The organism is Butyricimonas sp. BSD2780061689_150309_C8 (genome assembly GCF_015560935.1).
Lineage (GTDB): Bacteria > Bacteroidota > Bacteroidia > Bacteroidales > Marinifilaceae > Butyricimonas > Butyricimonas paravirosa.
Window position 1 is genome coordinate 576,716 of sequence record NZ_JADMSV010000001.1, and the last position, 57,671, is coordinate 634,386.

Annotated in this window: 45 protein-coding genes and 1 tRNA gene (2 of these 46 running past the window's edge); 13 read left to right on the forward strand and 33 right to left on the reverse strand. The window is 44.5% G+C overall.

Features of this window, described 5'->3' with window-relative positions; all coding sequences use genetic code 11:
• From I2I33_RS02185 to I2I33_RS02225, 9 genes are all read right to left on the reverse strand, one after another.
• Positions 1 to 880, reverse strand: the 5' portion of a protein-coding gene (locus tag I2I33_RS02185) for a thioredoxin family protein (RefSeq protein ID WP_229128155.1). The gene continues 302 nt to the left of window position 1, outside the view; 880 of the gene's 1,182 nt are visible here — the first part of the coding sequence; it begins with the start codon at positions 878 to 880; the stop codon falls past the left edge of the window.
• An 8-nt stretch (positions 881 to 888) separates the two neighbouring features.
• Positions 889 to 2,217: a TlpA family protein disulfide reductase gene (locus tag I2I33_RS02190; protein ID WP_087419303.1), complete on the reverse strand. Its 1,329-nt coding sequence runs from the start codon at positions 2,215 to 2,217 to the stop codon at positions 889 to 891.
• A gap of 11 nt (positions 2,218 to 2,228) precedes the next feature.
• Positions 2,229 to 4,634 carry a zinc-dependent metalloprotease gene (locus I2I33_RS02195; RefSeq protein WP_162613674.1) on the reverse strand — a complete coding sequence of 802 codons (2,406 nt, stop codon included), beginning with the start codon at positions 4,632 to 4,634 and terminating at the stop codon, positions 2,229 to 2,231.
• A 29-nt stretch (positions 4,635 to 4,663) separates the two neighbouring features.
• Positions 4,664 to 7,165: a zinc-dependent metalloprotease gene (locus I2I33_RS02200; protein WP_162613675.1), complete on the reverse strand. Its 2,502-nt coding sequence runs from the start codon at positions 7,163 to 7,165 to the stop codon at positions 4,664 to 4,666.
• A 117-nt stretch (positions 7,166 to 7,282) separates the two neighbouring features.
• On the reverse strand, positions 7,283 to 8,221 hold the full coding sequence (locus I2I33_RS02205; RefSeq protein ID WP_087419306.1) for a hypothetical protein: 939 nt from the start codon (positions 8,219 to 8,221) through the stop codon (positions 7,283 to 7,285).
• A 16-nt stretch (positions 8,222 to 8,237) separates the two neighbouring features.
• Positions 8,238 to 9,824 carry a RagB/SusD family nutrient uptake outer membrane protein gene (locus tag I2I33_RS02210; RefSeq protein ID WP_162613676.1) on the reverse strand — a complete coding sequence of 529 codons (1,587 nt, stop codon included), beginning with the start codon at positions 9,822 to 9,824 and terminating at the stop codon, positions 8,238 to 8,240.
• Positions 9,825 to 9,834: 10 nt separating this feature from the next.
• The gene (locus tag I2I33_RS02215; RefSeq protein WP_195666719.1) at positions 9,835 to 13,491 is read right to left on the reverse strand and encodes a SusC/RagA family TonB-linked outer membrane protein; all 3,657 of its coding nucleotides are present in this window, start codon (positions 13,489 to 13,491) and stop codon (positions 9,835 to 9,837) included.
• A 101-nt stretch (positions 13,492 to 13,592) separates the two neighbouring features.
• On the reverse strand, positions 13,593 to 14,747 hold the full coding sequence (locus I2I33_RS02220) for a FecR family protein (protein ID WP_087419308.1): 1,155 nt from the start codon (positions 14,745 to 14,747) through the stop codon (positions 13,593 to 13,595).
• Positions 14,748 to 14,907: 160 nt separating this feature from the next.
• Positions 14,908 to 15,489, reverse strand: coding sequence for an RNA polymerase sigma factor (locus I2I33_RS02225; RefSeq protein ID WP_087419309.1), 582 nt, complete (start codon positions 15,487 to 15,489; stop codon positions 14,908 to 14,910).
• A gap of 342 nt (positions 15,490 to 15,831) precedes the next feature.
• Here I2I33_RS02225 and I2I33_RS02230 point away from each other — a divergent pair, with 342 nt between their 5' ends.
• On the forward strand, positions 15,832 to 16,377 hold the full coding sequence (locus I2I33_RS02230) for a hypothetical protein (protein WP_317193306.1): 546 nt from the start codon (positions 15,832 to 15,834) through the stop codon (positions 16,375 to 16,377).
• Between the two features lie 15 nt (positions 16,378 to 16,392).
• Here the strand turns inward: I2I33_RS02230 and I2I33_RS02235 are convergent.
• From I2I33_RS02235 to I2I33_RS02325, 19 genes are all read right to left on the reverse strand, one after another.
• Positions 16,393 to 16,465: transfer RNA gene (locus I2I33_RS02235), tRNA-Lys, on the reverse strand.
• 73 nt (positions 16,466 to 16,538) lie between these two features.
• A complete protein-coding gene (locus I2I33_RS02240) occupies positions 16,539 to 17,255 on the reverse strand; it encodes a YebC/PmpR family DNA-binding transcriptional regulator (RefSeq protein WP_087419310.1) in 717 nt (238 codons plus the stop codon).
• A gap of 99 nt (positions 17,256 to 17,354) precedes the next feature.
• Entirely contained in the window at positions 17,355 to 18,617 is a 1,263-nt protein-coding gene (locus I2I33_RS02245) for a FimB/Mfa2 family fimbrial subunit (protein ID WP_140402528.1), read from the reverse strand.
• Positions 18,618 to 18,680: 63 nt separating this feature from the next.
• Complete coding sequence (locus I2I33_RS02250) at positions 18,681 to 19,595, reverse strand: glutaminase (RefSeq protein ID WP_087419312.1); 915 nt, start codon at positions 19,593 to 19,595, stop codon at positions 18,681 to 18,683.
• A 57-nt stretch (positions 19,596 to 19,652) separates the two neighbouring features.
• Positions 19,653 to 20,678: an AMP-binding protein gene (locus I2I33_RS02255; RefSeq protein WP_087419313.1), complete on the reverse strand. Its 1,026-nt coding sequence runs from the start codon at positions 20,676 to 20,678 to the stop codon at positions 19,653 to 19,655.
• 5 nt (positions 20,679 to 20,683) lie between these two features.
• A complete protein-coding gene (locus tag I2I33_RS02260; protein ID WP_087419314.1) occupies positions 20,684 to 21,742 on the reverse strand; it encodes an o-succinylbenzoate synthase in 1,059 nt (352 codons plus the stop codon).
• An 83-nt stretch (positions 21,743 to 21,825) separates the two neighbouring features.
• Positions 21,826 to 23,187: a TlpA family protein disulfide reductase gene (locus I2I33_RS02265; RefSeq protein WP_195666720.1), complete on the reverse strand. Its 1,362-nt coding sequence runs from the start codon at positions 23,185 to 23,187 to the stop codon at positions 21,826 to 21,828.
• A 17-nt stretch (positions 23,188 to 23,204) separates the two neighbouring features.
• On the reverse strand, positions 23,205 to 24,344 hold the full coding sequence (locus tag I2I33_RS02270) for a TlpA disulfide reductase family protein (RefSeq protein WP_087419316.1): 1,140 nt from the start codon (positions 24,342 to 24,344) through the stop codon (positions 23,205 to 23,207).
• Positions 24,345 to 24,346: 2 nt separating this feature from the next.
• Entirely contained in the window at positions 24,347 to 25,990 is a 1,644-nt protein-coding gene (locus I2I33_RS02275; protein ID WP_087419317.1) for a PKD-like family lipoprotein, read from the reverse strand.
• A gap of 20 nt (positions 25,991 to 26,010) precedes the next feature.
• Positions 26,011 to 26,760, reverse strand: coding sequence for a DUF4843 domain-containing protein (locus tag I2I33_RS02280; RefSeq protein ID WP_162613677.1), 750 nt, complete (start codon positions 26,758 to 26,760; stop codon positions 26,011 to 26,013).
• A 7-nt stretch (positions 26,761 to 26,767) separates the two neighbouring features.
• Positions 26,768 to 28,228, reverse strand: coding sequence for a RagB/SusD family nutrient uptake outer membrane protein (locus I2I33_RS02285; RefSeq protein WP_087419319.1), 1,461 nt, complete (start codon positions 28,226 to 28,228; stop codon positions 26,768 to 26,770).
• Between the two features lie 11 nt (positions 28,229 to 28,239).
• Positions 28,240 to 31,596, reverse strand: coding sequence for a SusC/RagA family TonB-linked outer membrane protein (locus I2I33_RS02290; protein ID WP_087419320.1), 3,357 nt, complete (start codon positions 31,594 to 31,596; stop codon positions 28,240 to 28,242).
• Positions 31,597 to 31,911: 315 nt separating this feature from the next.
• Complete coding sequence (locus I2I33_RS02295) at positions 31,912 to 32,985, reverse strand: FecR family protein (RefSeq protein ID WP_087419321.1); 1,074 nt, start codon at positions 32,983 to 32,985, stop codon at positions 31,912 to 31,914.
• Between the two features lie 63 nt (positions 32,986 to 33,048).
• Positions 33,049 to 33,600, reverse strand: coding sequence for an RNA polymerase sigma-70 factor (locus I2I33_RS02300; RefSeq protein ID WP_087419322.1), 552 nt, complete (start codon positions 33,598 to 33,600; stop codon positions 33,049 to 33,051).
• A gap of 59 nt (positions 33,601 to 33,659) precedes the next feature.
• Positions 33,660 to 34,481: a 1,4-dihydroxy-2-naphthoyl-CoA synthase gene (gene menB, locus I2I33_RS02305; protein WP_087419323.1), complete on the reverse strand. Its 822-nt coding sequence runs from the start codon at positions 34,479 to 34,481 to the stop codon at positions 33,660 to 33,662.
• Positions 34,482 to 34,723: 242 nt separating this feature from the next.
• The gene (locus I2I33_RS20520; protein WP_087419324.1) at positions 34,724 to 35,134 is read right to left on the reverse strand and encodes a DUF2752 domain-containing protein; all 411 of its coding nucleotides are present in this window, start codon (positions 35,132 to 35,134) and stop codon (positions 34,724 to 34,726) included.
• Between the two features lie 11 nt (positions 35,135 to 35,145).
• Positions 35,146 to 35,637 carry a CD225/dispanin family protein gene (locus tag I2I33_RS02315; protein WP_087419325.1) on the reverse strand — a complete coding sequence of 164 codons (492 nt, stop codon included), beginning with the start codon at positions 35,635 to 35,637 and terminating at the stop codon, positions 35,146 to 35,148.
• Positions 35,638 to 35,648: 11 nt separating this feature from the next.
• On the reverse strand, positions 35,649 to 36,248 hold the full coding sequence (locus I2I33_RS02320) for a WG repeat-containing protein (protein ID WP_195666721.1): 600 nt from the start codon (positions 36,246 to 36,248) through the stop codon (positions 35,649 to 35,651).
• Positions 36,241 to 36,741, reverse strand: a complete 501-nt coding sequence (locus I2I33_RS02325) for a DUF4339 domain-containing protein (protein ID WP_195666722.1) — start codon at positions 36,739 to 36,741, stop codon at positions 36,241 to 36,243. Before I2I33_RS02325 ends, I2I33_RS02320 begins: the two co-directional genes overlap by 8 nt.
• Before the next feature lie 71 nt (positions 36,742 to 36,812).
• Between I2I33_RS02325 and I2I33_RS02330 the strand changes: the two genes are divergently transcribed.
• Complete coding sequence (locus I2I33_RS02330) at positions 36,813 to 37,073, forward strand: hypothetical protein (protein WP_087419327.1); 261 nt, start codon at positions 36,813 to 36,815, stop codon at positions 37,071 to 37,073.
• Between the two features lie 71 nt (positions 37,074 to 37,144).
• On the opposite strand, the gene menD is transcribed toward I2I33_RS02330, so the two are convergent.
• On the reverse strand, positions 37,145 to 38,845 hold the full coding sequence (gene menD / locus I2I33_RS02335) for a 2-succinyl-5-enolpyruvyl-6-hydroxy-3-cyclohexene-1-carboxylic-acid synthase (RefSeq protein ID WP_087419328.1): 1,701 nt from the start codon (positions 38,843 to 38,845) through the stop codon (positions 37,145 to 37,147).
• Complete coding sequence (locus I2I33_RS02340) at positions 38,826 to 39,968, reverse strand: chorismate-binding protein (protein ID WP_087419329.1); 1,143 nt, start codon at positions 39,966 to 39,968, stop codon at positions 38,826 to 38,828. Before I2I33_RS02340 ends, menD begins: the two co-directional genes overlap by 20 nt.
• Before the next feature lie 142 nt (positions 39,969 to 40,110).
• Between I2I33_RS02340 and I2I33_RS02345 the strand changes: the two genes are divergently transcribed.
• The 9 genes from I2I33_RS02345 (at position 40,111) to I2I33_RS02385 (ending at position 52,765) form a co-directional block, all read left to right on the forward strand.
• Complete coding sequence (locus I2I33_RS02345; protein WP_087419330.1) at positions 40,111 to 41,475, forward strand: MFS transporter; 1,365 nt, start codon at positions 40,111 to 40,113, stop codon at positions 41,473 to 41,475.
• Between the two features lie 99 nt (positions 41,476 to 41,574).
• The gene (locus I2I33_RS02350) at positions 41,575 to 42,123 is read left to right on the forward strand and encodes an RNA polymerase sigma-70 factor (protein ID WP_087419331.1); all 549 of its coding nucleotides are present in this window, start codon (positions 41,575 to 41,577) and stop codon (positions 42,121 to 42,123) included.
• A gap of 65 nt (positions 42,124 to 42,188) precedes the next feature.
• Positions 42,189 to 43,349, forward strand: coding sequence for a FecR family protein (locus I2I33_RS02355; protein ID WP_087419332.1), 1,161 nt, complete (start codon positions 42,189 to 42,191; stop codon positions 43,347 to 43,349).
• Positions 43,350 to 43,517: 168 nt separating this feature from the next.
• On the forward strand, positions 43,518 to 46,796 hold the full coding sequence (locus I2I33_RS02360) for a SusC/RagA family TonB-linked outer membrane protein (RefSeq protein WP_162613678.1): 3,279 nt from the start codon (positions 43,518 to 43,520) through the stop codon (positions 46,794 to 46,796).
• A gap of 29 nt (positions 46,797 to 46,825) precedes the next feature.
• Positions 46,826 to 48,355: a RagB/SusD family nutrient uptake outer membrane protein gene (locus I2I33_RS02365; RefSeq protein WP_162613679.1), complete on the forward strand. Its 1,530-nt coding sequence runs from the start codon at positions 46,826 to 46,828 to the stop codon at positions 48,353 to 48,355.
• A gap of 22 nt (positions 48,356 to 48,377) precedes the next feature.
• Positions 48,378 to 49,133, forward strand: coding sequence for a DUF4843 domain-containing protein (locus I2I33_RS02370; RefSeq protein WP_087419335.1), 756 nt, complete (start codon positions 48,378 to 48,380; stop codon positions 49,131 to 49,133).
• Positions 49,134 to 49,147: 14 nt separating this feature from the next.
• Entirely contained in the window at positions 49,148 to 50,647 is a 1,500-nt protein-coding gene (locus tag I2I33_RS02375; protein ID WP_087419336.1) for a hypothetical protein, read from the forward strand.
• A 16-nt stretch (positions 50,648 to 50,663) separates the two neighbouring features.
• On the forward strand, positions 50,664 to 51,221 hold the full coding sequence (locus I2I33_RS02380) for a TlpA family protein disulfide reductase (RefSeq protein ID WP_229128156.1): 558 nt from the start codon (positions 50,664 to 50,666) through the stop codon (positions 51,219 to 51,221).
• Positions 51,222 to 51,256: 35 nt separating this feature from the next.
• Positions 51,257 to 52,765, forward strand: a complete 1,509-nt coding sequence (locus I2I33_RS02385; RefSeq protein ID WP_140402529.1) for a hypothetical protein — start codon at positions 51,257 to 51,259, stop codon at positions 52,763 to 52,765.
• Between the two features lie 133 nt (positions 52,766 to 52,898).
• Here the strand turns inward: I2I33_RS02385 and I2I33_RS02390 are convergent, their stop codons facing one another.
• The 3 genes from I2I33_RS02390 to I2I33_RS02400 all read right to left on the reverse strand — a co-directional run bounded on the left by I2I33_RS02390 (position 52,899) and on the right by I2I33_RS02400 (position 56,089).
• A complete protein-coding gene (locus tag I2I33_RS02390) occupies positions 52,899 to 53,516 on the reverse strand; it encodes a trimeric intracellular cation channel family protein (RefSeq protein WP_087419338.1) in 618 nt (205 codons plus the stop codon).
• A 103-nt stretch (positions 53,517 to 53,619) separates the two neighbouring features.
• The gene (locus I2I33_RS02395; RefSeq protein WP_087419339.1) at positions 53,620 to 54,456 is read right to left on the reverse strand and encodes an ATP-binding protein; all 837 of its coding nucleotides are present in this window, start codon (positions 54,454 to 54,456) and stop codon (positions 53,620 to 53,622) included.
• Between the two features lie 469 nt (positions 54,457 to 54,925).
• The gene (locus tag I2I33_RS02400; RefSeq protein WP_087419340.1) at positions 54,926 to 56,089 is read right to left on the reverse strand and encodes a MalY/PatB family protein; all 1,164 of its coding nucleotides are present in this window, start codon (positions 56,087 to 56,089) and stop codon (positions 54,926 to 54,928) included.
• Between the two features lie 154 nt (positions 56,090 to 56,243).
• Here I2I33_RS02400 and I2I33_RS02405 point away from each other — a divergent pair, with 154 nt between their 5' ends.
• A complete protein-coding gene (locus I2I33_RS02405) occupies positions 56,244 to 57,047 on the forward strand; it encodes a UDP-2,3-diacylglucosamine diphosphatase (RefSeq protein WP_087419341.1) in 804 nt (267 codons plus the stop codon).
• On the forward strand, positions 57,044 to 57,671 hold the 5' portion of the coding sequence (locus I2I33_RS02410) for a glycosyltransferase family protein (protein WP_087419342.1). 455 nt of this gene lie beyond the right edge of the window; only the first 628 of its 1,083 coding nucleotides appear in the window; it begins with the start codon at positions 57,044 to 57,046; its stop codon lies off the right edge, out of view. Before I2I33_RS02405 ends, I2I33_RS02410 begins: the two co-directional genes overlap by 4 nt.

The window sequence follows — 57,671 nt, forward strand, 5'->3', positions numbered from 1 at the left end:
GTTGGATGAAATTGATTTCCTGTTTTAACTCCTTGTAATATGGCACTTTGCGTGTTTCCATGGTCTTGAAGTATGCTTCTTTCTTGGCGAGATTCTCTTGTTCTCTGTAATCTTTTGACTTGTCATTCAGCGATATGACCTTTGCGATGCTGGCATAAAGATTCCGTACTTTCTGATCCGTGGCAAATTTTCCGACGGTCTTGCACATTTTTTTGTAGTTTTTGATGAATGCCAACGAGAGCGGGGCATCGATGTCGGCGGCACAACAGTCGAAAGCCTGCCAGTAATCCGGGTCTTTTAATAGCTTGATACCCTCTTCCTCGTAGAGTTGGTTCAAGATGGCTTCCACCTTGTCGGCTTGGTGCATACGTAGGCTTTCTTGCACGTAACCTTTCACGAAAGCTTCATCCCGTTCGCCTTTGGCGAAACGTTCCTCGTCTCCTTTACCGATCATGGAGATGGCTTTACGGCCGAGTGCGATGAATTTATCGGCCTCCATGAAACCCGCATCTTGCCACGTCAGGTAGCCTTCACCCGTGATGAAAAGGTAGGTCGGGTAGCCGACCACGTCATACCGTTTTTGCAGGGCGATACCATTTCCTTCTTCCTTTTCCATGTTCCGTTTCAGGCAGATAAAGTTCTTGTTGTAGAAGTCTCCCACCTCTTTTATCGGGAAAATCTTCCTGACCATTTGGGCGCAGGGGCCGCACCAGGTGGAATAGCAGTCCATGAAGATGAGTTTGTTCTCTTCCTTGGCTTTTTGCAATGCCTCTTCCCAGGTCCCCTCGAAGAAGCGGATGCCTTCTCCGTTTTCTTGTGCCATAGCCGGGAATACCAGGCTACAGCACAAAATCAAGTTTAATATGATGTGTTTTATCATGTCGATGTTTATAAGTTCAACAATTGTTTAAATCTTTCGGCTGTCGCTTTGTCTGAAGGACGACTCATGCTAGCGTTAATGATCTTACCTTCTCGGTCAAGTAGCACGAATCGGGGTACGCTCATGGAGGAGGGCATGAAGATTTTTAGCCAATCCCAATTTTCACCGAGATGGAGTTGAATACCCCCCAATCCCATCTCCTTGATGGTTTTCTTCCATAGGTCGATGTCCTTGTTGCGATCAATGGAGAGACTCACGAAGAGAATATCCTTTCCGGCGAATTCCTCTTCCAATTTCAACAGGCTGGGCATCTCCCCTTTGCAGGGGCCGCACCAGGTAGCCCACATATCGATATAGACGAATTTCCCTTTCAGGTCGGCCAAGGATACTGTTTTCCCGTGGTTATCCTGAAAACTGAAATCGGGACAGGGTTGTCCGGGAGCGATGCGATCCATCTTCTTGCAGGCCTCGTTGTAAAGAGCAAGTCGTGCCGGATCTTTCACGTATTGCCGGTATATCTTCTCGTACTTCTCGTTACCGATCATGTGGAACAAAGTTTGGTCAACGGTGAAAGCCACGGCAGAGGGTTCAGTGATGTTTTCGAAAATGCATTTCAAACGAGTCTCTGTCTGGGCATCTTCTTTCACTTTCTTGAAACTGACTAATCGGCGCACGTACTGTTCCAATGCCTCCCGGTAAGCGGGAATGGAAAGGTAGGTAGAATCGGGAGCCAAATGGTCGCGTAGCACCTTCAAGTAGGCATTACGTTCCGTGACATTGGAGTCCCGCATCAGTGAATACACTGGGAACCGTAGCAGGGCTGCAAAAGTTTCCACCTTCTGCCGTTTGGCTTCCCACTCTTTGAAGGTTTTCGAGAAGGGGATCGTTTCCACCTTCCGTAGGTTCAGCGCCAATACGGAGTCCGCTTTTTGGGCGGCCTTTTTGACATCCGTGTCTTTGTAACTGATTGGAGTCGTGGCATAGTTTCCTTGATTGATGAATTCGGTTTCTTTTGCCAATACCCCTCCGTACGTTACTTGTTTTTCCCCTTTCTTCTGGCTGTAAGCGAGAGTCAGATCTTTCCCCGGTTCAAGGAAACAGAGTCGTCGGTCATGCTTGCGCACCTCTATCAGGGCGTAAGTGGGCGCCTGCAAATCCATGGTCTTTACTCCTTCCCCGGTTGTGGGGTCAATAGACACTTTGTCATTGTTCCACCCGACGATGACCCGGGGTGGGGTATCGTCGGGATCCTGCACATTGAAGCGAATCGTGGTCTGTGTCTCCCGGGTGCAGGCGGTGGCTAAAAGCAATAATAATGCGAATAATGAATATCTCATGACTTTACGTATTATTTTTTTGCATCTTCAAACATTCCGGACAATTTGCCGCTCTTCATGGCACGAGTCAGGTAAACGCTCAATCCTCTATAATAGGTGCGGCTGTAGGTGTGCTGATGGTGCTTCCCCAAATAGTCCAGTTTCTCCTTCATGCGCTGCCCTTGATTCACCAAGAAATAGGACAAGTCGTCACTTCCTTCTTTGGCCTTTAATTTGGAGAAAGTAGATACGAATTCCCGTACGAAATTGTATTGCATCTGTACTTGGTAGCGGCTAAGGGGGCGGGATGCACTGTAATTTAGAAAGACGTAACTTTCCAAGGCTTTGAAAAGGTCGTTTATCGTGTAGGCTTGGCCGCTTGCTTTGTCTTGGGCAACCACCAATTGGTGCAATCGGGAGGGATTCATCAAGCTCCGGAATGTACTCATAAAGATGCCTGTCCCTTTTGTTTCACCGCTATTCCCGATAATATCCACCTCCACGGGGGTAGTTCTCCAGGCCGGTGCGCCTTGAAACACTTGGCGATTCAAAAATGCCATGACTTCTTCTCCTTTTTGTTTGGGCAGGTAGCTAATGGCCTGCTCGTTGTATCCGGCAAGAACCGGTTCCACGGAAATTCCTCCGATGTAATTCAGAGGCATATCAAAATAGGAGATGTATAGGCCGTTGAAGCTGGAAAGAATCCGAATGTAATCCGTCCAAGGAGTATCGTCTTTGGCGATACGTTGCAAGAAAATATCGGATAATTGGGATGACAATCGTTCCATGTTTTTCAGCCCCAATGTTGCAGTTTCCACTACGTTTTGTCCCAAATCCGTCTCGTTGACGCGATAGTCTGCCTGTTCTTTCGTGGCGAAATAGAGGGCGGTGTTGTCTTTAGCTTGGGCGGCCAAGTTGTTCAAGGCTTTTTTCTCGGCGGAGGCGTCCATGCCGGGGTATTGGCGGTATCCCCATTCGATGGCCCAGCGGTCATAGATGGAGGCTTTCGAGAACAGATCCCGCAAGGCGATGCCGTCTCCCGGTTGGGCGGCAAAGTTTACGACGCAACCGTCTGTCACGGAGGCGGAGATACCGTTTTCCCGAGCCCAAGCGGCGTCACGCAATTGCTTGGTCGTGAAAGCGGCGCTACCGGCCCAGTTCGGCTGTAAGCCTAAGAGTTGTCCTGTTAGTTTGGAGGCTTGATAACGGATATACTCTTCCCGTACGATGGGCATGGAATCTGTCAGCACGGCCGGTTCGTATCCCCCGATACTGAGTTGTATGCCGGGAAGATTGTCTTCCGACTCTTTATGAGAAAGGACGATGTTCCCGCTGAAGATCTCTCCGGTCCGGGAGTCGCTAATTTGTGAGAATTGTGATTTTCCCATGGCATAGGAGTACACGATCTGGTGGTAGGCTACGGTCACTTCCGGTTGTCCGTTTTGTACCTGCAAAGCGTTCTTGAATCCGGCAGCTTCGAAGCACCGGTTCCATTCGGCTACGGCTTGCATTACGGCCCGGCGTTCGCTCTCGCTACTCAGCGTTCGATCCAAATAAACCCGAATCGGGTTGGCCGGTTCCACCAGTTCTCCCCGGCGATATCGTTCCGTGTCTTCCGGTTTGATGGCGAGGTGCCAGCGTTGAATCTCCCGCACGCTCTTTACTCCGTAAGGATTACGGTCGTAGTCCGCATACGAGATGGTAGCGTAGCCCACTCTTGGGTCGCTTTCTCTGGCCGTGATATGACGTTCCGGCAAGAGTTGCAAACTCCATTCGATCAATGCGGTCGTGTGTTGGTCTCTCGGCGGGATGTGCATGAATCCCGGAATCAAGTCCGTTTGTGCGTGTAGGGAGGTAAATTTCACCCCGTTATTGATCACGTAAACGCTGTCCACCCCGGAACGGTCGGCGGCGGGTGTGTTCACGGATTTCATGTTCGGGAACGAGAACAGTTTGCCGGAGGAGTTGACATCCGAGGTGATGTCGATGATGTAGCCTCCTTTGTTCTGTCCGAATGCCACTATCGGGAAAGATGTAGCCACCGGTTTCAAGTTAGCAGCTTCGATGGCTTTGGCCAAGTCTCCCTTTGCCCGTTCGCTGCAAATCTGTTGGTGTACCTCCAACGTGTTGTTTCTCCCTAAATGGAAGATCAGTAAATTGGTTACCGAGGACACCATCCCGTGGTTTCCACCTTGCACGATGCTGCCGCTCACGAGCAAGTCCCGTCCCAAGGTCGATGCCGGAATCTCGAGGTAGTATTTCTCCCCGTTACGGTAAATGGGGAACGTGCCGTTGAATTTCTGCATGTCTTTCTTGAAGAAAGCCTCGTATGCCATGGGCGCTTTCTTGACGGCTGCTGGTTGTGTTTTCTCCTGTGCCGATAAGTTGATGGGCGCGAGGGCTAACAGGCAGGCGAAAATGACGATTAATCTGTTCATATTTCTCATGTTAATCATTCGCTATTGTGTTATTCTTTACCACCTTTTTGACAATTCTCGATTTGACGGATGATACCTTGCAGGTGATTCTTCGTCATGAAATCGTTCGTCCGGACCATCTTTTGTTTGGCGTTGGCTACAATTTTGTCCATTTGTGCTGCGTATAGACCGAGCAGCTCGGGAACCACTTCCATGGGGCCGCTCTCCACGATAACGCACATGTTGAACACGTATGCCCGTTGCATCATCCGCTCGAAAGAGGTCAGAGGTTTGGAGTTGGCCAAATTGCCCCATACCGCATCGTACAAATTGTCAACCAAGTTTTGGCAGGTGTAGGCTTTCTCTCCTAAAATGGCCTCGTCTTTGGCGAGATGTTGTAGTGAGGTCTGCAACTGGGCGAGGAATTTTGCCATGATTCTTTCGCGATAGCGTTCGATATTCGAGGTTCCTATGATTTCGGCTGTTTTCCCGCTGTATAACCAGGGTAGTTCTGCGAAGAAGTATTTCTTTAGGAAGGTCATGGCCTCTTGTTGTTTAGTCTTTTCCACCGGTTCGTAGTTATCCATGTTTTCGGAACGCAGGGCGGCATTGCTGTAACGTCCTCCGATATATTTCATGGCGTGTACCACGTACATCAGGTGTTGGTTGGTCACGGCGTTGTACATGCCCTTCAGTAGGGAGTAGTTCTCGTCGTCGGCTACGGCTGTCCACGTGATGATACTGTCCATGATTACTTCTAGGTTCTTCATGCCCAATGTATTGGCGGCAATTGAGTTATCGCTCAGATCCTCGGCTTGGAAACGGGGATCCCGTTGGTCGGTTTCTGTTCCGAAGAATACGTGCGGGTTGGCTTTCCGTTGTTCGGTTACCCAGTTTTGCAAATATTTTTGTTCCTCGTAAGCGCTCTTGAATTGAGGCAAGTAACGATACCCCCATTCGATGGCGAAGATGTCATACTCCCCAATGCGCGGGATCATATCCTCCGGGGCGATGTTATCCTCTGGTTGGGCGGCATAGTTAAAACGCATGTAGTCCATGATAGAAGGACCGTGACCGTGTTCTCTCACGTAGTCGCGGTTACGGATGTCTTTCAGCGAATAGGTCCAGCTGCTGGCGAAGTTATGTCGCAATCCCAAGGTATGGCCGATCTCGTGAGTCACGATGTATTGTACTAATTCCCCCATTAATTCCTTGCTGTACGGGAACTTGCGGGCGAGTGGGTTTGCGGCAGCCGTCTGGGTGAAGTACCAGGACTGGGCGATACTCAACACGTTGTGGAACAATCCCACGTGAGAGCAGATGATCTCGCCGGAACGGGGATCAGCCACGTGCGGGCCGTAGGCGTTAGGCATCGGGGAGGCTTTGTAGGAGATAATTGAATAGCGGGCGTCCTCGATGGAGAAGGTGGAATCCTCCTCGGGTGTGGGCATCAATTTACCGATGATGGCGTTTTTGAATCCGGCTTTCTCGAATATGGGTTGCCAAGCGTTCACGGCAGCGATGACGTAACGTTGCAAGTATTCCGGGGTGTTCCGGTCGATGTAAAACACGATAGGTTTCACCGGTTCCACCAACTCTCCTCGTTGGTATTTCTCCACGTCTTCCGGTTTCGGTTCCAACCGCCAACGACTTACCATGGCACTTGATTCTACTTTATAGGGGTCACGCGTATAGTCCGATTGACCGTAAGCGAAGTAGCCCACGCGGCTGTCGTAATAGCGTGGTTGCATCGGTTTTTCCGGCAACAGGTACCAGGAGGCGGCCATTTCCCAAGTCGTCGGGTTCTTCGGGGCCGGAGCCTGTTTGCTGGCGGGCTTTCCCGGAGCGTACGTCCGCACGGAACGGAAGATGACGTTGTTAGCGTAAGCGCTCACTGTGGTTGGGTAAGATTTGTCTGCTTGATAGGCTCCGAGATTTAATGAACTGGAGGCTCCTTTCAGCGAGAAGTAAGTATGGTCGGACTTGTACATATCCGTGATGTCGATGACCGCACTGCTGTCCGTTTTGGCTTTGATGTCGAACCCCGCTGCGATGGGCATCATGTTGGCCGCCTGAATGGCCCCGTACATTTCGGAGGTGGAGTCCGGTAATACCGTACCGAAGATTGGTTCCTGTAAAAAGATTTTGTCTTTCGGTCCTTTAGCGAAACGGATAACCTTGTTGTAGAGGGCATCGCCACCGAAACCGTACATGTCCCGGGAACTTCTTTTCTCTTGGGCGGAGCCGCGGATGAGGGAGATGAAGACCAAAATGTCTCGCTCCAGCAAGTTGTCGGGTACTTCCATGTAGTAGCGGTCTCCTTGCTCGTAGATGTTCATCATACCGAAATATTTCTTGGCATTCGGTTTCAGAAAGTCTTTCAAGACAGGAATCCCCTTGGACTTCTGTTTGGTGCTGTCTGTTACTACGGTTTCTGTTTGGGCTTTTTTCTTGTCTTTCTTTTTCTTCCGGTCGGCAGCATCTACTTGTCCTACCACAAAGAAACATAGCAACAAGGCTAAGAATTTCATGCTAAAATTTGTCTTTTTCATACATTGATTTTTATACATACAAAATACAGTTGTTTCTTATTTGTCTTGGCAATAGAAGGGGAGGAACAGACTTGTAAGTCCGTCCCACTCTTCATTTATTTAATTGATTAACGAGTTCTATTCGAATGTGAATCCGTATTCTTCCAATTTATTGCGCATCACCCGGTATTTTTTCAATACCAGATTTTCCCCTTCATGCAAACTCATGAATTCTGCCTCTGTGTAAGCGAAAATCTCGATACAGAAGTGCAATACGTCTTGAGCTTTAGTCGGTACATACTTGGGTGAGCTATCATTATTTTGAAGCCAGACAAAACCTAAAATAGCCGCACTTTGTTCTGCTAATCCGGCACATGCTTGATAAAGTGGAACTCTACCGCTACCGCTGGTTGAGGTAGAGTATAGTTTGTTGATATAATTTGGATTGGCGCTGTAGGTCAAGGCGTAGAAGTTCTCCTCCAACCACTCCTCCTCAAATTCTGCAAGGGTGTTCGAGACTAAAGTGGCAAGGAAAGTACCCTTGTAGGTTTTGAGTGTCGTTTCGTCCATGTCTGCGAAATCACAAACCTTGCTTAATACTACCGTGTTTGTTCCTTTGTAAGCGAGGTCATCTCCCGTGGGAGTGACTAACGTGTCCACTAACAGAATGCTTGGTACGTAAATGTCTTTTGACAACTTGGGTAGTATCTCTGTTTCGAGGAAATCCAATACCGGTTTAACCTTTTCCCGGTCAGCGGGCAAGACATAACGGGCGGATTGCTTGCCGGGAGTCGAGTTACCCGGAGAGTAGAACACCTGTAATACCTCGTAATAGGTGTACGGATCCCCGGTAGCATAGGAGTAACGCTCCTCGCTCCCGATGGTGTCGTTGTAATAAATCGGGATACCTGTCTCCTGGAAAATCAGATAACGTTGGTGGTCGATCGGGTCATTGGGGTTGTCCTCCACGATCAGCCAATTCCGTTCCCCGTTAGAGGGGGTGAAGTCGTTATCGTTCTCCCCGCACGCCCCGAACAGGAGGGCGGCGAGACTTAAGAGTAGATATATCTTTTTCATGTTCACGCTTGTTTAATTATTCTACAATCATTTCTCTCTCGGGACGAATCTCGTTGGTCAGCAGACCTTCGTTATATTCAATGGCGTACTTCGGGATGGGCAGGATGTAGGCTGCCATGTCCTGTGAGTAAGGTTTCAGCACGTAGGTACCTGCCGCATACACCTCGTTACTACCCTCCGTGTAAGCATAGGAAACGTGACGGATCTCTTTCTCGAACGGATGGACACTGTTCACGGCGTAGCGACGCAGGTCGAACCAGCGGTGACCTTCGTAGCAAAGCTCCCGACGGCGTTCATCCCGGATGAAGTTTACCAATGCCTCCCCGTTTTCCGTGATGGTGCTTAAATTCTCCGTGGCAAATCGCTTGCTTCGCAGTTCATTGACGGTGTTGATCGCCTCCGCATCTAGGCCTAATAGGGCTTGCGCTTCCGCCTTGTTCAAGTAGGCTTCTGGTATCCGTATGGCGAGAATATCTGATACACCTTCGTCGATAAGGCGGGTTTTCACGCAGCGGTAACCATCTCCCAATGCAGAACGTTGCATGAAGAACGCTTTCAGTCGTAGGTCTTTCCCGTCGAAACTTCTGATGAGGTCGTCCGATGAGGTGAAACTGGATGCGTATTTGCCACGTGCGTATACCGGGCCATGTAAGACGGCCATCATGTTCTGCGAATGGGTGAAAACGACTTCCGGCGAGTTCACGTACACGGCACTTCCGCCCGTGTACTCGTTCAAATCCCGTAGTTTATATTCCCGGTTGGCGAGTGCGCTGTCGGCGCAAGCGATGGCAGCCTCGTAATTTTCCATGAACAGGTGTACCCGGCTCAGTAAGATAAAGGCCGCTGTTTGGTTTGTGCGGTACTTGGTAGTTTGCTCTGTCCCCCGCAACAACACGGTGGCCCGTTGCAGATCCTCAACCATCTGTCCGTACACGGCAGAAGAGGTGGCCCGGGAAAAATAATCCATGTAGATATCTTCCGAGGTCTTTAGGGGTATGCACGGATCTGTCTCTGCTGTCGCCTTGCAATAGGGACGACCATAGAGATTGGCCAAGAAGAAATAGTACTGGGCACGTAGGAAGCGGGCCTCCCCCTCCACCCGGTTACAAGTTTGCGGGTTATCGCCCTGCTCGCGTACAAGGCCAAGCTGGTAGATGACGGAGTTCATGGCGGCGATACGTCTCCAAACGGCACTCCAATTCTCGTCCTTGATCTCCACGTTTTCGGCATTCAAGAACGGATCTGCTTGCCAATGGTGGACGTGGGCGGCCTTGAGACGGGGATAATTTTTCTCCGAGTTTCCTCCCCCGTTCCCGTAGAGGTATTCGCTCACATCGTCATCCATGAGGTGGATGTAAGGGAAAAAATTTTTCATGTTGGCAGTGACTTGCCCCCAACCGGTGATTACATCATCATAGGTCGTGTCCAAATACATATTTACGTTACTGGGCCAGTATCCCTCGCCAATTAGGATCTCGTCGAGGTCGGTCACGCTCTTCACATAGGCCATATTCTGAGAATGTTCTTCTAGGAAATCGCCGCAAGCTGAAAATCCGAGCAGGAACCCGCAAAGTAGTCCGATATATAAAATCTCTTTTTTCATGTGTCGCATTTTAGAAAGTTACATTTAATTGGAACGAATAGTTCGGCCGCAGGGACATGTTGATGGTCGGCGAGTTACCGGATTGTGTCACATCCTGCCCCTTTAATTTCTTGTTCGTGATAGTGAACAAGTTTGTAGCCGAAAGGCTGAGATAGGCGGATTTGATTCCGATTTTCTTGCAGAATTTGTCATGCACGTTGTAGCGGAACGAGAGAGATTGCAGCTTCAGGTAATCTCCTTTCACCACGCGTATGTCAGATAGATCGTACATGGCGTAGATGTCGTTGCCGGCGAATGCGGTCATATCCCCGCTACTGGTATACGCAGATTGTACCCACCAGGGAGTGTTGATCTTGTCCGAGGGTTTCAGACCGGGAATGTTGGTTCTTTGCTCGTCTCCCGGCTTTTGCCAGCGATGGACGAATTCTTTCCGCATGTTGCGTTCCGGGTAAGGGGTGATGTTGTTTGCATCGCACATTTTCAACATTCGTACTTTGTTCCCGAAGCTATAGGTGAAGTTCATCGAGAGACCGAATTGTCTCCAGCCAAAATAATTGGAAACACCTCCTTGCAGGGTAGGTACCCGGGTTCCGGATTCCACGAGAACGGCCTTCCACACCTCTTCGTCGCTCATGTTACGGTATTTCTCATACAATTCATCCTTGTTTTCTTCTTCCGTGCCGTAGAAGATGGGAGTTCCGTCCGTGGCGCTCAATCCCTTGAAACGGTAGGAGTAAAAGGTGTTTAGCGGTTTATTTTTTAGTTCCACCGAGCCATTTAGGTAATCGTTATAGGTATATTTCTTCGTCAAACTGTTGTCCCGGTTGTCGATAGCTTTGGTAATCAGGTTGTTCACCACCTGTCCCAACTGCGGGTCAAATCGCCACACGAAACCGCGTTTTCCGGAGGCGTCCACTTTCTGGTTGATGGGGGTGATGTTCAATGAAAGCTCCAAGCCTTGGTTCGACAGCTCTCCCCGGTTGATGACGTAACTGGTCACCCCGTTGATTTCCGACACGACATCCCTGAAGAAAGCATCTTTCGTGTGCTTGTAGTAATAGCCGATGGTTCCCCCGATTTTACCTTTCCACAATTGGAATTCCAATTCGGCATTGTAGGAACTGGTTAACTCCCATTTCAAATCCGGGTTGGGGAAGTATTCGATGGTAGAAGAGAATTCTTTGTACCAGGGGTTCAAGTCTCCCTTTTTGATGATCATCTTGGAAGTTTGGTTGTCCAACATGTTTCCTTGATGTCCGTAGGAGAGTTTTAATGCTAACGAATTAACAAAGTCGCTGTTCTCCAAGAGGTCTTTTTTGATGTCCCACCGTCCGGACACGGACCAGATGGGTAATAATTTCTCGTTTGCCCGGCTACCGAACTGGTTACTACCGTCCATACGGGTGTTGAAGTTGAAGGTGTAACGATTGTCGTAGGTATAGCTCACGGTCAGGTAAGCTGAGGCCATATTGGTGAGCGTCTCCCCGATCGTCGGTTTATTTGAAGCCAACCAGCCTCGATAACTGCCATAAGTTTTGTACAAATCAGTCGCAGAGATCGTGCCAAAACTTTTCCCTCGGTCGGGATAATAGCCTCGGGCGGTGGTCTTTTGGCTCAAGCTCTCCTTGGAGGAAACCTCACCTCCCAAAGAAACATTTAGGAGGTGTTTGTCCTGAAAAAGTTGATTGTAATTTAGTTGCAAGCGGATCATCCAGTTATTGTTACGACTCTCCATGGTCTGTAATTCGCCGCCTACTGGACACAAGCTCACTCCATCAGAATTGCCCCGCAATTTGAGTATGTACCAAGAGTCTTCCTCGTACACGACCTCTTGATGCGTGTTGCCTATGGTGTAGGAGGCTGTTCCCTCGATATTCAACATGGGCAACAACCGATATTTCAAGTTTCCGGAGAAAATGATATTGCTGGTCCGTTGCGTCTGGTAGGTATTCTCGATCTCGTTCAACACGTTGAAATCGTAGGATTGGTCTTTCGAGCTACCCATTTTGTAGAACCAGCGGCTACCGTCTTCGTTGAAAGCAGGGATGGCGCGGCTCATGTCGTAAGCATATTGCGTGAGGGATTTACCATTGATCTGGGGCGTATAACGGCGGTCGTTCACGCTAGCGTTGATGCTGAATTGGAATTGTATCTTCTTGAAGTTCCCGTTCAGTTTTAACATGCTCGAGTACACTTGACTCTTCTCCTTGCGCAATACTCCCTGATCGTCGCTATACCCGATGGAGGCGTAATATCTCATATTTTGCGAACCGCCCGTCAGGCTTAGCGTGTGTTTGTTCGAGATGGAGTTATGGCAGAGTAGGTCGAACCAATCCGTGTTCACCCGCTCGTAGTAGTTGGCTTTCTGCTGGAAGTCGTTGAAACTAAGTTTCCCCGCTTTATAGTCGAGGTAAGCGGCCTCGTAACCAACCCAATTGGTTACCTTGGTGAATTCCATGCCCCGTTCGAACATCTCCCGCGACACGTTCACGCGTTCCTGCGAGTTCATCAGGTAGATTTCCCGGTCACCGTAGTAGGGACGCCGGTTGAATGTTCCGGAAACGGAATAGCTCACGGTAGGAGGTCCCTCTTTTCCTTTCTTGGTGGTGATGACGATTACCCCGTTGGCGGCCCGGGTTCCGTAAATGGCCGTGGCGGCGGCATCTTTCAACACGTCGATCTGCTCGATGTCGTCAGGATTCAAACCGGAAATGGCGTTTCCCAATAAGTTGACGAAGTCCAAACTGTTCATTTCGGCCGGATCCACGTTCACTGGGTCGGTCAGTACCACGCCGTCCAATACCCATAGCGGTTCTTGGTTACCCAAGATAGTGGAAGTTCCCCGGACCCGTAATTTGGGTGCGGCTCCCGCTTGCCCGGAGTTTTGCATAAACAACATACCGGGAATGCGGCCTTCCAGTAATTTGTCCACACTCGTGATACCCGCCACGTTGATGTCGTCTATTTTGACGGAGGTCACCGAGCTTGTCAGGCGCCGGCGGTCAATGTCTTGATAGCCGGTGGAGATGACTTGTACCTCCTCCAAGGCTTCTGTCTCCTCTGCCAGTACGATTTCATATTGTTCTTTCTTTCCTTTCTCGATACTTACCTCTTTCATCTTCATTCCGATGAAGCTCACGATCAAGGTGTCCTTGACGTGGGGAACATTTAGAGAGAAAGTTCCGGCTACATTAGAAGCGGTACCGACCGTCGTTCCTTTCAACCGGATCGTCACGCCCGGTAACGGATTCCCTTTCGTGTCGATGACCTTACCGGAGACCACCCAGCGCTCATTCGTCTGCGTTTGCGGTAGTTTTTTTAGTACCACCACGTCGTTTACGAGGTCGTAAGTCATGTGGAACATGGGTAACACCCGATCCAGCACGGAGAACAAATCCTCCTGGGTTGCTTCCACGTCAACTCGTTTCGTACTTTGCATTAAAGAGGCATTGTACAGGAATTGCGTCTCTGTTTGTACTTTCATCATAGAGATGAATTCTTCAATCGTTGCATCTTTCAAGTTCAGCGACACCTTGGTTTGAGAGAATGCCGAGGCATACACGCTCATCTGGAAGGCAACCAGTAGAATAACAGTTAGTTTCATGATCAGCCTTACTTTTTTTGTTAAAATAGAGGCACACGATTTCAATCGTCGGCTTTTTTTCATAGCTTTGTAAAACGTTTTAATAATTACGTGAAGAGGGGTGCGAATGTCAGACCTGAGAAATTTGTCATTCGTTTCCTCTTTTTTGTTTAGTATAAATCTGTTTAGTATAAAATAATTGTTTTTTCATTTATCTCGTAATGCACATCCTCTGAGGCGGTAAGCACTTGCAAGAAAGTATCAATACTATTATATCTCCGCAAGTTGCCCGTGAAGCGAATGTCCTTTATCTGCTCGTTGCGCCAAAACACGTGCGTGCCATACCAATAGGCTAACGTGTTCATCACTTCCTCTAAGCGTTGTTCGTGAAAAATGTACCAACCGTCTTTCCAACCCACGTACTCCTCTACTTGCACGCTACGTTTATCCACGATGTCTATTGTGGCTATGGCTTGCTCTCCCGGAGTCAGCTCTACCTGGTGACCTGCTTTGTTCGTGAATCGGACACTACCGGCGACCAACGTCGTTAATACTTCCTCACCATAGGTGCGCACTCCGAACGAGGTTCCCAGTACTCGCACTATACCTGCCTTCGTACGCACGGAGAAGGGCCGTCCGTCTTTCTTCACCTCTAAGTAAACTTCTCCGTCCACCTCTATTTCCCGCTTGTCTTTTGGGAAAGGTACCGGATATTTTACCCGGGTGTTGGAGTTGACCCACAATTTTGAGCCGTCCGCCAATGTAATATGATATTCGCCCGTCACTGGCACGCTTAATTCGTTGTATTGAATGGTTTCGACTGTCATTGCAGAATCAGCCCGGTAGGCGATGCTTCCTTTTTCCTTTTGGATGTTTGTTCCATTCTGCTGCAGATCGAATTGCTCTTGAGAAGAGAGGTTAACAACCTGACCGTCGGACAACCGTAACTGTATCTCATTTTTCACCATGGAGGTTTCCGGAAGTTTAGGCGTGTTGTTCTCCGTTTGTTTGCCTATAAACAAAATGCAAGCAAACACGGGAAGCAGAATAGTTGCAGCCCAACCTATATATCGAATCCATCTCTGTCTTTTAGAAGTTTGTTGGTTTACTTCTATGCGGCGATTAATTTGTTCTAGATCCTTGGCGAGCGATTCGACGGAAAGTCCCTCTATCACATCCATCGGATCATCCTCTAAAGCCCGCTGGTAAAATTCCCGATGTCTCGGTGATGCTTCCAGCCATTCCCGAAGTTTTTTGTCTTCTTCCGGTGAAAGTGTCTCCCGAAAACTTCGCGAGATGATTTCCCAATCGATGTTATCTTTTGTTTTTTGTATAGTCATTTCTTTCTATATTTTCGTCTAAGACACACTCCTCCCTCAAAATGTTTACACGTTTCCCCATTTTTTTAAATTATTTTTTTTAAATGCTTGATTTATAATCGTTTTTGCCTGAGAATTTTTTACAAACAATATTTTGAACTTTATGTCTCGTTCAAAGGGATTAGTCGCCAAATATTTGCCATAATGTCAACCACACGAGCATTCCTTCCCGGTCGGAGAAGGCTTGCTTAACCCGTTCCACTCCCCGATGCAATTGGACTTTAACCGTATTTTCGCTGATGTTCAGTTGTTTGGCAATTTCTGCGTATTTATAGCCGTCTACGAATCGCAGAAGGCAAATTTCCCGACATTTGTCGGGTAACTCTTTCAATATTGACCGGATTTTTTCCAGCATTTCCTCGTCCTCCACCATATCGATGTTGTGGGATTCGATATAGGCTTCTGCATACTTCCGATTATTGCAGTCCTCGATTTTGAGATCACGTAGATAATTGAGACAAGCGTTCCGGATGGATGTAAAAAGATAACTATGAATGGTGGTGTGTATCATTAATTTGTCAGCATTCTCCCACAGTCTAACGAACACGTCTTGAACGATATCGTGTGCTTTATTCGCATCATAGATATACTTTTTTGCGAAAAAGTACAACTTCTCGTAGTAATTATTGAAAAGAAAAGTCAACACCTGTTTTTCTCTTCTTCTCAACCCAGCCCATATATTTTTTTCTTCTTCTTCCGACATCTTACATCAGACTTCTTGGTTTACAAATGTAGGATATTTTGTCAAAAGTCTTACTGAATCGTTGTTAAAATTCTATTTTACTTTTTTTAATGTGAATCTGGAATCCAGTATATATCAATTATTAACGTTATCCAAGTTTTAACAGGGAATGAACGTCCTCGGAAATATTGGGGCGACCTTAGGCGTAAGCTAAAAAAGGAGGGAAGTCAGTTGTCCGATTTTTTCGGACAACTGAAAATGCAATCTTCTGATGGAAAATTTTACAAGACAGATGTGGCCGATGTCGAGTAACTTTTTCGTTTAATACAATCCATACCTTCTCCCAAAGCTGAGCCGTTTAAATTGTGGCTGGCAGAAATTGCACGGGAGCGGCTGGAAGAAGTGGATGATCCGGAAAAAGGGATTGAACGGTTGATGGAATATTATCATCGTAAAGGTTATTCTGTCGGTTGGATAAATCAGCGTTTGAAAAGCATTGAGGTGTGCAAGGAACTCACCGACGAATGGGATCGCAGGGGAGTTAAACAAGGGCAAGAGTATGCCACTTTAACTGACATCATTACCCAGGGATGGGCAGGAATGACCACGAGGGAATATAAACAATATAAGGGTTTGAAGACCGAGAGTTTGCGAGACAATATGACAAACCTTGAATTGGTTCTGAATATGTTGGCAGAGGCCACGACCACGGAGATTTCAAAGGAAAGACAACCTGTAACATTCAAGGAGAGCCAGCACATAGCTCAACAAGGAGGACAAATCGCGGGTAATACCCGAAAAGAAATTGAAGCCCAAACAGGCAGAAATATCGTCTCCCCGTTGAATGCTAAAGATTTGAAAACGATTGATGAAAAGGATGAGGAAAAAGAAAACCACCTACTTTCATAGGTGGCTCATCTTCGGTGACCTCGGTGGGACTCGAACCCACGGCCCATTGATTAAGAGTCAATTGCTCTACCAGCTGAGCTACGAAGTCTTCCTTGTTGCAAGGGCTTTTAACCGTTTTGCGGGTGCAAATATGCAACAATATTTTTTAATCTGCAAGAAAATTATTCTTTAATGTTGTGATAAACGTTAGTTACATCATCATCTTCTTCTAATTTCTCCAGCAATTTGTCCACGGTTTCTCTTTGTTCGTCGGTTAATTCTTTTGTATCAAGAGGGATACGTTCGAATTCTCCGCTGACCATTTCGTAGTGGTTATCTTCCAAATATTTTTGAATAGCCCCGAATGCTTCGAATGAACCGTAGATGATCACGTGATTTTCTTCGTCCTCGAAGATTTCGTCGGCACCGTAGTCAATCATTTCCAATTCAAATTCTTCTAGGTCAAAGTTCTCCGGGCGGGTAATTTTGAACACACATTTCCGATCGAACAAGAAATCGAGGCTACCGGTTGTTCCTAAGGAACCGCCGTATTTATTGAAGCAATGACGTACGTTAGCAACGGTACGGGTGTTATTGTCTGTTGCGGTTTCTACCACGATGGCGATACCGAAAGGACCGTATCCCTCGTAAACGATCTCCTTGTAATCAGAAGTATCTTTTGAAACGGCGCGTTTGATAGCTCTTTCGACGTTCTCCTTCGGCATATTTTCAGCCTTGGCGTTTTGGATAAGTATACGTAAACGCGTGTTGTTTGCTGGGTCCGGACCGCCGGCTTTTACGGCAATATCAATTTCTTTTCCTATTCTGGTAAACGTACGGGCCATATTGCCCCATCTCTTTAGCTTCCGTGCTTTACGGTATTCGAACGCTCTTCCCATATGATGTGAATCTTATTTATATAACAATTTGAAACGCGAATTTAGTTTTTCTACTTAAAACAAAAAAGGAATTCAGCGATTTTGTGTTGAGAATGAGTTTCATTCCACGAGTTCTACACTGAAATCATCAATATATATTCCCTCTTCGGGGGTGATCTTTTTGCCATAGGTACGGATTTCTACCCGTAAAAGTTTAGCTCCTTCCGGAGCGGTGAATGATTTGCCGTTGAACACGTTGATCCAGCCGTTCGTTTGTTTCAGGTAACTTTGGGCTTGTATGGGTTTATTGTGTTCTGCCGGGAGTGCTGTGCTTTTGGTTTTACGCCAGTAACAGTAATATTTCCACGGAAAAGAGGGAGAAGGGGCATTCACGTGCATTTTTATCTCGTAGCGTTTGCCGGCTTTAATTTCTACATCTTGGTACAGGTAAGTTTTACCTTGTAGGTAGGCCGCTTGTCCGGAACGGGCTTGGGAGCCCGTGATCTTGAGGGCGACACTGTCTTTCCCGTCTTTATAAAAATGCCAATGGTCGGGTTCTTTTTCCGGCTTACTCCATTCCTCGAAATTCCCGTTCTGTAATAAGCTTTCCCCGTTCCCCTGTATCCCGCCTTCGGTTAATTCTGGGAAATTACATTCCACGTGAATGGTTTGATTCGTGTCGATAGCTACCGAGAAGGGGATAATTTTTCGCTTTGGCGTGTTGTCTTCATCATAGGTAACAGAAAGCGTGGTTTCCCCCTTTTTGGCGGGGAAGGTCCGAATCATTACTTTTCCTTGATGATCCACGGGTTTCGTGATCGTGCCGAAGGTGTTCGTGGTTGATCCGGAAAAACTGACCGAGGACGGGATGAAAGACAATTCCAGGTTTAGGTTGGATATTTCCTTTGGAATCGCGTGGAGAGAAACCTGCAATGTTCCCGTTCTCCGGAAGAGCCGAATTGGGGGAAGGGCATTTTTATTTTCCGTGATACTGACACTTTGTAGAGCCGTGGAGATGTCACTGGCCTCTTGGTAAGTGTTTTCTTCATGTGGTAGGCAAAGGAACAAGTTTTCAAGTGTTTCTCCGGTTTTCGGAATAACCATGTTTCCCTTGGGAGCGTTGGCTACGAGGGCTAATCTGTATCTGCCCAGAGGGAGAGTTGCGTGAAGAGTGTTTTCATGAATGTCCGATGATGTAAACGTTTCATGACGGGCGATACGATTATCCCGGTCAATGGCAAACAGGTGCAAGTGGTGTATGGAAAGTTCCTCGGAAGTGTTACATTCAAGCGGGATTCGTATCTCCTGCCCTTCCATGACTTTGCTTTTCTGACATGAAAAAAGTACAAACTGCGTTACCAGTAAAAATATTATTTTTCTCATTGTGTTTTTGAACTTGTAACTGGTGAACCTGCAACTTGTAACTTTTAGCAAGGTGAAGTCTTGTTAAAAAATAGAGATCCCGATGTTCGTGGTAAAACGTTCGAGCGTTTCGATTCCCATGTACGAGTTCCCGTGTTCATTCAGTTCGGGACTCCACACGGCGATACTGAGTTTGCCCGGGATGATGGCTACCACGCCTCCTCCGACACCGCTTTTACCCGGCATTCCTACACGGAAAGCGAACTCCCCGGATTCGTCGTAGAAACCGCAGGTCAGCATGAGTGCGCTGAGGCGTTTCGAGCGGCTCACGGTGAGGATATTTTCGTTGTTGTGCGGATTGATCCCGTGGTTGGCCAGGAACAAGAATGATTTTGCAAGATCCTCGCACGTCATGGCGATACTGCATTGATTGCAGTACACGTCGATCAGCGAGTCCACGTCGTTATCGATGTTACCGAAACTTTTCATGAAATGTCCCAGGGCTTGATTCCGGCTAGCGTGTTCAAATTCGGACTGGGCCACCGTTTTATCATAGTAAATGTCGTCGTTTCCGGCCACGCTTCTCACGAATTGCAGGATGGCTTCTTTTGGTCGGTGGTAAAGATTCATCATTTTATCCGTAACCACGAGAGCCCCGGCGTTGATAAACGGATTACGCGGGATTCCTTGTTCGTGTTCCAACTGAACCAGCGAGTTAAACGGGGTGCCGGAAGGTTCCCGGCCCACGTATTTCCACAGGTCTCCCCCCATGTGGCGAACGACCATGGCGAGAGTAAAGACTTTCGAAATACTTTGGATGGAAAATTTGGTTTGGTAGTCTCCCGTGCCGACGATCTGACCGTCGAGAGTGGCTATGGCAATTCCGTATTGGTGCGGGTTGATATTTGCCAAGGCAGGGATGTAATCAGCTACTTTACCTTGTCCGAAGAGGGGTTTTACCTCGTTATATATGTTGTCAATAACTTCCTTGTAATCCATTGCAAACGTTTTAAACGGGGGCAAAGATAAGAAAGTAAATGATTCATCGGTACGTGTTTATTTTATTTTTCGTACAATTTTACCGGAATAGGTTTCCGTGAAATGTTCTTGAAAATATATGTTCTTGGGAACTTCGTAAGGAGATAAACAGGATTTAAGTCGGGATAGCAATTGCTGATATTCGGCCTCGTCCCAGGGGAGCGATTCTATGACAAGCACGGCTTTTTGTCCTAGCCGACTGTCGTCTTCAGCCGTGATAAAGAAACGTTGGCTTAGAAAAGAGGCGATACGGGCTTCTATGCTTTCCGGGAATAGTTTTATTCCACCGGAATTGATCACGTTATCATGGCGTCCCAACCATTCGAAATGAGTGGTGTCAACAAGCTGGACAATATCGTTCGTGATGAATCTCTGTTGTTGGAGATGCGGGGTGTTGATGACCAGGCATCCTCTTTCGTCCGTGGAGAAGGACACTTTTCCCAAGGCAAAATAGACGGGAGATTTTCTTTCGCCATTGATTTCCCGCAGGGCAATATGCGAAACGGTTTCAGTCATGCCATAGGTGCCGTAACATCTTGTCGGCAGTTCTTGAAGACGTTGTTCTAACGTGGGGGAAACAGCTGCCCCGCCAATGATCACTTGCTTGATGCGAGCGAATCGGGAACGAGTTTCCGGGTTGGTCAAGGTGGTTTCAACCTGCATGGGAACCATGGCGGCGAAGTCAATGTCGTTCTCGATGTTTTGCAGGGGAGAAGAGGTCGGTTTTATCGTGATCAGGTCGGCTCCCGAGAGGATGGTGCGGACGATCATCATTTTCCCTGCGATATAAGTCGGGGAAAGGCAAAGTAACAAGCGGGATTGAGGACCGATGTGGAAATATTCGTTTGTTAAGCTGGCGGATGCGATCATGTCTTTTTTTAGTAACCGGATTTCCTTCGGTTTCCCCGTGGAACCGGAAGTATGCCCGATAACTTCTTCTTTTTCGTTATACCATTCCTGTAAAAAGGCGATGACTTCCGGGTCGATATTTCCCGTGAGCATATTTAAATCCGTGTACCGTTTACCGTTTAGTCTGATGTTCATGGCTTTTAAAACGAAATGGGGGATAAATTCCAGCTTGCCTGTGGGTTGTACCGGATGGTCGAGCCGGTTTGTTCCAAGGGTGAAGGGATATTATTCGTGTAGAGTTGCCCCGTTCCCAATCCTTGAGGCATACCCGTGGGGTGACACTCCAAAATATAAGCCGTCCATTGTGCAATGGCATTCAACCCGATATTGGATTCCAGCGCGGAAGTAATCCACCAGCCGATGTTACGTTCTCGGGAGCGGGAAATCCATTCCCATGAACCCGAAAAACTGCCTAAAAGAGATGGTTTTATTACGACGTATTGGGGGCGAATAGTATCAAGTAGCTTGTCTTTGTTAAATCCTTCGATTCCGATCAATTCTTCATCTAGGGCAATCGGGATCGGGGTATTTCGGCATAGACGAGACATTTCTTCCCATTGTCCTTGACGGATGGGCTGTTCGATAGAGTGAATATCATATTGAGCCAATTGTTCCAGTTTGCGGGGTGCATCTTTCGGGGAGAAAGCTCCGTTGGCATCAACCCGGAGTTCTATTAGCTCTTTGCTGAATTGTGACCGAATCATGCGTAACAAGTCTAGCTCTGCCTCGAAATCAATAGCTCCTATCTTCAATTTAATGCAATGGAATCCGGCATCCAACTTTTTGATAATCTGTTGGCGCATGGAATCTTTGGAACCCATCCAGATTAAACCGTTGATTTCGACATCTGTTTGTCCTTCGGTGAAAAGGGTGGGGTAAATGATGCGTTTACCTCCATTATTTAAATCCGCTATGGCGGTATCCAAGCCGAATTGGATAGAACTCCAATCTCGCAAGTAGCGGATGTCACGTAGGTTGCTGAAACCTTCGCAGGTTTCTTTTAATATTTTCTCGAATTCCGGGCGGTCGTCTGCACTTAATCCCCGAAACAAAGCACACTCTCCCAGTCCGTATATTTCGGGTTGTTCCGACTCCCAGACTTTGATAAACCAAGTTTCTTTTTCCGTGAGAATCCCTCGGGAAGTTCCTGCCGGTTGCTTGAAGTATAGGTTATATTTTGAATATGTTGCTTGTAGCATAGTTTATTTTTTAGTACAAGCAAAAGTAAGGTATTCTATAAATGAAATCAAGGAGTTTTATTTAAAACTCCTTGATTTGTATTTTAAATGCCGGGTAAGGCATTTAATACTTTTTCGATGTCCGGTGAGGAGGGACGGATCATACTGGCGTTGACGATTTTTCCTTCCGGGTCGAGTAGTATAAAATGAGGAATTCCATTTATATTATAATCTTTCTGGAATTGACTGCCTCGCCCGATTAGAAGTTGGATGCCGGAGAGTTCTCCGGATTTAACCATGTTTTCCCAGGCTGTTTTGTCCTGGTCGGTGGAAAGACTTAGGAACGTGATGTTTTTTCCTTCGAATTTTTTCTCCAGTTCTTTCAGGAACGGAATTTCTTTTTTGCAGGGACCGCACCAGGTTGCCCAAACGTCGATGTACAGGTATTTCCCGTTGAAGTCTTTCAAGGATAAAGTTTTCCCGTTAATATCCTGTCCTTTAAAGTCAGGAGATGGGCGTCCGACTGATGTGAGATCCCATTGATCACGAATCTCTTTATACGCGGCTCGTAGATCGGGATCGGAGACGTAAGCGTTATAGATGTTTTCCAGATCGGTAATGTTGCGGATTCCATTTTTCTTCACGTATTTCATGGCAATATCGTTCAGAATGACCTGTTTTACCTTTTCGTTCTGGATGTTTTCGGCAAGGTATTTCATTTGACTCACGCATCTGTCGTAAAGGTTCGGTATTCGTTTTCCCGGAGAGGCAAGGAGGATAGCCGCTTCCGCAACAAATTCCCTGTATAACGGGAGATGGACAAGCTGCTCGTCTCCTTGTATGAGTTGGCTTAACATATTGTAATATTCCGGTCCCGGCTGATAGCTTGTGTCTTGTGTCAAGTAGGCATATCCCATGGGATGCATGAGTATATTGAAGGCATACATGTATTTTATACGTCCTTTTTCCCAGGTAACGAAATCGGGATTTACGTTTTCTAGTTTCCTGGCTTGTAATAATTTGATTGCCTCGTCTGTTTTTTGTTGAACAAGTGTGATTAGCTCGTCTAGCGGGTGGGCGTATTCATCCGGAGTGATTTCCGTGTAAGTGATTGCGTTGAGGTAGTCATTGACCGGGGCGTTTTTGCCTTCGAATCGGATCTCGTCCTTGAATTTACCGGCATCGAAGGAGATAGTAAATTGGTCCCCTTTTTGAAAAAAGACATTCTTGGACTCTTCGCCATAGAACAAGCGGGCATATATTAAATCGCCTTGTAAGGTACAGGTGGCCTTACCGTTCTTGTCCAGTTCGATTTCGTCGATTAATTCCGGGCTTTGAACAATGGCGACTTTGGAGTAAGTCGGGTTCTGAACGTTGAAATGGACAACAATATCGTCCTTGTTTTTTTGTGAATTCGAACAAGCGTTAACGATAAAGAATAAGATGATAAATATAAAATTTCTCATTTCGATGATATTAATTATTAATCATATATTTCTTGCATTGCGGCATCAAGCCACCCGCCTCGTGCGTTTATGCTAAGAATATTTCCTTGAGCATCCACGAGAATGGAGGAAGGAACGCCTGTCAGGTTATATGCTTTGAATGCAGATTCTCCCGGGGGTGTTCTCCGGTCGAGTAGTTGACCCCAGGATAAGTTTTCCTCCTTTAAGGCCGTGAGCCAGTTTTCCCGTTTCGAGTCGATGGAGATACTCACGATATTAAATCCTTTCGGATGATATTTGTCGTATGTTTTCCGGATGTGGGGGAATTCTGCCCGGCAGGGCTGACACCATGAAGCCCAGAATTCGATCAGGGTAACATGTCCGGGTTCTACGAAATCAGAGATCTTTTTACTGCTGCCATCGAGGGCGATAAGTTCTTTATCTAGGAAAGGTTGTCCGATGAATATTTGTTTACGTTGTATTGTTTCCCGCAGTGATTTCCCCATTTCGGATTCTTGTAAATGGGGAGAGAGTGCCGTGAACAGTTGCTCCGTCTCTTGCCGAGAAAGTGATGAGTTACCTTTACAGAGTTCTTGTGCGACGTGTAAGCTAATCACGGATTCGGGATTAGCTTTGATATATTTTATTTGGGCATCTTGTATTTTTCGTGCCTTTGCTGTCGTTTGTTTGGCCAGATCTATCGCTTTGGTCAAGTCGTTACCATAGTAATAGGCTTGGGTGTAGGCAGTGAACGTTTTTTTGCGATCGGCTTGAAGAGGTTGTATCTGATCTGTATAATTTTGGAAAGCATCTTGTGTGTTGCTTCCCGAAATGTTGAACACGGGAGCCTTTCCTGAATTGTCGCAAACCGCTTTCACGGCCGTACTGTCAAGAAAGAGCGAGAAATTAACCAGTTTACTCCGATCCGAACGGTTATTGGGATCTAGGTAAATGAGTACGCTGCAATAACGGGGAATATCAAATTTTCCTTTCAAGAGGAATTTCCCGTTTGATATTTGGGTACTGTCAATGGCATAAGGTTGATTTATGTCATTAAGCATCAAGAACACGGGTTTACCTTCCCAAGCTTCGGGTACCTCCCCCGAGAGGGAGTACCCGTTGTGTTTTGTACAACTGAAGATGGATAGAAGGAACATGATAAATAAAATGTGTTTCATTTTTATTCTTGAGTTAGAGGTTCTTTATAGATAATATCCACGATTCTGCCGAAACCGGAATGGTATTCTTTATAATCGGTTATTTGTGCCAGGTTATCAACCGCCTCGTACACTCTGAGTTCACCTCCGTCAGTACCCCCCTTGTCACTGCCCACGATCAGGTCGTAAGAACGTCTGGCATTTTCTGCATTCCTGTATAGATAAAATTTCAGGCAAGTGATTTCTCCCGGAACTTCAAACTGAAATTCGGAAGAAGGGGTACTCGTGTCCAGATTTACCCGGTAGACTTTTCCATCTACGGCATAAAACATTTGATCGTTTAAGGGGCTGAATGCAAAATGTTCCGCTTGTGTTATATCAGTGCAATTAGAGAGGTTTGCGTAATGGGTTTTCGTGTATGCCGGCATTCCCATCAATGCCATATAATAGTCGTCTAATGTAATTCCGTAAAGGTGATAAATTCCGTTGTTCTCCAAGATCGTGAACGTGATATTATTGAAGAAACCGGGCATCATGGCGGATTCGGAGTAGTTACGTCCACTATTCTCCATGTAAACGTAGTTGTAACCCATCGGGAATGAAAAAGCATTGCCTCCGGCTTCATCGTCGTTCATGCTCAAGCAACCTACAGTTTGATCTCCGGTTAATCCCCCATACATTCCTCCCGGATGATAAACAAATTGTTTGTGGTCTAAATCATAGAACATAAATACCGGGGCAAATTGCATCGGATTTGTGATGTTACATCCCACGTATGGTGCGATTTGTATATATTCTTTCGTGTTATCGTCATTACGAAGATAATTTAATCTTGATTCCCATAATGCTCCTGCTCCCATACTATAATTACTGCTAAATACCCCCTCTGGTGTTACCATCATGCGGTAATAGCCTGCTGATGTGATATGCATAGGTTTGGCATCATTCATATCTCCCATTTCGTATTTCATGAGATATTCTTCTTTCCATTCGAAAGCATCTTTATGTAGCCGGGTAGTTCCTTCTTCTGTGAGCAAATAGAATGGGGAGGTAGGATCTACTTGTTGTACAGAACTCATATCTTCCGTGTTTTCGGGACTAAGAGCGATGAGAGCCAACGGCCCTTTCTTGAAAGGCATATCCGAATCGGCAAGCATATCCTTCGAATGTACCTCTTCTCCCAATACAGTTGAGATCATATCCAGACGAACATTACCATTCTCGGAACACAGAAGGACCCAGCCCTCGGAAGTGGTTGTAACGACAGAAAGATTCGCTTGTTGTTGATAAAACACGTTCAGGTGTTTGTCCTTTACCGTGTAAATCAATTTATAAGGACCTGGACGTAAAGATATAATATCATTAAATTCTTTTGTGGTAGCCAACACTTCACTTGCGGAATCATTTGCGTCTTCCGCCTCGAATTGCCGGATGGCCAGCCATTCGTATTCATATCGATCTTCATCGGCTTCCAAGCCATCTAGTTGCACGGGGATAGACAAATTTTGGTATGCCAAAGCTTGGATCGAACTACCGATACCTTCAATTTTTACTTCCGGAATATCATGGTAATTATAATTGCCTTTATCGTCCGCACAAGCACTGATTCCACCTGCTATTGCAACAAGTAAAAAAAGTGATTTTATTCTATATAATATCTGTTTCATAGTCTATCTTTTTATAGTAATTAAAAGATGGTATCTCCATTCTCGTCAAAGATTTCCGGGTCGGGATTCTCCAGTAACAATTGTTCTGCTACATATTTTATCATTTCTGATATTAAATATTGGAAGCGGGCACTTGTTATTTTTGATGAATCGTTAAAGTCTGAGCGTGGGATGTCCATCACCCGGCAGGTCAGGAAAAAGCGTTGAGGGGTAAATGGATATATATACGTGTACCAAGCGGCAGGAGCCTCGGTGAATAGTTCCGAGAACTCGATTTTATGACGCATAGTAGAGACATCTGTGCCACTTTGAATATCCGTGATCTCGTGTGTGATGATCGGTTTGAAATGTTCGTTTTCTTCAATAGCGATCTCGATTGTTTTCGCTTCTTCTTGCAATGCGGTCGTCCGTTTCAGCGTGATTTCATAGTTGAACGAACTGGCTCCTGCGGGTAATACCGGATTGGCAGGTAACACGAAATCATCCCCTTCCTTTGCACTTCCTCCAACAACTTTGATGTTTACGGGGCGAGCTTCGTCGGTAGCCCTACCGACCAGCTGAACCGGGATTGATACTATGGCCTCGTTCTGTGATTCTTCGATGTACACGAACGTGAAGTTCGTGCTGTCTGTCAGGATATTTCCTACTCTTATGCGTTGGTTGAAATAGATTCCTTCATTTGCACTATAGTTATTAACCTCTTCTTCCGAACAAGCGGTTAATCCTATAATGAGCATAATCCATATAAATATATTGCTTGTTTTCATCATTCGCATGTTATTGTCGATTATTAATTTCTGTGTCGGGTAAAGGCACCACGAAAACTTGGGTGGATGCCGCTTGACCTGCAGGTTTACTTCCACTATTGTTCGTTCTATTTAAGATGTTTGTAAACGTCCGTTTATAGAAATAGAACAATTGTCCTTCTCCATATAATTCGCGCATGTATTCGTAAGTAAGCTCGGTTGTCGTTAGGGAACCGAGGTTCGAAATACCTCGTTTATTTCTTAAGGTGTTGATATATGGAAGTCCGTCATTCAGAGTTTCCGATTCGCTTTCCGCGGCGATCAGATACATCTCTCCCAATCTTAACATGGGGATCATCGTGTTCTGGATTAGCCCGGTGGTACTCATGTCATTGTATTTATAGAAATACCGGGCGCCGCTTGTCAATCCGGGAAGTGTGGCCTGTTCCCAGTTTGCCTCGAAACGAATATCGCTTGTGGTGGAAGAACCCGGTGCCGAGTACAAGAAATTCAATAATTTTTCATCCATGGTAAATATAAATGCCGGATTACGAGAGGGATCATGGTAATTTTTGAATAATAGAACCCGATTTGTGTTTGTTAAGGCAAATAAGACCTCTGACGAGAAAATCCGGTCACTCTTGGCTTCCGTTCTTTCCGTGAATGGGAATGTGCCCGCTTCTGCCGCCGTGATCACTTTTTTGGCGTAGATGGATGCATTGGTTTTATCCCCGGCATAGAGATAAACTCGTGCCATGAGCCCTTGTACCGCATAATAGTTCATGCGTAATACCCTGTAACGCAGGAAATTGGATTCATTCCCTGCTGATTCCATTAAAGTACCTTTTGTGATGATCGGGTCATTTGCCAACGCTTTCTCCGCTTCTTGCAAGTCATGAATGACATATTCCATGACTTTGTTTGCGGGTAATAAATCGTTTACATTCGATGATTGGTGTAAATAGTAGGGAATACACTCGTTTTCCGGGTTGTTCATGTAAACCGGGCCGAACAGGCGTAACATATCGAAGTGCAACATGGCACGCAAAGCCAAGGCTTCTCCCCGGATAATGTCATGGTTGATACCCGTGAAGAGTGATTCCCGGTTTTCTATGTTATCAAGAATCTTGTTACAGTTCATGATCAGGGCGTAAGCTTTTTCCCAAACTTTATCCAAGCGTCCCCGCCAGTATTCAGTGCTGTATTTATAGCTGTTTAAATCAATATAATTCCCCCATTTCCCTTGGTCGTCGCCGATCTTGTAGGCTCCGCCCATGAGTTCGAGCATTTCCACCATGAGGGTACTTCCGTAAAGGTTCTCGTCATTTAACTCGATGTAAACGCCGTTCAGTAATTTCTGGAAACCGGTTTCCGAGTTCAACAGGTCTTCTTCCGCTATCTGGTCGTAAGGTTTCACGTCCAACCAACTGTCGCAAGCCCCGAAAACAAGGGTGCAACATATAAGCGTGATTAATTGTATTTTTCTTTTCATAATTCTTCCGTTTAAAAGGTTGCAGATATAGAGAATGACATCGTGCGTGCAAAAGGATAGTCAATACCTCGCTCGCTCTTTACCGATGAAACTCTGAAAATATCGTTCATGTTAGCTTGCACGGTCAATGTAGACAAACCGACATGCTTGATGAAAGGTTGGGTAAACTCGTAACCGATGTTGAAAGATTCTCCGCTTAGTGTGTTTTCGTCCATCACGAAACGGGAAGAGGTTTCAGTTGTTTGGAAAAGAGAAATTCTTTTGAATTTTGCCTCTTGTCCCGGAGTACTCCAACGGTCGTATAAAGCCCGTTTATCTTGGTTATAATTAATGCTTTCCCTGTCGATATTTTCTACCTTCTCGTAAAGAGCGCTATTGAAAACCTGACCTCCTAGCTGATAACGCAAGTAACATCCGAACGAGAAACCTTTGTAGTAAAGGGTTGTACCGAGTACTCCTTCCAGTTTCGGTTCCGTGTTTCCGACCACGACTTCATCATTCTTGTCATACGTGAAAGTGTAAGTACCGTCTTTCTTGATAAATAAATCCTGACCTGTCGCCGGATCAATACCTGCCGATCTTACTGCCCAAATATCGGTGGGGCTACCACCGTCGTAGTACCTAGTAGTGTTCAGGTTTGCCTGATTCTGTTCGTTCATGGATTGCAAGCTGTTCCCGATTTTGGAATATTTTGACTTGGCATGTGTCCCGTTGAGACTGATATTCCATACGAAACGATCTTGCGGGCGATAAATGGGAGAAACTTTTAACGTAACTTCAATACCGTCTGTTTTTAATTGTCCCATGTTCATCATGACACTTTTCACCCCGATAGAACTCGGTGTCGTGATGGCTGCTACTAGTGGATCGGTCTTTTTCCGGTATAAATCCAAGGTGACATTCACTCGTTCGTTGAACATTGTGATGTCGGCTCCCAAGCTATAATTGATGGTTTCCTGCCATGCCAGATCGGGATTGCCCAATCCTTCAAGAATAACTCCGGTTCCGAAAATATTACTCATCCAGTGCGTGAAAGCATAGGTAGAGAATGCCTGATAAGAGGCGAAATTCTGGTTCCCCGGGTTTCCGACCGAGCCTCTGAGTTTTAATAGTTGGAAGAAATCGCAATTCTCCATGAATTTTTCAGCGTGGATATTCCAACCTAAACCGACAGACCACGTGTTTCTGAAACGGTTGTTTGTTCCGAACACGGAAGTTCCGTCACTGCGGTAGTTGAAATCGAATAGATAGCGATTGTCATAAGCGTACCCTCCGTTGATATAGAAACTGGCAGCACGTGTTTTGCTTTCCGTGTAAGTCGGTTTAGACCCTGCCGGGTAACTGTTGGTAAAAGACGGGGCGTCAAATTCATCTTCTGTAAATCCGATTGCCTTATACCCGTTTTGGGAATTTTCCTTGGTACTGAAATTGAATCCGGCCACGGCATTTACCATGTGTTTCCCCGCGAATAAGTGTCCATAGGTGACAGAAATATCCCCTTCGTAATTCAGATTTTTCGTTTGAGCGTTTGTGTAAAGTCCTTTTTCCGTGTCGCTTGCCTCGTCAAAATCACTGTGTTGCGGGGAAAGACGTACTTCGGCTGTCGAATTGTTCTTGGTAATCCCGAACTTGGCCCTTGCACGCAGGTCATCCGTGGCAAACCATTCGAGGATAAAATTATTCGTGAATCCGAATTGATCTTGCACGTCGTAATTATTCAAGTGAGCGTTCCACAAGGGATTGGGTACGGAATATTCTTCCGGATCTTCCGTGTAGTATAAATATTTGTCGATGCCGCCTTCGCTATTGTATTTCCTGAAATAAGGATTAGCTTGAGCGTATTCCGAGAAAGGAACGGCCGGGTCATTCGTTTTCATGTAATCCAGTATAAATTTATTACTGAATTGGAATTTCCCCGTGCGGTAGACCAAGTCGATATTTCCGCTTATCGTTTGCCGATCTGAGCCTTTCATGACTCCTTGCGTGTTGCCGTAACTTAAACCTAGACCATATCTGATGCGTTCCTCGCCTCCTTCGGCGTAGAGGTTGTGTTTCTGAACGAAACCCGTGCGAATCGGTTCGCTGAGCCAGTAGGTGTTGACGCCTCGTTCGATGTCTTGTAAACGTTGGTTTCTGAGATTGTCCAGCGTGATTTGGTCCATCGGTTCGTTTGTGGTGCTGGCGTATCTTCCCGCTCTGGTTTCAAACTCCAGTTTCTCCCGTGCGTTCATGAGGTTATAGTCCGATAGGTCAGCCATGGTTATGCTGAAATCTCCTTTGTACGAGAGTGAAAGAACTCCTTTTTCCGGAACTTTCGTTTCAATAACCAATACACCGTTGGCGGCTCTTGAACCGTAAATCGCTGTGGAGGCGGCGTCCTTTAAAAGTGTTACGGAGGCTACCCGGTTCATGTTCAAATCCATGACGGTCTGTAGATCCGTTTCGAATCCGTCCAATATAAATAATGGTTGGTTCGGATCGGTTCCGTATTCTTCTTTTAATCCCATGACACTACTCTTACCTCGAATCTCCACGTCCGGCAACCGGTTCGGGTCTGAGCCGAATTGGTTATTGACGTTAATCTTGAAAGAGGGGTCTAGCGTTCTGATACTTTGAAGTACATTTTGTGTACCGGCGGCTTTCAAGTCTTCCACCTTGTACGTGCTTGCCGATCCCGTGAAACTCTCTTTTTTTCTTCGGTATATTCCGGTCACCACGACGTCCTCGATGGTTTCCACGGCGGGGGTAAGCTGTATTTCCCGAAATTCTGCGCTGTTGTTACCGTTGAATTTTTTTACTAATCTTTCGTAACCGATAAAAGAAAATATGATGTTGTAGTTCCCCGAATCAATAGGGAAAATAAATTCTCCGTTGGCGTTGGTTGCAGTACCTTGCTGACTTCCTTCGATCATGACGGTTACGCCGGGAAGGGGTTCACGGGTATCTTTATCAAACACGACACCTTTTAGCTCAATAAGTTTTATCTTGGGGGTATTAGCTTGTGCCGGACGTTGTACGATAACGATCGTTTTATCTTCCAGTTTGTACGTGAAAGGTGTTTTGTCCAACAAAAATTCCAGTACTTGTGTTAGTGGGGCGTTTGTGAATTCCTTAGAGATGCGTTTGTCATAAGCTTTGACCTGTCCTGCATTATAAAAGAATTCCATTCCCGTGGTGGTGCTGATTTGTTTGATAGCATCCAGAAGGGTCGTATTTTCCAGTTTAAGATTGAGACGCGTTTCCTGCGCATGTGAATTGTAGGTCATGCTGCAAAATACGATGATCAGGAAAAGAGGCAAGATCATTTTTCCCGTGAACTGGGTCCAGGGAATTACTTGTCTAAGATTGGATGAAGTGTCTTCTTTCATGATATTTATGTTACTGTTATTAATTGATTGTTAGTTGTTTATTTGCTTGATAAACCTTTTTTTTAGGGTCACAAATCTCAGGGCTTTATCCGTGATAAAGTCTTTCCTTTTTTGAGTTATTATCTACATTCGATATTTTTTCGCTAATATGTTGCTACTGTTTTCTAGGTACTTTTGTCCGGTAATGTTCTCTCTTTCATTTTATTTGATCGTTAGGTTTTGTATTTGGTGTTATTTTTTTGAGTATACAATTCCCCCGGCATTACGTTTTGATAATGTCCTCGGTCAGATGTTCAATATGTTATTCCTTTGTTTTTACTTCAGATGAATGATACCGTTTTCAATGCTACACGTTATATTACTTGTTGTTGTTAATAATTTCGTGATATAATCAATACCTCTTTCATACCGGATCATACCGGAGAAGCAAGTATCGTTGTATTTTTCTGCTACTTTTATTTCAATGCCGTACATTCGGGCAAGCTGTTTTGCCAGTGCGGGTAATTTCTCATTGTTGAAATAGAGGATTCCTTCTTTCCACATGGCGAATTCGGAGGTGTTTACCTCGTTTTTCGTGACTCCTTTCGTCGTTTTGTTTACCCGTACTTGTTCATTGGGTAAGAGGGCGATGGCTTCAGTTCGTGTGGGAAGTGAGTATTCAATTTTCCCGGTAACCAATGTCGTGATATTCTCTTCGTTATCCGAGTAAGCTGAAACGTTGAAACTGGTCCCCAATACCCGAATGGATTCTCCTCCGGGGATTTCCACGTGAAAAGGTTTTGCGGCATCCGGTTTGACGTCGAAGAAGCCTTCTCCCTCGATTTTTACCCGTCTCTCTTTGGCAGAGGCGAATGTTGCCGGGTATTCGAACCATGTTTCCGAATTTAACCACACGTGAGTGCCGTCCGTCAGTTCTAGATCGAAACGCTTTCCCGCAGGGACGTATATCTTGAGTGGGGTCTCCTCTTGCAGGGTAATTTCCTCACCCGTGGCGGATTGTAAGGTCGTCTTCGCGTTTGGGTTGGCATTCATTCTGGCTGATGTGTTCAAGTTGGCCACGATGGAATCTCCTATCATGAATTGAACTTTTTGTTCGCTGATAGATATGCCCATATCATTTAATTGTGCAAATACAGGAGATTTTTCGGATGATTCGGGGCTGAATAGCAAAAGTATAAATAAGCATACCGCAGCTGCACTACTTGAAATGTAGATGATACGGCGTCTGAAGGTATGTTTATGTATTCTTTGTTTCACGTTCCGATAGTTTTCGTCCAACATTTGATCATCGTTTTCCACGGGGGGAAGTGAGTTCCATATTTCCTCCAGTAACTCTTCCTCGTTCTCCCCGATGGGGCGTTTCAAATATTTCCCTGCATTTGTTTTCATGCGTGTTTCTATCTAATCTGTTTATATAATACTTGACTTTTCGAAACTACGTATTCGAAAATGTTATTTTTTTGCTTTTGCCCGAAGTTTTTTCATGGCCTGGTAGAGAATCGTTTCTACGGTCCGGGCAGAAATACCCAGTTCTTTGGCGATTTGAGTACTTTTTTTATTCTCGATATGGCTCATGATGACCACTTGTTTACTTCTTTCCGGTAGCTCGTTAAGGATGTTAGCCAGTAGGGTTTCGGGATCTGTCGGGGGATCATGGTTGATGATATTTTCTTCTTCTTCGCTTGTCTCCTGTTTTATCTGTTCGTGATGCAGTTGATGAAGGGAGTGGGTTTTGAGGTAGCGTAGTGAATTATTGTGAGTTCCCCGAAGAAGATAGTTGCGGAGAGATTTTTCCCGGTCTAGTTTTTTCCGGTTTTCCCATAAGGTGACAAAAAGATTCTGAACAATTTCATAAGCGGCTTCTTGATCCGAGAGGATGGTGGTGGCATAATTTCTTAAGGAGGTGAAGTAGCTTTTGTAGACCATGGCAAAAGTTGCTTCATCTCCTTTTATAAGTGCATCAACGATTTCCCCGTTGTTTGTTATGTCGAAATTATGTTGCATCGTGTTTTATGAAAAACCCTTGTGATAACAAAGATACTAAAAAGATGCGAATTTCCTTGTCATGGGAATTTGGGGAATTTTTTGAAGTCCGGGTCTCGTTTCTCCAGGAAGGCGTTTTTACCCTCTTGTGCTTCTTCCATGAGATAGTACATCAGGGTGGCATCCCCGGCGAATTCCATTAATCCGTGTTGACCGTCCAATTCGGCATTCAATGCCCGTTTGATCATGCGGATGGCCATCGGGCTGCGTTGCATGATGGTCTTGCACCAGTCCACGGTTTCATCTTCCAGCTGATCGAAGGGAACCACCTTGTTCACCATCCCCATCTCTTCGGCTTCTTTGGCAGTGTATTGGCGGCAAAGGAACCAGATTTCACGAGCTTTCTTCTGGCCCACGTGGCGGGCGAGATACGAGGAACCGAATCCCCCGTCGAAACTACCGACTTTAGGTCCTGTTTGTCCGAAACGGGCATTCTCGGAAGCGATCGTGAGGTCACACACAACATGAAGCACGTGGCCTCCGCCGATGGCGTACCCGTTTACCATGGCGATGACGGGTTTCGGAAGAGAACGGATGGCTTTGTGCAGGTCGAGTACGTTGAGGCGGGGAACCCCGTTTTCATCAATGTAGCCTCCTATTCCTTTCACTTTCTGGTCTCCTCCGGAACAAAACGCTTTGTCCCCGGCCCCCGTGAGTACAACAACACCAATATCACTCCGTTCCCGACAGATATTTATGGCATCCAGCATTTCGAAATTGGTTTGCGGACGGAAAGCGTTATAAACTTCTTGGCGGTCAATGGTTATTTTAGCTATTCCCTCGAAGAATTCAAATCGAATGTCTTCATATTCTTTGATTGTAGTCCATTCTCTTTTTGACATATCCGGTATGTTATTTTTAGTTTTTACAAAGTGTAACGACAAATGTACATGATAATTTTTATTTTAACGAGGTTCGATATAAAGAATTCGCGTGATGGTACAGGGAAGAAAGTCATGGCTTTGTTCGTGGAAGGTCTATGTCTTCTTCGACGTTGGGCGGGATCATGAACATAGCATGAACATAGCATCTTCATAGCAAGAATACTCGCCAGTGTTTTTGATGTGAAACTGATGTCAAGGTGCTATATGGTTGGTGGTAAGGAACCCCGGAGGAAAGGTAGGATATTCCGGGCGATCCACCATACTATGATTAATATTAAGTACGTGTTGACGACTATCCGGTGATGGCAGATCCTTTTTAGCCGGGCTAATTTATTTCGGGGGTCAAACCATTGCGTGATTACAAGAGCAATTAGATAAGGAATAGAAAGAATAAGGAACGGGTTATACCCGAAAGCTCCTTTGATATTCAAGTGTAATAATTGATGAATTGCCCTTTGGCTACCACATGCCGGACAATCGAGTCCCGTGAACCAACGAAAGGGACATTTTGGTATAAATGCCGAATACTCGGGATCAATGAAGAACAGGATGATCCCGAGTAGTATAATTAGTATGAGGCCTATTTTCTTAAAATGTCCGAACGAATACATTCATTCGAATATTAATAATAACCTCCTCCCATCAGTACACTTGCTAATCCGCTGATGAACCCGATGATGACGGCGAGTACACCTCCACCTAATGCCAAGAAGAAAAATAATCTTGCCATGTTAGAAGCTTTTATCGCTTCCTCTTGCTGACCGGAATTCCAGAGGTTGTCCACTTTCGTGGCATAGATGATGGAGACAATCCCTAGCGGCAAACAGCACAAAATGGTCGATAGGATTGCCCATACTAGCCAGTTGTCCGGTTTGGAATTGTTGTTTACCGGTGGTTGAGGTGGTGTGGGAGGGAATGGCGGGGGTGATAAAGGCGTGGAGGTTTCGTTCGTGAACAAGTTCGCAAGTTCGGGAACTTCTCCTGCCGGGAGCCATTGGGCCATACCGTTTTTCCACACGAGGGAGTTTTTCGTTACCCCGTTGCGAATTAATTCTTCGGGAGAAACCGGGCCTTTTTGTTCATTCTTTTCGTTCAGGTAAAAATAGTTTTCCATAGTTTAATAATTTACCATTTATATTCGCTTCGTAAATAATTTCCGTTAAAGTCGTAAATATCTTTGATATATCCCCCGTCGGCCTCGATGCGTTCAGAACCGGCGTAGGGTATGATGTCATTGTATTTGCAGGGGATAATGATTTTTCCTTTTTTATTGATTGCTCCCCAGACTCCATTCTGCACTTTACCGTCTTTCGAGAATCCGCCGCGGTTGATCAGTGATATACCGTTTAATTCTTTACAGATGATAAATTGACAGGGTAATATCTCTTCTCCCTCCAGGGTATAGAGGCCTTCTTGGTCATCTATTTTCACGTGGAGGAGCGAGGTTTCCCGCCAGCGGGAAATTTTCGTGTACTCGCAAGGAACGATTACTTTTCCTCTTGGGGTATATAGTCCTTTTAGTTTCCCTGATTTAACCATGAAATTGTCGGTTGTGAGCCAAGTGTCAACATCATCGTATATACATGGGATAATTTCAGTTCCATCGAGGGCGAGTATCCCTTTTTGGTTGTTATACGTGGCCCGGTAGTAAGCGGGTGACCAGTAACTATTGGGTGCGATATTATCGTATACGTAGGGAACGATTTCCAATCCGAATTTATCCATGACTCCTACTCCGGATCTTTTCTCTATGATGCAGCGATCGTACCGGAAACAATAGGCATGATTTAGTACTCCATAATAGAAAATGGAAAATAAGGAAGATAGTAAGAAGGGTAGAACTATCAGTGTTGTATTCAGTAAGTATTTTCTTTTTTTTGTAAAACAGGGAAAAGATGATGCCTAGTACCCCGATGATGAGGATGACAATTCCCGGAACGTATGGGTAAATGTCAAACCACGAGGCGACAAGCGCCGAAACAAATCTGCCAGCGAGTAAGAAGAGAATCGTGCCTAAGGTTGCGTATAAAATCAGGACAATCTGTACCACGCTGATTTGTGGTTTAGGAGATGTGATATATTCATGTAATTCGGGAATATCTTTTGCCTGTACCCAGTTTGGCATACCTTCACGCCACACGGGTGTTTCTCGCGTGATCCCTTGTTGTTTAAGTTCATCTAACGAAAGCGGCCCGACCTGTTTGTGGGTCTTGTCCATGAAATAATAACTTATCCCCATAAATTAAGATAAAAAGAATAAACAAACGCTATCCCAAAAGTAGTAAATAAATGGATAAGTGTGCTGTTGGGGGAAGAAAAAATGAGGTAGGACTTTGGGCGGGGCTGTCCAAAAAGTTATTTTTCAAATTCCCTCCCCCCTTCGGGGTACTCCCCTTACTAATTTTAGATTTAATGATTGTAGATTTTAGATTTCCGCCACACAAAGCCGACGCTTCTAAATTTCCTACTTTCAACTTTTGGTTTTTATCTTTTAACCTTTATCTTTCTCTTGCAGAGGTGGAGTTGAAATATATCCTATCTTCGGAATAAGTCACCAACTCCTCCTCTGTTTATAGAGAGAGTTAAAAATAGCTCTTCTGAGAAATTCTAGTTTCCCTTAATTAACCCCTCAACGCTTGAAAATATCCTTTTAATATTTCCCCGTTTATTTTTCCGGGTGTGTGAACAACGAGAATGGCCGGTTGTTGTCCCGGTTGGTAGAATTCGGATAGTGCTGATTCTAACGAGGGTGCATCTATTGCTCGGTACACCTTGAAACGATGAATTTCGGCAAGCCGTTCTATATCCACGTCGTGAGGGGTTTCAAAGAATTCTTCAACTTCTTCCAGACCGGAAGGACCTGCCAAAAAGCGGAATATGCCTCCTCCCCCATTTTGGATAACGATGATCCGTAATGACGGGGGACAGTTTTTGATCCATAAAGCATTGGAGTCGTACAAAAAGCTATTGTCTCCCACGATCAGCGTGGTGATCCCGTCGAATGTTGAGGCTGCACCCATGGCTGTCGAGGTACAACCATCAATACCACTTGTTCCCCGGTTGGCATCGGTACGGTCCACCTGCGTGTACCGGAAGAGTTGGGCGTAACGTATTGGGGTGCTGTTGCCTAGTTGTAAACGGCTCCCGGCAGGAAGTGCGGGAATGAGCATGGAGAAGGCTTTCAGATCACACCACGGGATACGTTTCAGGTAGTTATCGTGTATTTGTGTTGCTTTTTCTTCCCGTTGATGCCATTGGTGGGCATAACTGGACGGTAAACTGTTGGCTTTTATTTCCGCGGGTTGGAGTTGATCAAAGAATGTTCGGGTGTCCATGGGGACGTGGAGGGTCATGGACTTGTACGTGTCAGGCGGTGTCGACCGTTCGTCAATATGCCAATGAGAATGTGGGGTATGTTCTCGGATGAAAGCCTTTATCATGCGGGAAACAATCGCTCCCCCGAACGTGATGAGTAGTTCAGGGGCGTAAGTCTCTGCTTCTTCCGGTTGTATCGTGGAGATTACCCTGTCTATCGTGGAGATCACGAGGGGAATGGATAGATTTGTTACGCTTTCCGTTAAAACCACCACGTTGGGAAGGCTTGCCAGTAACTTGATATGTTGTTGTAAAACCGGGTCAGGTTTATGGAACCCGGCGATGATCATGACCTTGGGACAAAGGAAAAATTCCTCCCGCAGGTTTTGAGAGATTTCTGCGGTTAAGGAAAGGGTTTCTTTCAGAGTCTTGATCACCCGTTCTGAAGTTATGGATTCATGTTGAAAGCCGTACAAGGGTTCTCTCAGGGGAACATTGATATGCACGGGGCCTTTCCGGCCATGTTGGGATAGATTAATGGCCTCGTTTACCAGACGATTGGTATGCCAGCGGTCCTCGTTGCACGTGATGGCTGTCGGGAGCTGAAAGCTCTTTTTCACAAAGTTACATAATGCCCCTTGCTGTTGTATCGTTTGGCTATCGTCTTGATCTATCCATTCGGAGGGACGGTCTGCCGAGATAACGAGAAGGGGAATACCCTGGTAATAGGCTTCCGCCACGGCAGGGGAGTAATTCAATAAGGCGGTTCCCGACGTGCAGATAAGGGCAACCGTTTGTCCGGTTTGTTGTGCTACTCCCAGAGCGAAGAAGGCGGCCGAACGTTCATCCACGATGATATGATGTTTCAACCTTTTTTCCCGGGCAACAGACACGAGTAAAGGTGCATTCCGGGAACCGGGTGACAGAACGACTTCCTTGATCCCTTTTTGAACGAGTAGACTGATAAGAATTCGAACGTTTTCAATATCAGAATGTGATTTTTCCATAATTCATTTGACGTATGAGGTTTAGTAAAGTATCGGCTTTCTGACAAGTTTCCTGCCACTCGGTTTCCGGGTCGGAAAGAGGGGTAATGCCGCCTCCGACATACAATCGCAGGGCGTCATCGAATACTTCCATGGTACGCAGGTTGACAAACAAGTCAAATGCCCCGGAGGCTTGCAATGGTCCTAGGAATCCGGCATAATATCCCCGATCCCGTTTCTCGATCTCCGTGATGATTTGCATGGCTCTCTTTTTGGGTAGGCCGCAGACGGCCGGAGTCGGGTGAAGTTGTCCTACCAGTTCGTCAATCTGGTCGGCAGGGAGTTGTTCGTCACTTCTGAAAAAGGTACAGAGGTGAAAGACATTCCCGGCCTGTAACGTGATCGGTCCCTCGATTTCGAGATGGCGGGTAAAGAAATGTCTTAGCGTGTCTTGGATGTAGTCGGTCACGATTTGTTGTTCCTCGATGTCCTTGTCTCCCCATTCAGGTGGATTTTTTGCTGTTGCCACGGGTTGAGTTCCTGCCAGTGACATGGTGAAGAATCCGTTTCTGTCGTATTTGAGGAAAGTCTCCGGTGAGGCACCCATCCAAGCACATTTACCCGGAATGGCGGCAAAGAACAGGAAGGCGTGGTGGTATTGTTTCATCTGTTCGAAGATCGCTGGCGATAGTCGGAGTGAATCGCAGGGTATCGTGATGGTTCTTGATAGAACGGCTTTTTTCATCCCTTCCCGTTTCAACGTGTCGATCATCGTGCGCAATTCATCCAAGTACTCGAAATGCTCGCAGTCTTGCTTGGTGAAAATACGTTCCGGGGTATTGAAAACCGTGTTCTGTAAATTTCGAATCGCTTCACCGTCAGTCAGGTAGTCCGTGAATGAAAGATCGGCCTTGATGAAGAAGGGGAAACTCCAAGAGGAGTGATTGAAGGGCGTGATAACAAACCCTTTTTCTCCCCGATGTTTTTCGAATCCCTTGAATATCCGGGTATCGTTGGAGAGTTGAGCCCCGAAAACAACTTCACGCGAACCGGGTAAACGGTACGTGTAAAACGGGATGTTATTTCGCAGGCAGATGTTCTGCGCTTCTGCAACCGAGAGTCTGTTTTCTGTTTGTTCTATCATGGCATAACCTATTCTTACCGCAAAAATAGGCAAAATTATTCGCTGGTGATTCAATTGATGCAAAATGTAAGTATTTTTGTGGGGAGTGTGGCTGCGCCACGTTGCAGGTTGCAAGTTAATAAAGTTATTTTGATTGAATGAAATGAATAAAGATAGGAGCGGGTATAAGTTTTTGGGTGGTTGGCGAGGGCTTCGGGAGTTATTGCCTAATAATTTAGGGGCCTTCACGCAGGTATTCGCTTCCTTGAAAAGTTATAATTTCCGTCTTTATTTCGGGGGACAATGTATCTCGCTGATTGGGACGTGGATGCAACAGATTGCCATGAGTTGGCTGGTGTTTCGGTTGACCGGGTCGGTGCTTTTACTGGCGACGGTTACTTTCATGGCACAAATCCCGATTCTCGTGGCGACTCCTTACATGAGCGTTTTTGTTGACCGGTTTGATCGACGTAAGTTGCTGGTACTGACGCAATCGCTGTCTATGGTACAGGCGTTGTTGATGGCCTTGCTCACGTTGACCGGTTTGATACAGGTGTGGCATATTATGATTCTGAGTTTGTTGATCGGTTTGATTAATGCTTTGGATAATCCCACTCGACAATCTTTTTATCCGAGTTTGGTTCCGAAGGATAAGTTGAGTAACGCTATTGCGCTGAATTCTGCCGTGATTAATGGTTCTCGTTTGATCGGGCCCGCGGTGGGTGGAGTGTTGATCGGTTTGTTGGGAGAGGGCATTTGTTTCCTGTTGAATGGTATCAGCTATATTGCCGTAATTATTGCCTTGTTGATGATGCGGGTAGCGCCCAAGCGGGAGAGAACCGTGAAACAAAAGGTGTGGGAAGATATGCAGGATGGTTTCCGGTACGTGGCGGGTAATATACCGATCCGTACGCTATTGCTTTTGATGAGCGCAATCAGTTTCTTCGGGTTACCCTTGATGACGTTTATCCCGGCTTACGTGAAAACGATCCTGCACGGGGAGAGCGAGATGCTGGGGCTATTACTTTCATGTATCGGTGTCGGTTCCTTTATTGCGGCCTTGTATCTGGCAGCCCGGAAGAGCGTGCTGGGACTGGGAAAAGTGGTGATGCTTTCCGGGGCATTGCTGGGGATCGGTTTGTCGGTGATGTCGTTTGTTACGATTCCTTGGGTGGCTGCCGTGTTATGTCTGCCGGTGGGCTTTACGATTATTGCAGCCGTGGCTTCTATCAACACGCTGTTACAGACCCTTTCCGGCGAGGATAAACGAGGCCGGGTGATGGGATATATGGCAATGTCTTTCACGGGTATGGCTCCCGTGGGCAGTATGGTGCTGGGGGCAATTGAAAAATGGATCGGTTTGCAAATGATTATCCTACTATCCGGGATTTGTTGTTTTGTCGCCGCTTTGGTTTTCGAGTATTATCGCCCTTTGGTGCGTAGATATGCCCGCCCCGTTTATATTGAAAAGGGGATTATCAAGGAGATTGCCATTGGGATTGATTCCACGGAGGAACAACGGTTTTGAATTAATTTGTTTGTAATGCTATATTGTTAATGATGCGATAAATTCTTTGATGATATAACTTATTCCCTATCTTTGTCGGAGATATAAAGTGTATGTACGGTGAAGAGTAAGTTCGATACATTATTTGAACAATATTACGGACGGCTAGTTTTATTTGCTGAAAGTTATGTTGGAGATTTGAAAACAGCGGAGGATATGGTGCAGGATGTATTCTTATCTCTTTTATCTCGTGTGAATTTGGATGACGTGGAATATTCTCGTTCTTATTTGTACAGTTGCGTGAAGAATGAATGTGTGGATTATTTACGAAAACTGAAAATCTCGGATCCGTTGGACGTGAAGTTATTCGATGCTGTTTACTATTCTGGTGATTTTGATATATCGGAGCAGGAGGAGTTGATGATTCATCGAGTCGAGGAGGAAATTGAGAAATTACCAGAACAGCGACGTGAGATTTTAAAAATGAGCGTATATGGTAAGATGAGTTATCCTCAGATTGCAGAAATTACCGGATTGTCTGTCAATACGATAAAAACCCATATGAAAAAGGCTTATCAAGATCTTCGGGAAGGTTTGTACGACCAACATGATGAACTGTTTTTGTCTTTTATTTTAATGAAATTACATAAGTCCTGCGAGAAAATCTGATTTTTTTCTTTTTTCATTCACCCTATTTTCGTCTTTTTACGTCATAGCTGCAAAATAGGAAATACATGAATGAAATTGAATCTATAAATATTGCTCTTTTGTATCGGAAGTTTAGAGGAGAAAAACTTTCGAAAGAGGAATCTCTTGTATTTAATGTTTGGTATGCCGAAAGTGAAAAACATAGGCAATATTATAAGCTGTTTTGTCGTCAGCAAGAGAAGATTATGGTGCGTGATCGTTCACGTGTGAATGAGTGGAAAGGATTGGTTGTCGTGAAACGTGGGAAAAATCGTCATGGTGTTATGAATTGGTGGCAGTATGCTGGGGTGGCTGTCATTATTTTAGGCGTGTTTATTTTGGGCTGGAGATATTGGCCTGTAGGTGAGAAAGTAACTAACCCCGAACCTACACAAATATGCCCGGGACAGGTTGCCGTGACGCTTCGATTGAGTCAAGGCGAACAAATTGTTTTGGATTCATCACAAATTTCTGGAACGATAAATCGGGATTGTGTGACGATTCATGTGGAGAAAGGGATGTTACGTTATGGCGGGGAGACGTCTATTGCTGGTAAGGAGACTTATAATGAATTGATCGTGCCTCCTTCAGGAGAATACGTTGTTGAGCTGGCCGATGGAACAAAAGTTTTTTTGAATTCAGAGTCTCGTTTACGTTATCCAACGGCATTTTTGGGTGCAGAGCGAAGAGTTGAATTGTCGGGGGAGGCCTATTTCGTGGTTGCTAAGGAAGAACGTTCTTTTATCGTGGAAACTCGGTTAGAAGAGGTGAAAGTATTTGGAACCGAATTTAATGTGATGGCTTATGAAGACGAGGAATTTTTTCAGACAACACTTGTGAAAGGTTCAGTGGGTGTTTGTGTGAAAGGGGTAAATATGATTGATTTTCAAAAAATTGTTCCGGGAGAGCAATTCCTTTTGAATCGACAAACCTTGGAGACACAAATTCTTCCCGTGGATGTCTTTACTTACGTGGCTTGGAAAGATGGACTCTTTGTTTCTCGTAATGATGATTTGGAGACAATTTTGCGGAAAGTTTCCCGGTGGTTTGATGTGGAGATATTTTATCAAGAGCCGAAGTTAAAAAAGAAACGATTCTTCGGTATAATGAAACGTCAGGCTAATTTGCAGGAAGTGCTTGATGTGATTGAAGAGGCGGGTGATGTGCATTTTAACGTGAATGGCCGGACGGTAGTAGTTAGTGAATGAAAATAAAAGCAGGTGTTGCTACGAACAACACCTGCCTTAAATAAGCAATAGGGAACACGCATTACCAGATGTTATTCCCGATATGTTTCACTTAATAATTACAAATGTATGAAAAAGAATCGATGGTCTATACCCATTCGAGGGAATAGTTTACGAAAACAGTGGCTTATGGCAAAATTTTTATTTGTGTTTGTTTTTGTGATGTCATTACATGCATCAGCAGATTTACTCTCTCAGAATAAGATGGTGACCCTGCAAATGAGGGGAGCAACTCTGGAAGAGGTGATACAATCCTTAAAAATCCAAACGGATTTCGGCTTTTTTTATAACATAGATAATGCCGAAATAAAAAAAATAAGGGATGTAAATATTGATATGCGGGATGTCCCTTTAGAAAATGTATTGAATCAGGTGTTAAAAGGAACAGGATTGACTTACACGGTTTTAAACAACGTGGTTATTATCAAGTTGAAAGAAGGCAAGGATCCCGACGAGAAAAAATCAGTCACGATTAGGGGAAAAGTGGTAGATAAAGATAGTCTTCCGATCCCGGGAGTGACGGTAAAGGTTGTTGGAACGACACAAGGAGTTGCCACGAATTCAAATGGAGTATTCATGTTACAGTTACCTTCCATAAAATATGCCTTGGAATTCTCGTTTGTAGGATATAAAACCGTGGTTTACCCTTTAAAGAATGAGAAAGAGTTTACGATTAAAATGGAAGAAGAAGTAAGTAAGATCGAGGAGGTTGTTGTTAACGGCTTTTTCACGCAGAAGACGAATTCATATACGGGGTCAGTTACTTCTGTAAAAGGAGAGGACCTTTTAAAGGTTTCGCCTAACAATATTTTGAAGGCTTTGGCTTTTACTGTTCCCGGTTTGCATATCGTGGAAAATAATGAACAGGGGGCTAATCCTAACTACATTCCGGAGATTATCCTTCGGGGAACAACCGCTTTGGCCGTGGATGGGCAATTCGGTTTGAATACTCCATTGATTATTCTGGATGGGGTGGAGATTTCACTACAGGCATTGTATGATATTGATATGCAGGATATAGATCGGGTGGATGTATTAAAGGATGCTTCAGCTAAAGCAATGTATGGAGAAAAGGCCGCCAATGGTGTCATTGTGATTACCCGTATGCGAGTGACCGATTCGAAGTTGAAGGTTCGTTACAATTTCCTTCCCGATGTGCAATTCCCGGATGTCTCTTCTTTTAACTTGTGTAACGGAAGAGAGAAATTGGAGTTGGAAAGATTATGTGGTTTGTATGATTCGCCGACCGGAGAATTGGATGAATTGTATTGGCAACGTAGAAATGTTGTAGAACGCGGAGCTTCTACAGACTGGAAATCTATCCCGTTACGGAATAGTTGGTCGTTTGATCACTCGGTAAGTATTACCGGGCGTGGCGGAGGAATGGATTATAGTGTAAATCTTCGTTACGGGGATACTCGGGGGATAATGAAAGGGGACTTCCGACAGAGATTGGGGATCGGATTGAATCTTTCTTATAATTATAAAGATTTTCTGACCGTGTCTTATCGTTTGGATATAAATAAAACGGATTCCAAGGATTCTCCCTATGGTAGCTATTCTGAATGGGTTAGACGTAATCCCTATGATATGCCTAAAGATGAGTACGGGAATTGGGTGAAAAAGTATAATAATAATTTGGATCGAAATCCATGGTATGAGGCTTCATTAGAGAGCTTTTCAAAGTCAACTGAAAAGACAATTACCAATAATATCAGTTTTCGGATCAATCTTTTACAAGGTTTATATGTCAACGGTGGTTTTAATTATTTGTTGGGTGACGGGCGTGAAGATAATTTCATTTCTCCGGAGTCTGCCGATTTTTTGTCAAGAGATCTTGACGAGAAAGGTAGTTACGAGATTACCGGATCGGACGAAACGTCATGGGCTGGTAATGCGACGCTTTCCTATAATTGGAATTTGGATGAAAAGGGCTCTTTATTAAGCATTAATTTGGGTGGTTCCGTGAACAGAAATACATCTTCTTCGTTTTCTTTTCAAGGAATAGGTTTTTTGAAACCGATATTGAACGATATTAATTTCGCATCAACCTATCCGGAAGGATCACCTGGTGGCGCGGAATCGAAAAGTTCGGGGGTAGCGGTATTTGGCAACTTGAATTTCATATACCAAGATCGTTATTTCGTGGATGGTAATTACCGGGCTTCGGGTAGTTCCAGTGTTAGTAAAGAGTATCGTTGGCACCCTTATTGGTCGATAGGAGCCGGATGGAATGTTCATAATGAGGCATTCCTTAAGGAGTCGTTTGTGAATTTACTGAGACTGAAAGTCAGTTACGGGTCCACGGGGAGTAATACATTGTCTTCTTGGGAAACGCGAACAACTTACTTATATAGTGCTGATAATAATTTTATTACCGGGGTTGGAGCCAGACCCAAAACAATGGCTAATGAAAAGCTGAAAGCTTCCTATACGAATGAATTGAATTTGGGAATTCAACTATCGTTACTATCAGATCGTTTGCAATTGGATTTGAGTTTCTATAAGAAAACGACAAAAGATATGCTTTTGCCCGTGGCTTATCCGCCATCGGTGGGAGTCATTCGTTTGAACAGTAACTTGGGAGAACAAGAAAACAAGGGATATGATTGGAGTTTATCCGGTGCCATCTTGCAAACGAGAAATCTACAATGGCGTGTAACTCTAAACGGACAGCATAACCGGGATAAAATATTAAAAATTAGTAATTCATTGAAATATAAAAATGACGAGAACCGGCAAGAGCATATAGATCAAGATGCTCTTAATCGTAATATTTATAAAGGAATACCGCCTAAGATTCAATTTGAAGAAGGAGAATCGGCCTCCTCCATTTATGTCGTACCTTCTTTGGGAATTGATCCGGCTACGGGGCAGGATATTTTAGTAAAGAAGGATGGTTCTTTAACTTTTGTGTATGATGCTAATGATAAAGTTGCGATGGGAAATACAATCCCGAAATTAGAACTTGCGCTTAGTACTTCTTTTTCTTACAAGGGTTTTTCGATGTTTGCCGGAATGAGCATCACCCGTGGAGGATGGATCTATAATTCTACTCGTGCTGATAAGATAGAACGGATTGACCCAAATTATAATGTAGATCGCCGGGCCTTTACCGAGCGTTGGAAGAATCCGGGTGACTTGGTATATTATCGAGGTTATGATCCGAATGATTACACGTTCGCGCAATCATCGCGTTTCGTGGAAAAACGGAATGAATTTTATTTATCCTCTTTAGGATTTTTCTACGAGTTTACCTCGGAATGGGTGAAGCATATTTATTTGAAAAGGTTACGTATAGGCGTGAATTTCTCGGATGTATTGAGACTTTCCACGGTGAAGTTTGAAAGAGGGACTTCTTACCCGTATATGCGAGGATTTAATTTTACGATTAGTCCGACGTTTTAATGTTGATGATTTATAGTAAAGGGTATAATATGAGAAGAATAGTAATATTATTGGTAACGATCCTTGTATTTTCCGGTTGTGAAAATTTTCTGGATCTGACTCCCAAGAGTGAAGTGTTGGGAGATAAACTGTTCCAATCCGAAGAAGGATTTGAGGATGCATTGTACGGTGTGTATACCGCTTTAGCGCAAAAAGAGTTATATGGGGAGAAGTTGTCATATTATTTGCCGGATATGCTAGCCCAGTATTACGTGTACGAGAATGTTGGAGGCTACATGGAGTTGTTGCTGACTTTTCAATACATGAATAGTAATTTCACGAAACGATCCATGTTTGATGATATATGGAAATTGATGTATGAAAATATCAGTCATGTAAATAGTGTATTGACGAATTTGGAAGGACGAGAAAATAGTTTGCGTTATTATAATTTTTACAAGGGTGAAGCCTTAGCTTTAAGGGCTTTCATGCACTTCCAGTTACTTAATGCTTTCGCTCCGGCTTACCGGGAAGAGACAGTTGATTACCCGGCCATACCTTATTGTGAATCGTACGAGCCTTTGGTTTACCCGTTTCGTACCGTGGGAGCTATTTATCGTAAGGTAATAGATGAATTGAAAGAGGCTGAAGGGTTATTACGGGACGAGGGGAGTTACTTGAATTTGGAGCGGGTAAATAGGGCTGACGTGTCAGCTTTTATGACTCAACGGCAATTTCACATGAATTTGTATGCTGTCCAAGGATTATTGGCACGTGTTTACATGATGAAAAATGATTTGGATAGTGCGGTTATCTATGCGGAAAAAGTGATTCAGTCAGAGAAGTTTGAGTTTGCAAGTAAAACGAATATGGGGTATGAATACGCGTCATGTGTTTCAAGGAGTGAAACGATTTGGGCTGTTTATCCTCAAAAAAATTGGACCGAAGTCATGAAAGAGCATTTTGACGATGAACAGGATGAGCCAAAGCCTAATGTGTTGTTACCGTTAAATGGTTTTTACTTGTATCCGGAGTACTATCCGGAAGGGATGGCGCCGGTTGATTACGGCTTCCGGAAGTTATATGAAGTTCCTTCAACAGGTGGAGAGATGGATTACCGGATCAATTGGTTTCGACAACGTGAAGGAGTTTCTGGTAAACATGCACGTTTTTACAAGATATTTCGTAATGCCGGGACGGTTCGTGGAACTCGGGGAATACACATGATGCGAATTTCCGAAATGTACTTGATCATGGCAGAAGGATTATTGAAACAGGGAAAGTTAACGGAAGCTCAGAGGTATCTTGATTCTTACACGCAGGCTCGCGGGTTCGTGTATAGAAACGTAACGCTTGATATGGAGTTGATTAACAAGGAATATCGAAAAGAATTTTGGGGAGAGGGCTTGACGTGGTTTAATATGAAACGTCAGAATATGTCGATTAATAGTTGTTTGTATTATGGAATGACTTATGAGGGGTCTGATGAGGTGTACGTGTGGCCAATCCCGGATGGTGAGTTTGAATATCGGGAAGGGGGGCGAGAAGGGGTATTTCCACCCGTAGAAACTGAAAAATAGAACATAAATAAAATTTGGAGTTATGAATAAGATGAAATTATATGTGTTTTGGGGGACTTTAATATGGATGGTGGGGATAAATGCTTCCTGCGACAGGGATTATTTGGCTTATGAGCAAGAAAAAGACCGGATTTATTTTATGCCGGGTAGTGACATTGGAACGACGACAACCATTTTTGAAGATTGGGAGAATAGTGATACTAAGCAAGTGGCAGCGAATTTTTATGTTATGGGGTTTCCTTCACCCGAATTACGGAAAATTAATTTGGAAATTGTGGATACGCTAACTGATGCAGTCGAAGGACAGGATTACATTTTAGAAAAGGAACTTGTTATGCCCGTTAATGAAGTATCAGCTTATATTCCGGTAATTACTTGGAAACGGAGAAAAGAGGGGGACACTAGACCTGATCATTTACAAGTGGGGCTCCGGCTGGTAGAAAATAATCATTATCTCCCGACCATGAGTGATACCCGAATATTTTTGTATAATAAGACGGTTCCACAGAAACCATGGTATTGGAAAGAGGTCGTGCTAGGACCTTGGTCTCCCGGTTTGATGTATAAGATTATTGAGCAATATCGAAGTTTGAAAACGACAAATGTTGACGTGTATAATTCTATACATCGATTTATGGGGGATAATTTTCAAGCAAGTTATTGGCCTTCTGCGGTGGAGTACTTGGTTATTAAATATGTTGTTACTCCGGTTTATTATTATTACGAGGAACATCCGGAACCCGGAGTGGTTGTAATTCCTAAACCGATATATGAATAATAAAGATATTGATTATGAAAGAAAGAATGAGGTATATCATAATTGGATTGATGGCTTGGTTATTACTTTATGGATGCATAAAGGATGAGTCATCTGGTTTCCGTACAGAAGGTTCTCCCATTACGATTACAACGGAGGATTCGGTTTATTATCAGGATTTTGGAACGAGTGTTTTGATTGACCCCGAGGTAACACAATCGCAACCAGATCTTCCTTTAGCGTACGAATGGAAGTTTATAGCAACGGATGGTGGTGCTTTAAGTGATTCACTAAGGTTGATAGGAACGGATAAGGTGCTGGATTATAAATTTCCCCGTTCCGGGATTTTTCGGGTTCGATTACGAGTGGAAAATCAATATGGTAGTAGTTTCAAATTTTTCCAAGTACACGTGCAGGCTCCTTTTGAACAGGGGATTCTAGTACTGAGTAACGATCAGTCGGATGTGGGAAGATTTTCTTTTTTGCGATTGAAAGAAGAGAATGAAGTGTTGTCTAAAAAAGAATCTGACTTTAATCTGAACGCTTTTAAACAATCTAATCCGGGAGTAACTTTACACGGGTTACGGGACGCTATCATTTCATATATTTCACAAGTCAGTCAGTCGGAAACTGGTACCGGGCTTGTTGTTTCTTCAGAGACGGATCAAGTTCTTTATTGTCTGAATGCGCAGAATTTCTTGATAGAAAATCAAGTAGATGTTCGGGCTTATTGCCCGGAGATGTATCCTACAACTCTTTTCGGGAGTGATCATTCCGGTATATCAGAAGTACTTTTTGCCAGTAATGACGCTGTCGGCAATCCCGAAGATATTGGTGTTTTCGAGGTTAGGGGTTTTATTGCCCGACCGCGGCCTGCAGCTTATAATAAGTTTGATAAAGCAATCTTAGGTATTATGGTTATTGAAGGATGGTCGATACTTAATTACGTGGCTTGCCTCATTGATAATACTCATTCGGAAGTGCATTCCATGGAGAACGGGAGTGTCGGGAAATGGAATTCCGGAGATCGTTTTGCCGGAGAATATATTGTAAATGCTTCTTTTTTGGGAACGAGTGGGTGTATGGTGTTTATAACTCAAGATAAAAATGATCCGTCAAAGATCAGGATACATAAAACGATAGATGATCAGCTTGAATTTGAGTCTGGGATTTATGAATATACTTTGGCAAAGGAGATGACCTTGACACATGAGTGTCAAATGTGTTCAAATGATAAATATAAGCATATTTACTATTACAAAGACAATAAGCTGTATCGTTGGGTATATATGGCCAATGAACCGAAACTGCCGGAGGAACCTGATTTTGAGTTCGTGGATGAAAATGATGAGATTACCTGTATTGCGTGTAGTCCGAATGAGGAACATATTTATGTATGTGTTTATAACCCGAATGCAACCACGGAGTTAAAAGGAAGATTGTTGATACTGAATGCTGATACGTTAGAGGTTGAGAAAGAGTATAAAGGAATCTCTGATAAGGCATTGAAGGTGATGTGGAAAGTATCTGTTTAATTCAAAATGTCAAAAAATGAAAGGGATATTACATAAGGGCATTGGATGTGCGATTTTGTTATTGTGTGTTGTGGCAATGGTTAGGGCTGGCGAAAGCCAGTCCTTTCATGGTCAATATGTTGAAAAAGTTGATGGTCAACCGAAACGATTGGAGAGCGGGCAACCTTCTTTTAATTTTCGTTACCTTGACGTGAACGGAAAGTGGGTTTCGTTAAAAGACTTAAAGGGGAAGTACGTGTATATAGATGTTTGGGCTACTTGGTGTGGCCCTTGTAAAGCGGAAATTCCTTATCTGAAGGCATTGGAAAAAGAGATGAAACGGAAAAAAATAGTGTTTGTAAGTATTTCTATTGATGAAAACAAAAAAGAGTGGAAAACATTTGTGGAGATGGAAAAATTAGGTGGAATCCAACTTTACGCGGGGAAAGTGAAAGATCTCGTAAGTTTTTATGAAATTGACGCTATTCCTCGATTTATTTTATTGGATAAAAAGGGGAACATCGTGAATGCTTTCATGACTCGTCCTTCGGACAAAAAAACGAAAGAAACACTTATGACCTTGAAAGGAATATAGGCTTAAGAATAGGGTAAATATTAAGATTTGACAAGATGAGAGAAGCAATATTAAAAATAGGTTTGACTTTACTAATCTTGATGGGAGTGGTATGGCATCTATGGGCGAAGACAAGTGAGACTGATTACGTGGTGTTGGTGGGAAAGTCGGTTTATGCGGATGTATCTTGGGATAAAGTGGTAAATCGATTGACAGAAATTCATCAGGCAAAGGTTGTGAATTATGATAAATTACCTTCGGAAGCCTTACCTCTTTTGAAAGAATTATCTCCCCGTTATGTTGCCGTGATAGAAAAACCGGAATATATTAATCGAGATTTTATAATCAATTTAAACCGGATGAGTCGCGAGATTGATGATGATTTCTACGGGGATTTTTTGTGGGGAATTATCACCGGATATGATGCGGATGCGGCGTTACGATTAGTTGAAAGAGCCCAGAATCCTAAAGAAATTAAAAGTGCATGGTGTATTGGGGTGAATGATTTTAAAGATGGGAAGTATTTTGAACAAATGGGCTTAAGTACAGAGGAGAATGAATGGAGAGAAAAGAATACCGAATTTAATCAAGATATGGCAGGGCGGTATAAGGAACTGGCAAATAAAGTAGTGAGTTGGGGAGAACAACATAATCCGGATTTAATCATTTATCAAGTGGAAGAATTTAAGAATCAATTCAATTTGGTATCACTGGATGATTACCGAGAGGGTAAAATTGTTCCTCGACAAGGGAAATTATGGTGGGGGGATCGGAAATTAAAGTTGGGAAATAACTCTAGAGTTTGTTTTACCCCCATGTCCGGCGCTAATACTTTCGGGACAAAGGAGAGTGTTCCTGTTGTTTGGTTGAGTGATCTTGATGTAACCGCTTTGATCGGTAGTATGGAAATATCATTTCATGGAAGGGGAGAGTGGGGGACATTAAAGTATTGGATGACAGATGCAGGACGTTTTACGTTGGCAGAAGCTCATTTTCTGAATCAACAGGACATGTTGTGTAAACTGAATCGATGGAGTCCAAAACTGTTGCAAGAATGCTATAAATTTAACAAAGATACCTCTAAATTAGTACTGAATTATTATAGATCTTATAACGAATATGAGAGTAAAATTGAAGAATTGACAGGTAGCAAACAGGAAATGTTGGATAAATTTTCTTATCTGTACGAGCGTGATATTATGGTGTATTATGGTGATCCGGCGTGGAATGTACGGGTAAAAGATTTATCGGATGATCAGCCGTATATAATAACTAGCAAAGTAAGAGGGAAAAAGTGTATCGTGACGATTAAGACGACCGCTTCTTTTTCATGGGAACGATTAGGAGGGGAAATTCGGGCGGAATATTCTTTTGGTGATAGACATTGTGCTGTTGGATATTTGCCGATTTGTTATTTTTTTCCGCAACGTCTTCATAAGCCGCAAGTTGCCCGTAAGCAAAAACAACAATTGGACATTGTGGTAAACAAAGATTTCTTGTTTGTCTATGATGCATATTGGGAACCTAATAAAACGTACCAGATAATTCTTGATTTGGGAAAGTGAAAAGGGAATGAATTTGTTATGAAGAGAAAAAGACTGTCTTGGGACAGTCTTTTTTATAACGTGGATTTATTTATAATCCGTATATTATTGTACAGAAATAATCCATGATACAATATTCCTTTCCATGAATTCACTACTCCCCGTTCCCTTTCAATACCGGAAGACTGATGTGGTATTTCACGGCAACGACCCGGGTTAAAATGACACTTCCGGCTGTGATGATCTGGGTGGTGATGTGTCCCACGGCAAAGAAGTCACAGGCGAAGTAAATTAATCCGCCTAGAATACAGGCAATAGCGTATATGTCCTTACGGAAGATAAGGGGAACTTCGTTGATAAATATATCCCGGATGACTCCCCCGACAGCTCCGGTTGTCATACCCATGATAATGGCAACCCACATTGGGAATCCTGCAACCAAACTCTTCTCGATGCCTACCACGGTAAATAATCCCAATCCAATGGCGTCAAAGATGAAAAACGTGTTATTCAATCGGATGACATATTTCCCGAATATAATCACGAATAACAAGGCCAGTCCTGTAACAATCAGATAGGAGGGTTGGTGCATCCAAAAAGGAGTTAACCCCAGCATCAAATCTCGTGTCGTTCCGCCCCCGATGGCTGTTGCAGCTCCAACCACGTATGCCCCGAACCAGTCGAATCGCTTGGCTGATGCCAAACGTATTCCACTGATAGCGAATGCGAATGTACCGATGTAATCAATGATTGTAGTAAAATCAATATTCATATTCCTGTTATTTTTTGAGCCTGCAAAGCTAATAATAAAGGAATATCATTCGCCACGTATTTTGATGTTTTACAGCATGATAATAGGGTTTATAAACCTATTTTTATACCCACTCTTCGCTTTTCACTTCCCCTTCCACGGAAAGTACGATCTTTTTGATCGGGATGTTACGGGAGGCCATTTCTCTCGCTTTTAAAGCCATTTGCAGGAGGCCACCGCAACAAGGTACTTCCATGATGAGAACCGTGAGCGTGTCGATCTGGGCATCGTCAATCATGCTACGAAGTTTGTCCACGTAAGAATCGGTATTATGATCCAGTTTCGGGCAGGCAATAGCCAAAATCTTACCTTTCAGGAAACGTTCGTGAAAATTCCCGGAGGCAAAGGCTGAACAGTCGGAGGCCAGTAACACGTTTGCCCTTTGGAAATACCCGGCTTGCGGGTTTAATAGGTGTAACTGTACGGGCCATTGCCGGAGTTCGGAGCTACCGGAACATGGAGTTATAGCGGGTTTCATGACGGGTTTTAATTCTCTTGCCATGGAACCGGGACATCCACATCCCAATTTCGGTGTGGGATGTAATTCTTGCAGGTTTATGGGAATGTTATGGCGTTTCAAATAGTCCAGCCCTTGTTTTACCAACTCTTTTTCACCGTGTTCTTTCAAGTGACGTAAATGAGCTAGGATTACGTGTTCTCCTTTGGGTGCAATGCGCTCCATAACAGCTTCTTCACTATATGGTTCTGCTTCCCGTTCTTCTAGCTCGATAGCGCCGACGGGACATTCTCCGATACAAGCACCCAGCCCGTCGCAGTACAAATCACTTATCATGACGGCTTTCCCGTCTATTAATTGTAAAGCCCCTTCGTGGCAACCTTTCACGCATAGCCCGCAGCCGTTACATTTTTCCTCGTCTATTTTTATAATTGTCCGTTTCATAGTCAGTCGTTTTTGATTCTAGGACAAAGATACACGTGAAAACAGGGGAATTTTGTAATGAATATTACAGATGGGGCTCAAAAAACAAGAATAATTGTTTATGAATTTTAAATTGTAAAAAATAGAGAGAATGTATAAGTTCTAATTAATATCGTTTTTTTCTTTTTAGTATGATATACACTCTCTTTGGACATCATTCGTAGAGCTTCTGGGAGGTATTCGTGGAGGAATGAGAATAGAGTTTGTTCAATATCGGAACAAATTCGAATCAAAGACACTCACTGAACGTCTTTGAAACGTCTTTGATTCGAAAGTGAAACGTCTTTGATCCCTAAGTTCATCGAATCTTCTTCGAATTTCCTGCGGGTATTTATGGTATTCTCCAGTATCTCCTTGTACACGAAACTAGGAACTTTTTCCTTTCATACGAGGAGACACTGGGGAAGTGTTAACCTTCAATTTTGGAAATTTACTTGAATGCTTTTTTCAAGCGTTCCAATCCTTCTTTTACCGTTTCGAGCGGGCAACCGATGTTCATGCGGAAAAAGCCTTCTCCCTCGGGTCCGAAATCCGTACCACTATTTAAGCCGAGTTTCGCCTCGTGGAGTAGTTTTTCCTGAATTTGCTCGTGGGATAGCCCTGTCGCCCGGAAATCAAGCCAGAGTAAAAAAGAGCCTTCCGGGAGTATCATTTTTACCGAGGGTAACTCTTCCCGGAGAAATTGGTCGGCAAACAGGATGTTCTTTTCGAGGTAACGAACCATTTCGTCCAACCAGGCGTCCCCGTGCTTGTAGGCAGCCTCTAGAGTGACGTGTCCGAAGATATTACCCAAATCCAAGTGCAGACATAAAAGTTCTTTCTCGAAGGGGCGACGTAATTCCGGGTTCGAGATCACGACAACGGAATTCATCATCCCGGCGATATTGAATGTTTTACTCGGAGCCATCATGGTCACGGTGATCGCGGCAATCTCCGGTGACAGGGAGGCCATTACCACGTGCTTGTGTCCGAAGAGGGCAAGGTCGGAATGGATTTCGTCAGAGAGGATTGTAACCCCGTATTGCAGGCATAACGCTCCGATTTGAGTAAGCTCTTCCTTGGTCCATACTCTTCCCACTGGGTTGTGAGAATTGCTCATTATCAGTAATTTTACTCCGTTTTTCAGTTTCTTTTCAACATCTTCCCAGTCAAGCTGGTAATGTCCGTTTTCTACTTTCAAGGTACTGCATACGAGTTCCCGGTTGTTATCTTTCACCACGGCATAGAATGGAGGATAGACAGGAGTAAAAATCATGACCTTATCATGTTCTTCCGTGTAAACTCGAACCCCTAATGCCAGGGCCGTGACGATACCGGGACTACTTAACAGCCAGCGGGAGTCCACTTGCCAGCCGTGGCGACGTGCCACCCAATCGGCGAATGCCTGTTTGGCTTTATCACTTCGGAACGTGTATCCGAAAATTCCTTTTTCACAACATTCACGAGCGGCATCGAGAATTTCGGGGGCTACCTGAAAATCCATATCCGCTACCCACATGGGTAGAATATCCGTGCTACCAAACACGTTTGCAAGATTGTCGTACTTCACGCAACTCGTGTTCCGACGGTCTATTATCTGATCAAAATTGTACATACTTTTTTTATTTAATCGAGTAGCAAGTTATAAAACTCTTTTAAATATTTATGCGGGAATGGACGGGAAATGTCGAAACATTTATTTCATATTTTGGTAATCGTTTCTTAACAATACAATTCTTCCTTTGTATAAGTAATTTAGGAATGAATATATGCCTAAGAAACAGCAACATTACAAAACAATCGTTCTTTCGGACATTCACCTCGGTTCTAAATGGTCGAAGACGAAAGAGGTTACCCGTTTTTTAAAACAACACTCTTGCGATACCCTTATCTTATGTGGTGATATTATCGACGGGTGGTCGCTTATGCGAGGGAAAAACAGTAAATGGCGGCGGCGCCACACGAATTTTATCAAGGTGTTACTGGACATCTCTCATGAGACGAAGATTATTTACGTGCGGGGAAATCATGATGATTTCTTGGATCGAGTGATCCCCTTGACCTTCTCGAATATTTCAGTGGTGAAGGATTACATCTACACGAGTGGGGATAAACGTTATTACGTGCTGCATGGGGACGTGTTTGATAAAGTGACTTCCTCTATGAGTTGGTTGGCGAAAGTCGGGGATGTGGGATATTCTTTCTTGTTGTGGGCGAACAAGATTTACAATCGCCGTCGATTGAAGAAAGGTTTGCCCTATTATTCGATTGCCCGGGAAATCAAGTTGAAAGTGAAAGCTTCGGTTTCATATATCAGCGATTTCGAAAAACACATCGTGGATATTGCCGGGAAGAAAGGTTGTCAAGGGGTGATTTGCGGGCATATCCACTATCCGGAGAAGAAGATGATCGGGAACGTGCTTTACTTGAATTCGGGAGACTGGATGGAATCTCTCTCTGCCTTGACCGAGGATTACGATGGAAACTGGAACGTGTATATCGAAGAAAAGGCTTTGACGGAGGTACGAGATTCGGAATCTGAAACTGTATTACACACGGGATTAGCGGTATGAAGTATTTATTTATCGTTCAAGGAGAGGGAAGAGGCCATCTGACGCAGGCCATTTCGCTCTCGCAAATGTTACGTCGTCATGGTCATGAGGTCGTGGAAGTGCTGGTTGGGAAAAGTAGTAACCGGGAGATTCCCGCTTTCTTTTTGGAGAAAATTGGGGCAAAGGTAAAGACTTTTGCCAGCCCGAGTTTTTGTTACGGGAAAGATCACAAGAAGGTGAAACTGACAAAAAGTATATTACTTAATATCACGGTGAAAAAATTGCGGGAATATAGGAAGAGCGTGAATTTGATTCACCGTCACATTCAAAAAACGGAGCCGGATGTGGTAATTAACTTTTACGAGATTTTGGCCGGGCTGATGAACCTGCGTTTCCGGGAACATGTTCCTTTTGTCTGTATCGCTCACCAGTTTCTGATGAAACATCCCGACTTCCAGTACGGGACCGGGACCGGAAGAGAAGAAATGTTATTGCGTCTGAATAACACGTTGTGTAGCATCGGGGCGACGAAGACATTGGCTCTTTCGTTCTACCCTTTGAAAGATTTTTACCGGGAGAGAATGGCTGTCGTACCGCCACTTTTACGGGAAGAGGTGTTACAAACTACTCCGGAGGATAAGGGAT

What these genes read in the sequence shown, in the direction of transcription:
- I2I33_RS02355 (WP_087419332.1), top strand. Translation starts at nt 42,189, where the DNA reads ATGAATGAAATTGAATCTATAAATATTGCTCTTTTGTATCGGAAGTTT.
- I2I33_RS02370 (WP_087419335.1), top strand. Translation starts at nt 48,378, where the DNA reads ATGAATAAGATGAAATTATATGTGTTTTGGGGGACTTTAATATGGATG.
- I2I33_RS02375 (WP_087419336.1), top strand. Translation starts at nt 49,148, where the DNA reads ATGAAAGAAAGAATGAGGTATATCATAATTGGATTGATGGCTTGGTTA.
- I2I33_RS02340 (WP_087419329.1), bottom strand. Translation starts at nt 39,968, where the DNA reads ATGATAGAACAAACAGAAAACAGACTCTCGGTTGCAGAAGCGCAGAAC.
- I2I33_RS02220 (WP_087419308.1), bottom strand. Translation starts at nt 14,747, where the DNA reads ATGACTATACAAAAAACAAAAGATAACATCGATTGGGAAATCATCTCG.
- I2I33_RS02190 (WP_087419303.1), bottom strand. Translation starts at nt 2,217, where the DNA reads ATGAGATATTCATTATTCGCATTATTATTGCTTTTAGCCACCGCCTGC.
- I2I33_RS02285 (WP_087419319.1), bottom strand. Translation starts at nt 28,228, where the DNA reads ATGAAAAGAAAAATACAATTAATCACGCTTATATGTTGCACCCTTGTT.
- I2I33_RS02385 (WP_140402529.1), top strand. Translation starts at nt 51,257, where the DNA reads ATGAGAGAAGCAATATTAAAAATAGGTTTGACTTTACTAATCTTGATG.
- I2I33_RS02320 (WP_195666721.1), bottom strand. Translation starts at nt 36,248, where the DNA reads ATGGATAAATTCGGATTGGAAATCGTTCCCTACGTATACGATAATATC.
- I2I33_RS02195 (WP_162613674.1), bottom strand. Translation starts at nt 4,634, where the DNA reads ATGAACAGATTAATCGTCATTTTCGCCTGCCTGTTAGCCCTCGCGCCC.
- I2I33_RS02250 (WP_087419312.1), bottom strand. Translation starts at nt 19,595, where the DNA reads ATGGATTACAAGGAAGTTATTGACAACATATATAACGAGGTAAAACCC.
- menB (WP_087419323.1), bottom strand. Translation starts at nt 34,481, where the DNA reads ATGTCAAAAAGAGAATGGACTACAATCAAAGAATATGAAGACATTCGA.
- I2I33_RS02265 (WP_195666720.1), bottom strand. Translation starts at nt 23,187, where the DNA reads ATGAGAAATTTTATATTTATCATCTTATTCTTTATCGTTAACGCTTGT.
- I2I33_RS02200 (WP_162613675.1), bottom strand. Translation starts at nt 7,165, where the DNA reads ATGAAAAAGACAAATTTTAGCATGAAATTCTTAGCCTTGTTGCTATGT.
- I2I33_RS02405 (WP_087419341.1), top strand. Translation starts at nt 56,244, where the DNA reads ATGCCTAAGAAACAGCAACATTACAAAACAATCGTTCTTTCGGACATT.
- I2I33_RS02390 (WP_087419338.1), bottom strand. Translation starts at nt 53,516, where the DNA reads ATGAATATTGATTTTACTACAATCATTGATTACATCGGTACATTCGCA.
- I2I33_RS02365 (WP_162613679.1), top strand. Translation starts at nt 46,826, where the DNA reads ATGAGAAGAATAGTAATATTATTGGTAACGATCCTTGTATTTTCCGGT.
- I2I33_RS02245 (WP_140402528.1), bottom strand. Translation starts at nt 18,617, where the DNA reads ATGAGAAAAATAATATTTTTACTGGTAACGCAGTTTGTACTTTTTTCA.
- I2I33_RS02325 (WP_195666722.1), bottom strand. Translation starts at nt 36,741, where the DNA reads ATGGACAAGACCCACAAACAGGTCGGGCCGCTTTCGTTAGATGAACTT.
- I2I33_RS02215 (WP_195666719.1), bottom strand. Translation starts at nt 13,491, where the DNA reads ATGAAAAAAAGCCGACGATTGAAATCGTGTGCCTCTATTTTAACAAAA.
- I2I33_RS02360 (WP_162613678.1), top strand. Translation starts at nt 43,518, where the DNA reads ATGGCAAAATTTTTATTTGTGTTTGTTTTTGTGATGTCATTACATGCA.
- I2I33_RS02395 (WP_087419339.1), bottom strand. Translation starts at nt 54,456, where the DNA reads ATGAAACGGACAATTATAAAAATAGACGAGGAAAAATGTAACGGCTGC.
- I2I33_RS02330 (WP_087419327.1), top strand. Translation starts at nt 36,813, where the DNA reads ATGGATAAGTGTGCTGTTGGGGGAAGAAAAAATGAGGTAGGACTTTGG.
- I2I33_RS02210 (WP_162613676.1), bottom strand. Translation starts at nt 9,824, where the DNA reads ATGAAAAAAGAGATTTTATATATCGGACTACTTTGCGGGTTCCTGCTC.
- I2I33_RS02225 (WP_087419309.1), bottom strand. Translation starts at nt 15,489, where the DNA reads ATGTCGGAAGAAGAAGAAAAAAATATATGGGCTGGGTTGAGAAGAAGA.
- I2I33_RS02240 (WP_087419310.1), bottom strand. Translation starts at nt 17,255, where the DNA reads ATGGGAAGAGCGTTCGAATACCGTAAAGCACGGAAGCTAAAGAGATGG.
- I2I33_RS02275 (WP_087419317.1), bottom strand. Translation starts at nt 25,990, where the DNA reads ATGAAACAGATATTATATAGAATAAAATCACTTTTTTTACTTGTTGCA.
- I2I33_RS02315 (WP_087419325.1), bottom strand. Translation starts at nt 35,637, where the DNA reads ATGGAAAACTATTTTTACCTGAACGAAAAGAATGAACAAAAAGGCCCG.
- I2I33_RS02380 (WP_229128156.1), top strand. Translation starts at nt 50,664, where the DNA reads ATGAAAGGGATATTACATAAGGGCATTGGATGTGCGATTTTGTTATTG.
- I2I33_RS20520 (WP_087419324.1), bottom strand. Translation starts at nt 35,134, where the DNA reads ATGTATTCGTTCGGACATTTTAAGAAAATAGGCCTCATACTAATTATA.
- I2I33_RS02400 (WP_087419340.1), bottom strand. Translation starts at nt 56,089, where the DNA reads ATGTACAATTTTGATCAGATAATAGACCGTCGGAACACGAGTTGCGTG.
- menD (WP_087419328.1), bottom strand. Translation starts at nt 38,845, where the DNA reads ATGGAAAAATCACATTCTGATATTGAAAACGTTCGAATTCTTATCAGT.
- I2I33_RS02205 (WP_087419306.1), bottom strand. Translation starts at nt 8,221, where the DNA reads ATGAAAAAGATATATCTACTCTTAAGTCTCGCCGCCCTCCTGTTCGGG.
- I2I33_RS02260 (WP_087419314.1), bottom strand. Translation starts at nt 21,742, where the DNA reads ATGCTACAAGCAACATATTCAAAATATAACCTATACTTCAAGCAACCG.
- I2I33_RS02295 (WP_087419321.1), bottom strand. Translation starts at nt 32,985, where the DNA reads ATGAAAACAAATGCAGGGAAATATTTGAAACGCCCCATCGGGGAGAAC.
- I2I33_RS02290 (WP_087419320.1), bottom strand. Translation starts at nt 31,596, where the DNA reads ATGAAAGAAGACACTTCATCCAATCTTAGACAAGTAATTCCCTGGACC.
- I2I33_RS02280 (WP_162613677.1), bottom strand. Translation starts at nt 26,760, where the DNA reads ATGATGAAAACAAGCAATATATTTATATGGATTATGCTCATTATAGGA.
- I2I33_RS02300 (WP_087419322.1), bottom strand. Translation starts at nt 33,600, where the DNA reads ATGCAACATAATTTCGACATAACAAACAACGGGGAAATCGTTGATGCA.
- I2I33_RS02270 (WP_087419316.1), bottom strand. Translation starts at nt 24,344, where the DNA reads ATGAAACACATTTTATTTATCATGTTCCTTCTATCCATCTTCAGTTGT.
- I2I33_RS02255 (WP_087419313.1), bottom strand. Translation starts at nt 20,678, where the DNA reads ATGAACATCAGACTAAACGGTAAACGGTACACGGATTTAAATATGCTC.
- I2I33_RS02345 (WP_087419330.1), top strand. Translation starts at nt 40,111, where the DNA reads ATGAATAAAGATAGGAGCGGGTATAAGTTTTTGGGTGGTTGGCGAGGG.